Below are 57,671 nucleotides of genomic sequence, written 5' to 3' on the forward strand. Positions count from 1 at the left end.
GCACGACATCGACGGTTTCGGCGACATCGTGTACCCGCAGAATACTCGCGCCCTTGGTCATGGCCAGGGCGGCCAGGGCCAGACTGCCGTAGAGCCGCTCGCCGACCGGACGGTCCAGCGCGAGGCCGATCATGCTCTTGCGCGAGACACCCACCAAGAGTGGCCGCCCCAGGCGATAGAGCGCTTCCATGTGTTTGAAAAGGCTGAGGTTATGCTCAAGGGTCTTGGCAAAGCCGAACCCTGGGTCGAGGATGATGCGCTCAGCCCCGATGCCGGCCGCCGCGCAGGCGGCCATACGCTGTTCAAGATAGCGCGTTACATCGGCTGTCACATCCTCGTACTGCGGATTGTCCTGCATGGTGCCCGGCTCGCCACGCATGTGCATCAGGCACACCGGCAGGCCGGTATCGGCCGCCGCATCGAGGGCGCCATCGCGCTCCAGGGCGCGCACATCGTTGATCAGCCCCGCACCAAGGCGGGCCGTCTCGCGCATGACCGAAGGCGTGGAGGTGTCGACCGAGATGATCACATCGAGCCGACTGCTGATCGCTTCGACGATCGGCGCTACACGCTCCAGCTCCTCGATGGGCGATACCGCACGCGCCCCCGGACGGGTGGACTCGCCACCTACGTCGATCAGGGTCGCACCGGCCGCTACCATCTCCTCGGCATGGCGCAAGGCCACATCGCGCTGGCTGAAGCGCCCACCATCGGAGAACGAGTCTGGGGTGACGTTGAGGATACCCATGACATGGGTACGGGACAAATCAAGAACCCGGTTGCCGCAAGGCAACCGGGTCGGGTACTGCGTCAAGCTCATAGATACCCTTAGTGTTGAGCCGCTGGACCGCCGATCGGCGACTCCGGACGATCATCCTGGGAAGCCTGGTTGCCGGAGGTACCGGAATCATTGTCCCAGTCACGCGGCTCGCGCGGGGTACGGCCAGCCATGATGTCGTCGATCTGGTCGGCATCGATGGTTTCGTACTTCATCAAGGCCTCGGCCATGGCGTCGAGCTTGTCACGGTTGTCGGTGAGGATCTGCTTGGCCGTGGCGTAGCACTGATCGATGATGCTGCGCACCTCGGAGTCGATCATCTTGGCAGTCTCGCCCGAGACGCTGGCATGCTGGCTCCCCGCGCTGCGACCGAGGAACACCTCGCCCTCTTCTTCGGCGTACATCAGCGGGCCGAGTTTCTCGGACAGGCCCCACTTGGTGACCATGTTCCGGGCGATCTGGCTGGCGCGCATGATGTCGTTGGAGGCCCCGGTGGTGACACCGTCGAAGCCCAGGGTCATCTCTTCGGCGATACGGCCACCGTACAGCGAGCAGATCTGGCTGATCAGCGCGCGCTTGGACAGGCTGTAGCGATCCTCTTCCGGCAGGAACATGGTCACGCCCAGGGCACGGCCACGGGGAATGATCGACACCTTGTAGACCGGGTCGTGCTCGGGAACGACGCGACCGACGATGGCGTGGCCCGCCTCGTGGTACGCGGTGTTCTGCTTCTCTTTCTCGGACATGACCATGGTCTTGCGCTCGGCGCCCATCATGATCTTGTCTTTGGCCAGTTCGAATTCCTTCATTTCGACCACGCGCTTGCTCGACCGCGCGGCGAACAACGACGCCTCGTTGACCAGGTTGGCCAGGTCGGCACCGGAGAAGCCTGGCGTACCACGGGCGATGACCGCCGCGTTGACGTTCTCGCCGATCGGCACCTTGCGCATGTGCACCTTGAGGATCTGTTCGCGACCGCGGATGTCCGGCAGGCCGACCACCACCTGGCGGTCGAAGCGACCGGGACGCAGCAGCGCCGGGTCGAGCACGTCGGGACGGTTGGTCGCGGCGATGACGATGATGCCATCGTTCATTTCGAAGCCGTCCATCTCGACCAGCAACTGGTTCAGGGTCTGTTCGCGCTCGTCGTGACCGCCGCCCATGCCGGCGCCACGGTGGCGACCGACGGCGTCGATCTCGTCAATGAAGATGATGCACGGCGCGTGCTTCTTGGCCTGCTCGAACATGTCGCGAACACGGCTGGCACCCACGCCGACGAACATCTCGACGAAGTCGGAACCGGAAATGGTGAAGAACGGTACCTTGGCCTCACCGGCAATGGCCTTGGCCAGCAGGGTCTTACCAGTACCGGGCGGACCGACCATCAGCACGCCGCGAGGGATGCGGCCGCCCAGGCGCTGGAACTTGCCCGGGTCGCGCAGGAACTCGACCAGCTCGCCAACCTCTTCCTTGGCCTCGTCGCAACCCGCGACGTCAGCCAGGGTGGTTTTCACCTGGTCTTCGGACAACAGACGCGCCTTGCTCTTGCCGAAGCTCATCGGCCCGCCCTTGCCACCAGCGCCGCCCTGCATCTGGCGCATGAAGAACATGAACACGGCGATGATCACCAGGATCGGGAAGCTCGCCACCAGCAACTGGGTCCAGATGCTCTGCTGCTCAGGCTGCTTGCCTTCGACGGTGACGTGGTTGTCCACCAGGTCGCCGATCAGGCCGTTATCCGTGATGGCTGGGCGGACGGTCTTGAAGTTGTCGCCGTCAGTGCGCTTGCCGGTAATGATGTAGCCGTCGACGGTCACGCGCTCGACCTTGCCATCCTTGACCTGCTGGATGAAGTCGGAATAGTTGAGGGTCTGCGGCTCGTTAGGGCTCGAGAAGTTGTTCATCACCGTCACCAGGACGGCGGCGATGATCAACCAGAGGATCAGATTCTTTGCCATGTCGTTCAATTCGCTACCCTCTGAGGCCGGCGCACGACGCAGCCGTGCCTCGCATGATATTCATCGCCCTAACTTACTACATTACCCACGCATCCGCAGGCACCGTCTGTAACCCTTTGTGAAAGCTAGACTACACGAAGTTCGGACGATCCAGACGGAGCCGCCGATTGGAAATAACTATCGGCAACCCCGCAATACGCCTTTCATGCGCCCTTGAAACCCTTGCCCAGCAGGTACTGTTCGCGGGAGCGATCCCGCGAGGACGACGGCTTGCGCATCTGCACCTTGTCGAACTTGCTGCGCACGTCCTTGAGGTACATGTCGAAGCCTTCGCCCTGGAAAATCTTGATCAGGAAATCCCCGCCGGGCTTGAGCACGCGGGTCGCCAGATCCAGGGCCAGTTCGCAGAGGAACATGGCGCGCGGCATGTCCACCGCGGGCGTACCACTCATATTGGGGGCCATATCGGAAATCACAAGGTCTACATGCGAATCACCGACCGCCTGCAGGATCTGCTGCAGCACTTCGTCCTGGGTAAAGTCGCCCTGGATGAAGGTAACGTCCGGGATCGAGTCCATTTCCAGGATGTCCGAGGCGATCAACCGCCCTTGGCCACCAATCAGACGACTGGTCACCTGCGACCAGCCACCGGGTGCTGCGCCGAGGTCGATCACGCTCATGCCGGGGCGGATCAGGCGGTCTTTTTCCTGGATCTCCAGCAGTTTGTAGCTCGCACGCGAGCGGTAGCCATCCTTCTGCGCCTGTTTCACAAAAGGATCGTTGAAATGCTCTCGCAGCCAGTTTGCGCTGCTTTTGGAACGTTGTACCACGGGGCACCTCGATGATATGCGTCGTGTTTGACTGGGCGGAGCCAGGGGCCCTCGGGTAAAATGCCCGTCAATTTTACAGAATCAGACGAAAAGGGTCAGATTATGCCGCTCAATAACGAGCAGAAGAAGCAATACAAGTCCATTGGTCATGACCTGAAGCCGGTCCTGATCGTTGCTGGCAACGGTTTGAATGAAGGCGTGATCGCCGAACTGGAACGCGCCCTGGTCGATCACGAGCTGATCAAGGTCGAGATTCGCTCGGAAGATCGCGAGGAACGCGCCGAGACCATCGCCGCACTGTGCAAGGCCGGCCGCGCCGAACTGGTGCAGACCATCGGCAAGAAAGCGCTGATCTACCGCAAGAACCCACAGCCGAACAAGCAGCTGTCCAACATTCACCGTTACAAGTAACGCCCAGGACAGCGCAATACCCATGTAGGAGCGGCCTTGTGCCGCGAAAGGGCTGCGAAGCGGCCCCAGGTATCAGCTTCGTTGCAGATAATACTGGGGCCGCTTTGCGGCCCTTTCGCGGCACAAGGCCGCTCCTACAAAGGCCGCGTCACACTTCGGCTACCGCCGTGCCCTGACCGGGACCGGCTGGGCCACCAGCACGATGCCGGAGAAGCCCAGCACCAGGAAGCAGAACATCTGCCAACGCTCGCCCACGGAAATCCCGTAGCGCAGCGTGTAGTAGCTGACGCAGGCGCCGAAGCCGAGCAGCAGCATCTGACCGCGGAATTGCCGCCACCAGGCCGCCAGGCCATCCACCCTCGCCAGCACCGCCAACTGGGTCAACAACCCGAGCATGGCCACACCAATCAACCAGCGGTCGATCTGCGCAGCCACGTCGTGCACCAGCAACGGCGCCAGGCCGCTGACCTTGAGCGCAGGCACCAGCCCCACGTGGAACACCCACAGGCCGCCGACCCAGAACACCTGGGCCAGCTGCCAGAGGATCCCCTCGAGGGATGGCGCCCGCAAGCGCCGGTCAGATGTGCTTGACTTCGACAATCTCGTACTCGACCGTGCCGCTTGGCGTCTTGACGACGACAGTATCACCTTCTTCCTTGCCGATGATGGCACGGGCGATCGGCGCACCACTGGAGAGCTTGCCCTGCTTCACGTCGGCTTCGTCCTCGCCGACGATCTGGTAGGTCACCTCTTCATCGGTCTCGGTGTTCGCCAGCACCACGGTGGTACCGAAGATCACCTTGCCGGTGTGGGCGATGGTGGTGACGTCGATCACCACCGAGTTCTGCAGACGGCCTTCGATATCGCGGATACGCGCCTCGACCATGCCCTGCTCCTCGCGGGCGGCGTGATACTCGGCGTTTTCCTTGAGGTCGCCCAGCTCGCGGGCCTCGCCGATCGCCTGGCTCAGGCGCGGACGCTCGGTCTTGCTCAGGAACAGATGCTCTTCCTCCAGGGCGCGAGCGCCCTGGACGGTCATCGGGTACTTGGTAATGCTCATGCTTTAAGTCCTGCATGCAGATCCTGCAGGCGACGAACGGTCTTTTCCGGACCGAATTTCAGCGCCTCGCAGATGGCTTCACCGGCCGCAATGGTGGTGGTGCAGTAGATCTTGTGCTGCAACGCATTGCGACGAATCGAGTAGGAGTCGGCGATCGACTGGCGGCCTTCGGTGGTGTTGATGATCAGCGACACTTCGTCGTTCTTGATCATGTCGACCACGTGCGGACGACCTTCGGTCACCTTGTTCACGCGACGCACTTTCAGGCCGGCCGCCTCGATCACCTTGGCGGTGCCGACAGTGGCGACCACTTCGAAGCCCAGGGCGATCAGGTCGCGGGCGACGCCAGCCACCTGCGGCTTGTCGTCGTCACGCACGCTGATGAACGCGGTACCGCCGGTCGGCAGCACTTCGCTGGCACCCATCTGGGCCTTGGCGAAGGCTTCGCCGAAGCTGTCGCCGACACCCATGACTTCACCAGTCGATTTCATCTCAGGGCCGAGGATCGGGTCAACCCCCGGGAACTTGGCGAACGGGAAGACGGCTTCCTTGACGCTGTAGAAGTTCGGGATGATTTCCTCGGTGAAGCCCAGCTCTTTCAGGGTTTTACCGGCCATGACACGGGCCGCGATCATCGCCAGGGAGGTGCCGATGCACTTGGAGACGAACGGCACGGTACGCGAGGCGCGCGGGTTGACCTCGATCACGTAGATCTTGTCGCCCTGCAGGGCCAGCTGCACGTTCATCAGGCCGACCACGCCCAGCTCCAGGGCCATTTTCTTGACCTGGACGCGGACTTCGTCCTGCACTTCCTTGCTCAGCGAGTAAGGTGGCAGCGAGCACGCCGAGTCACCGGAGTGAACACCGGCCTGCTCGATGTGCTGCATGATCGCGCCAATCACCACGTCGGTGCCGTCGCAGACCGCATCCACGTCCATTTCGATGGCGCAGTTGAGGAAGTGGTCGAGCAGCACCGGGCTGTCGTTGGACACCTGGACCGCTTCGCGCAGGTAGCGCTTGAGCTCGTCCAGCTCGTAGACGATCTCCATGGCGCGGCCGCCCAGCACGTAGGACGGACGAACCACCAGCGGGTAGCCGATCTTGCCAGCGGCAGCGATGGCTTCGTCTTCGCTGCGAACGGTAGCGTTTGGCGGCTGCAGCAGGTTCAGGCGCTGGACCATCTGCTGGAAGCGCTCACGGTCTTCGGCGCGGTCGATGGCGTCCGGGCTGGTACCGATGATCGGTACGCCGGCTTCTTCCAGGGCACGGGCCAGTTTCAGCGGGGTCTGGCCGCCGTAGTGGACGATCACGCCCTTCGGCTTCTCGACGCGGCAGACTTCCAGCACGTCTTCCAGGGTCAGCGGCTCGAAGTACAGACGGTCGGAGGTGTCGTAGTCGGTGGAGACGGTTTCCGGGTTGCAGTTGACCATGATGGTCTCGTAACCGTCTTCACGCAGCGCCAGTGCGGCGTGCACGCAGCAATAGTCGAACTCGATGCCTTGGCCGATACGGTTCGGGCCGCCACCCAGGATCATGATCTTGTCGCGGGTCGACGGGTTGGCCTCGCATTCTTCCTCGTAGGTCGAGTACAGGTAGGCGGTATCGGTGGCGAACTCGGCGGCGCAGGTGTCGACGCGCTTGTATACCGGGAACACTTCCAGCTTGTGGCGGTGACGGCGCAGGTTCTTGTCGGTGATGCCGAGCAGCTTGGCCAGGCGCTGGTCCGAGAAGCCCTTACGCTTGAGGCGCAGCATGTAGTCCTTGTCGATCGACGACAGGGCCAGGGTCTTGACCTTCTCTTCTTCCTTGATCAGGTCTTCCATCTGCACCAGGAACCACAGGTCGATGCCGGTCAGGGCAAAGATTTCCTCGATGGTCATGCCCGAACGCATGGCGTCGGCGACGTACCAGATGCGCTCGGCGCCTGGCACGGTCAGCTCGCGCTTGAGGATGCCGGCAGCCTCAGGGCTGGCCAGGTCAACTTTCGGGTCGAGGCCGCAGGCGCCGACCTCCAGGCCGCGCAGGGCTTTCTGCAGGGACTCCTGGAAGGTGCGGCCGATGGCCATGACTTCACCCACGGATTTCATCTGGGTGGTCAGGCGGGCGTCGGCTTTCGGGAATTTCTCGAAGGCGAAGCGCGGCAGCTTGGTGACGACGTAGTCGATCGACGGCTCGAAGGACGCCGGGGTACGGCCGCCGGTGATGTCGTTCTGCAGCTCGTCGAGGGTGTAACCGATGGCCAGCTTGGCAGCGATCTTGGCGATCGGGAAACCGGTAGCCTTCGATGCCAGGGCCGAGGAACGCGAAACGCGCGGGTTCATCTCGATCACGACCATGCGGCCGGTATTCGGGCAGATACCGAACTGCACGTTGGAACCACCGGTCTCGACACCGATTTCACGCAGCACCGCCAGCGAGGCGTTGCGCATGATCTGGTATTCCTTGTCGGTCAGGGTCTGTGCCGGGGCAACGGTGATCGAGTCGCCGGTGTGCACGCCCATCGGGTCGAAGTTCTCGATCGAGCAGACGATGATGCAGTTGTCCTTCTTGTCGCGGACCACCTCCATCTCGTATTCCTTCCAGCCGATCAGCGATTCGTCGATCAGCAGTTCCTTGGTCGGCGACAGGTCCAGACCACGGGTGCAGATTTCTTCGAACTCTTCACGGTTGTAGGCGATACCACCGCCAGTGCCGCCCATGGTGAACGACGGACGGATGATGCATGGGAAGCCGAGCTTCTCGAGAACCGCATTGGCCTCTTCCATGCTGTGGGCGATACCGGAGCGCGGGCACTCCAGGCCGATGTCCTTCATCGCCTTGTCGAAGCGCGAACGGTCTTCGGCCTTGTCGATGGTGTCGGCGTTGGCACCGATCATCTCGACGCCGAACTTTTCCAGGACGCCGTGACGCTCCAGGTCCAGGGCGCAGTTCAGTGCGGTCTGGCCACCCATGGTCGGCAGCACTGCGTCCGGGCGCTCTTTCTCGATGATCTTGGCCACCGACTGCCATTTGATCGGCTCGATGTAGGTGGCGTCGGCCATGGCCGGGTCGGTCATGATGGTGGCCGGGTTGGAGTTCACCAGGATGACGCGAAAACCTTCCTCGCGCAGGGCTTTGCAGGCCTGGGCGCCGGAGTAGTCGAATTCGCAGGCCTGGCCGATCACGATCGGGCCAGCGCCGAGAATCAGGATGCTTTTGATGTCTGTACGTTTTGGCATGGTTGTCACTCAAATCCGGGGTCAGTCGGCAAGCCGCTTTGAACAATCTGGGTCAGGCGCTTCCGGGCGCGGCGCAAGCCGGCCCGGGGCCTTGAAGCAGGATGCTCAGCGGCGCTTGGCCATGGCATCGGTGAAACGATCGAACAGTGGCGCGACGTCGGTCGGGCCTGGGCTCGCTTCAGGGTGACCCTGGAAGCTGAACGCGCTCTTGTCGGTACGCTCGATACCCTGCAGGGTACCGTCGAACAGCGACTTGTGGATGGCGCGCACGTTGCCCGGCAGGGTGGCTTCATCGACGGCGAAACCGTGGTTCTGGCTGGTGATCATGACCACGCCGGTGTCCAGGTCCTGGACCGGGTGGTTGGCACCGTGGTGGCCGTGGCCCATCTTCACGGTCTTGGCGCCGGAAGCCAGGGCCAGCAGCTGGTGGCCCAGGCAGATACCGAACACCGGGATCTCGGTCTCGAGGATCTCTTTGATCGCCTGGATCGCGTAGTCGCATGGCTCGGGATCGCCAGGGCCGTTGGACAGGAACACGCCATCAGGGTTGAGCGCCAGGACTTCGCTGGCCGGGGTCTGGGCGGGCACCACGGTGACGCGGCAGCCACGGGCGACCAGCATGCGCAGGATGTTCAGCTTGACGCCGTAGTCGAAGGCGACGACGTGGTACGGCAGGTCGACGGCGTCAATGGTCGGGTGGCTGTCGGTCTTCAGCTCCCAGACGCTGGAGCGCCACTCGTAGCGCTCCTTGGTCGAGACCACCTTGGCCAGGTCCATGCCCTTCAGGCCCGGGAAGGCGCGGGCAGCGGCGATGGCGGCTTCTTCGCTGATGTTGTCGCCAGCCAGGATGCAGCCGTTCTGGGCGCCTTTCTCACGCAGGATGCGGGTCAGGCGACGGGTGTCGATACCGGCAATGGCGACGACGTTGTTGGCTTTCAGGTATTCAGGCAGGGACTGGGTGTTGCGCCAGTTGCTGGCCAGCAGCGGCAGATCGCGAATCACCAGGCCCGCGGACCAGACGCGATTCGATTCGGCGTCTTCGGCGGTGGTGCCGGTGTTGCCGATGTGCGGGTAAGTCAGGGTAACGATTTGCTGGGCGTAGGAAGGGTCTGTGAGGATTTCCTGGTAGCCGGTCATTGCAGTATTGAACACGACCTCACCAACGGTCTGACCGTCGGCTCCAATGGCTTCACCGCGAAAAATGCTGCCATCGGCAAGGGCGAGTATGGCTGGCTTAGTCAAGAAGACCTCCCGTAAATCAAGCCTGAAAGGGCGATCGCAGGTTGCAAAAAAGCGGAATGACGTATGGACACGTCACCCCGCTTTTATGCTGAATTAGTCTGCGCGCTTTTAGTGGACACACTAAAGCTGTAGCTTACAGAAAAATGCGTTTTGGGTCTACCGGGAATGTGTCTCTAAAACGCAGGATTGCGACAGAGGGGACATTGCAGCAGCCCCGAGCGTGTAGGAGCGGCCTTGTGCCGCGAAAGGGCTGCGCAGCGGCCCCGGCAATTCTAAGTGGTTCAGAGATCCTGGGGCCGCTGCGCGCCCCTTTCGCGGCACAAGGCCGCTCCTACAGGGGACGGTGTCAATGCAGCTCGAGCACATCCTGCATGTCATACAGCGCAGGCTCACGCCCATCCAGCCACAGCGCCGCGCGCACCGCACCCTTGGCGAAGGTCATGCGGCTCGAGGCCTTGTGGGTGATTTCCAGGCGCTCGCCTTCAGCGGCGAACAGCACGGTGTGATCACCGACCACATCACCGGCACGCACAGTGGCGAAGCCGATGGTCTTGCGGTCACGGGCGCCTGTCTGGCCTTCACGGCCATATACCGCCACTTCCCGCAGGTCACGCCCCAGCGCATTGGCAACCACTTCACCCATGCGTAGCGCGGTCCCCGACGGCGCATCGACCTTGTGCCGATGGTGGGCCTCGATGATCTCGATATCCACGTCATCACCCAGCACCCGTGCCGCCATGTCCAGCAACTTGAGACTGAGATTGACACCCACGCTGAAGTTGGCGGCGAAGACGATCGGGATCTCCTTGCCTGCCTCGACCAGCAACGCCTTCTCCTCGGCGCTGAAGCCGGTGGTACCGATGACCATGGCCTTGCCCGCCTTGCGGCAGAACGCCAGGTTCTTCAGGGTCACCGACGGATGGGTGAAGTCGATCAGCACATCGAACTCATCGACGACCTTGGCCAGGTCGTCAGAGATGGTCACGCCGATGCGCCCCAGGCCCGCCAGCTCGCCCGCGTCGGCACCGACCAGGGAGCTGTCCGGACGATGGATGGCCGCGGTCAGGCCGGCCTTCGGCGCCTGCTGCTGCACGGCCTCGACCAGCACCTTGCCCATGCGCCCGGCGGCGCCCATCACTGCAATACGTCGCATAGCCTGTTCCTTCTCAGAGATCGCCGAAGAAGCGCTTCATGCCCTCGAACCAGCCACTGGCCTTGGGCGAATGGGAGCTGTCACCTTCAAGGGAATCACGCAACTCCTCGAGCAGCTCGCGCTGACGACGACTGAGGTTGACCGGTGTCTCCACCGCCACGCGGCACAGCAGGTCGCCCGCCGCGCCACCGCGCACCGGCGCCACACCCTTGCCGCGCAGACGGAACTGCTTGCCGGTCTGGGTGCCTTCGGGAATCTTCAGCTTCACGCGACCGTCGAGGGTCGGCACTTCCAGCTCGCCACCCAGGGCGGCGTCGGTGTAGCTGATCGGCACTTCGCAGTAGAGGTGCTTGCCGTCGCGCTGGAAGATCGGGTGCTCGCGCACATTGACGACCACATAGAGGTCACCGGCAGGGCCGCCATGGGCGCCCGCCTCGCCTTCGCCAGACAGACGAATGCGATCACCGGTGTCGACACCGGCCGGCACCTTGACCGACAGCGTCTTGTATTCCTCGACACGGCCTTCGCCATGGCACGAGCCGCAAGGGTCGGTGATGATCTTGCCCTGGCCGTGGCAACGCGGACAGGTCTGCTGCACGGCGAAGAAGCCCTGCTGCATGCGCACCTGGCCGATGCCGCCACAGGTCGGACAGGTCGACGGCGTCGAGCCCTTCTTGGCGCCAGAGCCGTCGCACGGCTTGCAGTTGACCAGCGTGGGTACACGGATGTTGACCGTGGTACCGCGCACCGCCTCTTCGAGGTTGAGCTCGAGGGTGTAGCGCAGGTCGCTGCCGCGCTGGACACCGCCACGACCGCCACCGCGGCCGCCGCCGAAGAAATCACTGAAGACATCACCGAAGATGTCGGAGAAGTTGGCGCCACCGAAACCGGCACCACCGCCACCCATGCTCGGGTCGACGCCGGCGTGGCCATACTGGTCGTATGCCGCGCGCTTGCTGGCATCGGACAGCACTTCGTAGGCCTCGTTGGCCTCCTTGAACAGGTCTTCCGACTCCTTGTCGCCCGGGTTACGGTCCGGGTGGTACTTCATCGCCAGACGGCGGTAGGCCTTCTTGAGATCACCTTCGCTGGCGCCACGCTCGACACCCAGGACCTCATAAAAATCACGCTTTGCCATAGGTCATATGCACTCTTGGGGGCGTTCGGCATACCTCGGCGCATCGTGCGCCATGCCACCAGCACCTGTCGTCATAGGCGAATACGCCGTGACAGATGCCGTAAATAATTCTCGTGTTCCAGACACGCCAACGCGGGAGCAAGCTCCCGCGCGGCGACATCCTACCAGTTCACCATCAAACGACGGTGAACCGGCCGACAACATGCAGGAATTACTGCTTGTTGTTGTCTTTCACTTCTTCGAACTCGGCGTCAACCACGTCATCGTGCTTGGCTTCCGGCTCGGCCTGCTGGGCGCCGCCCTGCGGTTGCTCGGCCTGCTGCTCGGCGTACATCTTCTGAGCGACTGGCGCCGAGACCTTGGACAGCTCCTCGACCTTGGCGTCGATGGCGGCCTTGTCGTCGCCTTTGACGGCGGCTTCCAGGGCGACCACGGCGGCCTCGATGGCGGTCTTCTCTTCAGCGGTGACCTTGTCACCGGCTTCAGTGACCATCTTGCGGGTCGAGTGGACCAGCGCGTCACCCTGGTTACGGGCGGCGGCCAGCTCTTCGAACTTGCGGTCTTCCTCGGCGTTGGCCTCGGCATCACGCACCATTTTCTCGATTTCTTCGTCGGACAGGCCGGAGTTGGCCTTGATCACGATCGACTGCGCCTTGCCAGTAGCCTTGTCCTTGGCACCTACGTGCAGGATGCCGTTGGCGTCGATGTCGAAGGTCACTTCGATCTGCGGTACGCCGCGCGGTGCTGGCGGAATGTCAGCCAGGTCGAACTTGCCCAGCGACTTGTTCTGCGAAGCTTGCTTGCGCTCGCCCTGCAGCACGTGGATGGTCACGGCGCCCTGGTTGTCGTCGGCGGTCGAGAACACCTGCGACTTCTTGGTCGGGATGGTGGTGTTCTTCTCGATCAGCGCGGTCATCACGCCACCCATGGTTTCGATACCCAGGGTCAGCGGGCTGACGTCCAGCAGCAGTACGTCCTTGACGTCACCGGCCAGAACGGCGCCCTGGATGGCGGCGCCCATGGCGACGGCTTCGTCCGGGTTGACGTCTTTACGAGCTTCTTTACCGAAGAAGTCGGCAACGGCTTTCTGCACCATCGGCATACGGGTCTGGCCGCCGACCAGGATCACGTCGTCGATCTTGCTGGCGTCGATGCCGGCGTCCTTCAGGGCGATGCGGCATGGCTCGATGGTACGGTTGACCAGGTCTTCGACCAGCGACTCCAGCTTGGCGCGGGAGATCTTCACGTTCAGGTGCTTCGGACCTGTCGCATCTGCAGTGATGTACGGCAGGTTGACGTCGGTCGACTGAGCGGAGGACAGCTCGATCTTGGCTTTTTCAGCAGCTTCTTTCAGACGCTGCAGGGCCAGGGGATCGTTCTTCAGGTCCATGCCGGACTCTTTCTTGAACTCGTCGACGAGGTAGTCGATCAGGCGCATGTCGAAGTCTTCGCCACCCAGGAAGGTGTCGCCGTTGGTGGCCAGTACTTCGAACTGGTGCTCACCGTCGACTTCGGCGATTTCGATGACCGATACGTCGAAGGTACCACCACCCAGGTCATAGACGATGACAGTGTGGTCGCCCTTGCCCTTGTCCATGCCGTAGGCCAGCGCGGCGGCGGTCGGTTCGTTGATGATACGTTTTACGTCCAGGCCAGCGATACGGCCGGCGTCTTTGGTCGCCTGACGCTGACTGTCGTTGAAGTAGGCCGGAACGGTGATGACCGCTTCGGTAACCGGCTCGCCGAGGTAGTCTTCGGCGGTCTTCTTCATCTTTTTCAGGACTTCGGCGCTGATCTGCGGCGGAGCCATCTGCTTGTCGGCGGCCTCGACCCAGGCGTCACCGTTGTTGGCCTTGACGATCTTGTAAGGCACCAGCTTGATGTCTTTCTGCACGACATCTTCTTCGAAACGGCGGCCGATCAGGCGCTTCACCGCGAACAGGGTGTTGTGCGGGTTGGTGACCGCCTGGCGCTTGGCCGACTGGCCGACCAGGATCTCGCCGTCGTTGGCGTAGGCGATGATCGAAGGCGTGGTGCGCGCGCCTTCGGCGTTCTCGATGACCTTGGCGGTGCCGTTTTCCAGCACGGAGACGCAGGAGTTGGTGGTCCCCAGGTCGATACCGATGATTTTACCCATGTTGATTCTCCCGAAACTTGAATTTGGTAGCAGCGACTGCTTTGGCCAACTGCACTAATACTTGAAGGCTTGACACCTAGATGGGGGTGTCCGGAAAGATTTCAAGCCTTTTCGTTGATCGAAGGCTGCGGGGCGCTCGGCGCCTTGCTGACCACCACCATGGCAGGGCGCAGCAGACGGCCGTTAAGCTGATAGCCCTTCTGGAACACTTTGAGCACGCTATTGGGCTCCACGTCGGCACTCTCCTGCATGGCCATCGCCTGATGGTGCTCGGCGTTGAATGGCTGGCCGTGCGGATCGATGGCCTCGAGGCTGTAGCGCTTGAGGGTGTCCTGGAACATCTTCAGGGTCAGCTCGATACCTTCGCGCATCGGCTTGATGGTCTCGTCATCAGCGCTGGACAGCTCCAGGCCACGCTCCAGGCTGTCGATGATCGGCAGCAGGTCGCCGGCGAACTTCTCCAAGGCGAACTTGTGGGCCTTCTCGACATCCTGCTCGGCACGGCGGCGGATGTTCTGCAGGTCGGCGGCAGCGCGCAGGGACTGGTCCTTGGCGGCGGCCAGCTGCTCCTCGAGCTCCAGTACGCGGGCATCGGCATTCGCGGCGCCTGCTTCTTCGGAATTCAGGTTCTTCTCATCCAGCTGTTCGTCAGCCATTGGGTTTCTCCTCCACGATTTCTGTCGTGCGAGCCAGGCTCGCCATGTCTTGCCGGCTATATGGGGTCGGAAAAACCAGGTTCAAGGGGGAAGGTGCTTTTCCACATTCGTCGACCGGCTATTGGCAGACTCACGAAAAGCACTGTATAAATATCCAGACACGACCCTTCGGGAGCCGCCCCATGCTGGTGCACCTGTCCATTCACAACTACGCCATCGTCGAACACCTCGACCTCGAGGTCGCCCGTGGCATGTCCGTCATCACCGGCGAGACCGGGGCCGGCAAGTCGATCATGCTCGACGCCCTCGGCCTGGCCCTGGGCGATCGCGCCGATAGCGGCGTGGTGCGCCCGGGCACCGACAAGGCCGACATCCTTGCTACCTTCGACCTGGTCGACATCCCCGAGGCGCACGCCTGGCTAGCCGAGCGCGACCTGGATAGCGACGGCCCGTGCATCCTGCGCCGGGTGATCACCGCCGAGGGCCGCAGCCGTGGCTACATCAACGGCACCCCCTGCCCACTGGGCGACCTCAAGGCCCTGGGCGAGCTGCTGATCGACATCCACAGCCAGCACGAACACCAGTCGCTGTTGAAGACCGACACCCACCGCCGCCTGGTGGACGAGTACGCCGGCGCCAGCGACCTGGCCCGCCAGGTCCAGCTGGCCGCCAAGCGCTGGAACCAGACGCGCCAGGAACTGGAGCGCCTGAGCAATTCCGGCGATGAGCAACGGGCGCGTCATCAGTTGCTCAGCTATCAGCTGGAAGAACTCGACAACCTCGGCCTTGGCGAGAACGAACTGGAACAGCTGGAGCAGGAGCACAAGAACCTGACCAACGCCGAGGCGCTGTTCGGCATCTGCCGCCAGGTCATCGACCAGTGCAGCGAAAGCGACTCGGGCAACGTGCTGAGCGCCCTGACCGTCAGCCTCAACCGGCTCACCGCGGTCGTCAACGGCCCCAAGGCACTGGGCGAGGCGGTCAACCTGATCGCCAGCGCACAGATCCAGGTGGAGGAAGCCGTCGGCGAGCTCAACCGGTTCCTCGACAACTTCGACGCCGACCCGATGCGCCTGCAGGCTCTGGAAGAGCGCCTGGATACTATCTATACCCTCGCCCGCAAGCACCGCGTACACCCCACCGAGCTGCCGAACCTGCAGCAGCGCCTGATGGTGGAGCTGGAAGGGCTAAACGCCAGCGACGAGTCGATCGAGCGCCTGGGCGAGGAGCTGGCCGCCTACGCCCAGCACTATAAAGAGAAGGCCGGCGAGCTGAGCGCGCTGCGCCAGCAGGCCGCCAAGCAGCTGGCCACCGCCGTCGAGCAGGAAATCCAGCGCCTGGGCATGCCCGGCGGACGTTTCTGCATCGAGCTCACGCCCTTCGACAACGGCGACCTCTCGCCCCATGGCCTGGAGCAGATCGAACTACTGGTCAGCGCCAACCCCGGCCAGCCACTCAAGGGCCTGGCCAAGGTCGCCTCGGGCGGCGAGCTGTCGCGTATCAGCCTGGCGATCCAGGTGATCACCGCGCAGACCTCGCGCATTCCCACCCTGGTATTCGACGAAGTGGACGTGGGGATCGGCGGCCCGACCGCGGAAATCGTCGGCCAACTGCTGCGTCGTCTCGGCGAGCGCGGCCAGGTACTGACCGTGACCCACCTGCCCCAGGTGGCCGCGCAGGGCCATCACCACCTGTTCGTGCACAAGGTGCGCAACAGCGACACCACGCACACCGCCGTGGCCAGCCTGGGCAAGCGCGAGCGGGTCGAGGAAGTGGCGCGGATGCTGGGCGGGATCGACCTGACCAAGGAATCGCTGGCCCATGCGCGCAAGATGGTGGTGAGCAGCAAGGCCTGAGCCTGCGCGCCCCCCTGTAGGAGCGGCCTTGTGCCGCGAAAGGGCTGCGTAGCGGCCCCTGCGATTCTAAGTCATGCAGAGATCCCGGGGCCGCTGCGCGCCCCTTTCCGGCCGGTCCGACGCCTCGGCAAGGCCGCTCCTACAAGGGGATTCGCATTACAGCTCTGAAAGCACAAAGGCGACCCGGAGGTCGCCTTTGTCATCAATAACGATCTGAATCGTTACTTCTTTTTACGCACATACAGAACCAGATTGTGGTCCACCAGCTCGAAGCCATGTTCGGCAACGATCTCCTTCTGGCGTTTCTCGATTTCGGCATCGAAGAATTCAATGACTTCACCGCTGTCCACGTTGACCATGTGATCGTGGTGCTTGCCATCCGCCAGCTCGAACACCGCGTGGCCGCCATCAAAGTTGTGGCGCTCCACCAGGCCCGCCGCTTCGAATTGGGTCAGTACGCGGTACACGGTCGCCAGGCCGACATCCTCGCCAGCTTCCATCAGCGCCTTGTAGACATCCTCGGCACTCATGTGACGTTGCTCGGCCGAGTCGAGCATCTGAAGAATCTTGACTCGAGGCAGGGTTACCTTGAGGCCCGCTTTGCGCAATTCGCTATTTTCAACCATGGTCAGCTTTCTCGCCGATGCTGCTTCGCAGCTTCTCTTAATACGGGTATGATCGGGGTTTACGTTGTCCAGCCAAGATAGTGGAAGTCGCCCACCGATGCAAAACACCAAGCTCTTGCTAACCAGCCTCACCCTAGTGGGACTGCTCGCACTCGCCGGTTGCTCGTTTCCCGGGGTTTACAAAATCGACATCCAGCAGGGCAATGTCGTCACGCAGGATATGATAGACCAATTGCGCCCGGGAATGACCCGCCGACAAGTAAGGTTTATCATGGGCAACCCGCTGCTGCAGGACACTTTCCATACCAACCGCTGGGACTACCTGTACAGCCTGCAGCCCGGCGGCGGCCAGCGCCAGCAAGAGCGCATGAGCATCTTCTTCAACGAGAACGACCAACTGGTCAACCTCTCCGGCGACTTCATGCCGGGCGTCAGCCGCGACCAGGAAATCCTCGGCGGCAGCGGCGACACCACGGTCAGCCCGGACAAACAGCCGAGCCAGCCCGAGAAGCCGGCCAAGCCAGGCTCGCTGGAAGACACGCTGCAGAAAGAAATCGACAACATCGAGACCACCCCGGTCCCGACGCCAGCACCGCTGGAAACCTCGCCGCAGTAATTGCGCCGACACTAAAAAGCCCGGATCCAGTCCGGGCTTTTTATTGCGCTGTCGAAAAGCCCTTGGATCAGGCCATCAGCACTACTCAGCCATTAAGCTGCTTGGCACGCTGGCAAAACGCATCAACCATGGTATTGGCCGCCTGATTGAACAGCGGCCCCAGGGTCGCCCGCACCAGGGCGCCGGCGTAGTCGAACGACAGGTCGAGGCTGATCTTGCAGGCCTTCTCGCCCAGCGGCTTGAACACCCACAGGCCATGCAGCTGGGTAAACGGCCCATCTTCCAGGTTCATTTCGATCGACTGCCCCGGCACCAGCACATTGCGCGTGGTGAACTGCTGGCTCATGCCGCCCTTGGCCACTTCCAGCTTGGCGCGCATGTGCGTGTCGCTGGCCTCGAGCACGGTGGAAGCCGAGCACCAGGGCAAGAACTCCGGGTAGCTGGCCACATCGTTGACCAGGTCGTAGAGCGCCTGGGCAGGGAACGGCAGCAGGGCGGAGCGTTGAATATGGGTAGTCATCCAGGCATCACTTCCAATCTGGGCGGCGGCGCGTCGCAGCGCCTCGAATACGGTTCTGCACAGCAGAACGAGGCCTGTATTGTCCGGGATTCACACAACTGGCTCAAGCGCACCTAAACCCCGTAGCCGAGGACGCGGACTCTCCCTATAATGCGGCCCCTATGGCTAAGCAAAAGAAACATCCGACCGGGACCATCGCGCAGAACAAGAAGGCGCGACACGATTACTTCATCGAACACAAGTTCGAGGCCGGGCTGGTCCTGTCCGGCTGGGAAGTAAAGAGCCTGCGGGCCGGCAAGGCGCACCTGACCGACAGCTACGTGCTGCTCAAGGATGGCGAAGCCTGGCTGTTCGGCAGCCACATCACACCGCTGAACACCGCCAGCACCCACGTCATCGCCGACCCGATCCGTACCCGCAAGCTGCTGCTGAACAAGCGCGAGCTGGAGCGCCTGGAAGCGGCCGTGGCGCAGAAGGGCTACACCTGCGTGGCGATGTCGCTGTACTGGAGCAAGCACCTGATCAAGTGCGAGATCGCGCTCGGCAAGGGCAAGAAGGAGTTCGACAAGCGCGACACCGTGCGCGAGCGCGACTCCAACCGCGAGCTGCAGCGCACGATGCGCAACAAGGGCAAGGAAGAGTAACTCCTACCCTGCTTGGTCACTGTAGGAGCGGCCTCGTGCCGCGAAAGGGCTGCGAAGCAGCCCCCTACAACCTGTATGACGCATAGATTCTGAGGCCGCTGCGCGCCCTTTTCGCGGCACAAGGCCGCTCCTACAACGACCGTGCATGCCGCCTCTCAGCGCCCGCTGCGCCGCTCCGCCCGCGCCACCCGCTGGGCCTCCTGCTGCGCCTCTTGCAGCACCTCCTGCACATACAGGATGTGCCGGCTAGACACCTCCCGCGCATCGTCCGCCCGCCCCTCGACAATCGCCAGGTACAACTCGCGATGCTGACTGATCAGCATGTCGCGGGTCTCCGTGCGCTGCTGGTACATGCCGCCGATGTTGGTCACCACGTTGCGCTTGAGCAGGTCGAACAAGCCGCGGATGGTATGCAGCAGCACGGCGTTGTGACTGGCTTCGGCAATGGCCAGGTGAAAACGCGCATCGGCCGCGCCTTCCTGCGCCCGATCCACCTCACCGACACGGTTGTAGCAGTCCTGCAGTGCGTCGAACGCCATCTTCAAGCGCTCGCGATCAGGCTCGGTGGCGCGCTGGGCCGCGTAGTAGGCGCATGACGCCTCCAACGTATGACGGAACTCCAGCAGGTCGCGCTGGGCCTCCGGATTGCGCTCCAGCAGTTGCAACAGCGGATCGCTGAAGGTGGAGCCCAGGCCTTCGGCCACGTAGTTGCCGCCGCCCTGGCGACTGACCAGCAGCCCCTTGGCCACCAGCTTCTGGATCGCCTCGCGCAGCGACGGACGGGACACGCCGAACTGCTCGGCCAGAACGCGTTCGGCCGGCAGGCGCTGACCCGAAGTAAGGGTACCTTCGAGAATCATCCCTTCCAACCGATCGACGATGTCGTCGGACAGGCGCCGCTGGCGGACCTGATCAAAAACCATTGCTTGCTCTCCACGTGCCCCGGCACCGATTTCGGGGGCGCTTATTCTGCGCTTATCCGCAGCGTGGCGACAGATGTTCCACCACGCGAGGGCCACCTTGCGGCCCGTTCGCGGCACGAGGCCGCTCCTACACAGGCCAAAACAGCCGCAGAAAACCCGAATGCATAGTCGCTCCGACAACACTCATCCAAACAGCCGCTCATCGGAGCTCGACCAAAGTTTTGTGTAGGACAAATTGACACACCCCTAATCAGGCTCTTAACCTAGCGCCCAGCCATTGTAAATTGGTCTTACCAATTATCCAATGCCAGTGCCTTGACCAACAACAATTAGGGGCCACCCCATATGCAAACCTGGCAACAACTCTATACCCCGCTTGGTAGCCTCGGCCTGTCCGCGCTGGCGGCGGTCATCCCCATCGTGTTCTTCTTCCTCGCCCTCGCCGTGTTCCGCCTCAAGGGCCACGTCGCCGGCAGCATCACCCTCGCACTGTCGATACTGGTGGCAATCTTCGCCTTCCAGATGCCTGTCGACATGGCCCTGGCTGCCGCGGGCTATGGCTTCCTCTACGGCCTGTGGCCGATTGCCTGGATCATCGTCGCCGCGGTGTTCCTCTACAAACTCACGGTCAAGAGCGGCCAGTTCGAGGTGATTCGCAGCTCGGTGCTGTCGATCACCGACGACCAGCGCCTGCAAGTGCTGCTGATCGGCTTCTGCTTCGGTGCCTTCCTCGAAGGTGCGGCCGGTTTCGGCGCACCGGTGGCCATCACCGCCGCACTGCTGGTGGGCCTGGGCTTCAACCCGCTGTACGCCGCCGGCCTGTGCCTGATCGCCAACACCGCGCCGGTGGCCTTCGGCGCCCTGGGCATCCCGATCATCGTCGCCGGGCAAGTGACCGGCATCGACGCCTTCCACATCGGCGCCATGACCGGCCGCCAGCTGCCGCTGCTGTCGCTGTTCGTGCCGTTCTGGCTGGTGTTCATGATGGACGGCGTGCGCGGCGTGAAGGAGACCTGGCCTGCCGCCCTGGTTGCCGGCCTGAGCTTCGCCGTCACCCAGTACTTCACCTCCAACTTCATCGGCCCGGAGCTGCCGGACATCACCTCGGCCCTGGCCAGCCTGATCGCCCTGACCCTGTTCCTCAAGGTCTGGCAGCCCAAGCGCTCGTTCGCCGAAGCCAAGGGCAGCGTCGGCGCCGCCGTCGTGCAATCGGGCGGCAGCCAGCCTTCGCCGTACAGCTTCGGCGAGATCTTCAAGGCCTGGTCGCCGTTCCTGATCCTGACCGTGCTGGTCACCATCTGGACCCTGAAACCGTTCAAGGCGGCCTTCGCCCCAGGCGGGGCGATGTACAACTTCGTGTTCAACTTCGCCATCCCGCACCTCGACCAGCTGGTGATCAAGACCGCGCCGATCGTTACCGCGCCGACTGCCATGCCGGCGGTGTTCAAGCTCGACCCGATTTCCGCCACCGGCACGGCGATCTTCCTCTCGGCGCTGATCTCGATGTGGGTGTTGAAGATCAACTTCAAAACTGGTCTGACCACTTTTAAAGAGACCTTCTGGGAACTGCGCTGGCCTATCCTGTCGATCGGCATGGTGCTGGCCTTCGCCTTCGTCACCAACTACTCGGGCATGTCCTCGACCATGGCCCTGGTGCTGGCCGGCACGGGCGCCGCGTTCCCGTTCTTCTCGCCGTTCCTGGGCTGGCTGGGCGTATTCCTGACCGGTTCCGACACCTCGTCCAACGCCCTGTTCAGCTCGCTGCAGGCCACCACCGCGCACCAGATCGGGGTCAGCGACACCCTGCTGGTGGCGGCAAACACCAGCGGCGGCGTGACCGGCAAGATGATCTCGCCACAGTCGATCGCCGTGGCCTGCGCCGCCACCGGGCTGGTGGGCAAGGAATCCGACCTGTTCCGCTTCACCGTCAAGCACAGCCTGTTCTTCGCCACCATCGTCGGCCTGATCACCCTGGTCCAGGCCTACTGGCTCACTGGCATGCTGGTTCATCACTAAAGTGAAAAGGGGCCGGGCGCCAGTCAGCGCCCGGCATCTCCTTCAACCCACGCTGCGAGAATCCATGATCATTTCCGCCTCCACCGACTATCGCGCCGCGGCCCAACGCAAGCTGCCCCCCTTCCTCTTCCACTACGCCGACGGCGGTGCCTACGCCGAGCACACCCTGCGCCACAACGTCTCGGACCTGGCCAGCATCGCCCTGCGTCAACGCGTGCTGAAGAACATGTCGGACCTGAGCCTGGAGACCCGGCTGTTCGACGAGACCCTGAGCATGCCCGTGGCCCTGGCCCCGGTCGGCCTCACCGGTATGTACGCCCGTCGCGGCGAAGTGCAGGCGGCCCGTGCGGCGGCGGCCCATGGCATCCCGTTCACCATGTCCACCGTATCGGTGTGCCCGATCGAGGAAGTGGCCCCGGCCATCGACCGACCAATGTGGTTCCAGCTGTATGTCCTCAAAGACCGCGGCTTCATGCGCAACGCCCTGGAGCGCGCAAAAGCGGCTGGCGTGAAGACCCTGGTGTTCACCGTCGACATGCCGGTACCCGGCGCCCGCTACCGCGATGCCCACTCCGGCATGAGCGGCCCGAACGCGCCGCTGCGCCGCGTGTGGCAGGCCATGACCCACCCGCAGTGGGCGCTGGATGTCGGCCTGCTCGGGCGCCCGCACGATCTTGGCAACATCTCCAAGTACCGTGGCAACCCCACGGGCCTGGCCGACTACATCGGCTGGCTGGGCAACAACTTCGACCCGTCCATCTCCTGGAAAGACCTGGAGTGGATCCGCGAATTCTGGGACGGCCCGATGATCATCAAGGGCATCCTCGACGCAGACGATGCCCGCGACGCGGTCAAGTTCGGCGCCGATGGCATCGTCGTCTCCAACCACGGCGGCCGCCAGCTCGACGGCGTGCTGTCCAGTGCCCGCGCCCTGCCGGCGATCGCCGACGCGGTGAAGGGCGACATCAAGATCCTCGCCGACTCCGGTATCCGCAGCGGCCTCGACGTAGTGCGCATGGTCGCCCTGGGCGCCGACACCGTGCTGATCGGCCGCGCCTTCCTTTATGCCCTGGCCACCCATGGCGAAGCGGGCGTGAAGAACCTGCTGGAGTTGTTCGAGAAAGAAATGCGCGTGGCCATGGTGCTGACCGGCGCCAAGTCCATCAGCGAGATCACCCGCGACTCGCTGGTCCGCGAACTGGGCGCCTGAGCCCGCCCGCCAACGCCTGATTGCCCGGGGCACGCCGCGCACAAGACGCCGCGGCCCCGCGAGGAGACTGCATGAGCCTGCCCGCCGCGTTCCTGCGTGATGCCGAGCGCCTGATCCCCGCCGAACGCCGCTTCGACGACCCGACCTCGACCCTGGCCTTCGGTACCGATGCCAGTTTCTACCGGCTGATTCCCAAGCTGGTGGTGCGGGTGGAGTCCGAGGACGAAGTGGTCGCGTTGCTGAAACTGGCCCAGCGCGAACGCGTGCCGGTGACCTTCCGCGCCGCCGGCACCAGCCTGTCGGGCCAGGCCATCAGCGACTCGGTACTGATCGTGCTCGGCGACAACTGGAATGGCCGGGAGATTCGCCGCCAGGGCGAGCAGATCCGCCTGCAACCCGGCGTGATCGGCGCCCAGGCCAATGCCTGGCTGGCCCCTTACGGGCGCAAGATCGGCCCCGACCCGGCCTCGATCAACGCCTGCAAGATCGGCGGCATCGTCGCCAACAACGCCAGCGGCATGTGCTGCGGCACCGCGCAGAACACCTACCACACCCTCGCCGGCCTGCGCCTGGTGCTGGCCGACGGCACCCGCCTGGATAGCGAGGACCCGGCCAGCGTCGCCGCGTTCGAGCAAAGCCACACCGGCCTGCTGGACGAACTGGCCCGCCTTGGCCGCGAGACCCGCGCCAACCTTGAGCTGGCCGACCGCATCCGGCACAAGTACCGACTGAAGAACACGACCGGGCTGTCGCTCAACGCACTGGTGGATTACGACCAGCCGCTCGACATCCTGCAGCATCTATTGGTCGGCTCCGAAGGCACCCTCGGTTTTATCAGCGCCGTCACCTACGACACCGTGCCCGACCATCCGCACAAGGCCAGCGCGCTGCTGGTGTTCCCGAGCGTCGAAAGCTGCTGCCGGGCGGTGACCCTGCTCAAGCCGCAACCGGTGTCCGCCGTGGAGCTGCTCGACCGCCGCAGCCTGCGCTCGGTGCAAGATATGCCCGGCATGCCGGCCTGGGTGAAGGGCCTGTCGGCCAATGCCTGCGCCCTGTTGATCGAGTCCCGTGCCGCCAGCCGGAGCCTGCTGCACGAACAGCTCGACCAGGTGATGGCGGCCATCGCCGAGTTCCCGCTGGAGCAGCAGGTCGCCTTCAGCGAAGACCCGGCGGTGTACAACCAGCTGTGGAAGATCCGCAAGGACACCTTCCCCGCCGTCGGCGCCGTGCGCCAGACCGGCACCACGGTGATCATCGAAGACGTCACCTTCCCCATCGAGCAACTGGCCGAGGGCGTCAACCGCCTGATCCAGCTGTTCGACAAGCACCACTACGACGAAGCGATCATTTTCGGCCACGCCCTGGAAGGCAACCTGCACTTCGTCTTCACCCAAGGCTTCAACAGTGCCGAGGAAGTGGCGCGCTACCAGGCGTTCATGGATGACGTGGCACAACTGGTGGCGGTGGAGTTCGGCGGCTCGCTCAAGGCCGAGCACGGCACCGGGCGCAACATGGCGCCGTTCGTCGAGCTGGAATGGGGCAAGGACGCCTACCAGTTGATGTGGCAGCTCAAGCGCCTGCTCGACCCCAACGGCATCCTCAATCCCGATGTGGTGCTGAGTGAGGATCCGGACATCCACCTGAAGAACCTCAAGCCGCTGCCGGCCGCCGACGAGATCGTCGACAAGTGCATCGAGTGCGGCTTTTGCGAGCCGGTGTGCCCGTCGAAAGGGCTGACCTTGAGCCCACGCCAGCGCATCGTCATGTGGCGCGATATCCAGGCGAAGCAACGCGCCGGCGTCGACACCCGCGAACTGCTGCGCACCTACCAGTACCAGGGTATCGACACCTGCGCCGCCACCGGCCTGTGCGCCCAGCGTTGCCCGGTGGGCATCAACACCGGCGAGCTGGTGAAGAAATTGCGCGGCCAGGCGGCCGAGCACGGCAAGGCCGCCGACTGGCTGGCCGAGCATTTCCACGCCACCCTGCGCGGCGCCCGCTTCACCCTGGCCGCCGCCAATGGCGCGCGCAGGCTGCTCGGCGCGCCACGCATGAGCCGCCTCAGCGCCAGCCTCAGCAGGGCCAGTAAAGGCCGCCTGCCGCAATGGACACCCGCCATGCCGCAGCCGCTGCGCGCCATCGACTTCCCCGCGCCAAGCCACGATGCCCGACCACGGGTCGTCTACCTGGCCGCCTGCGTGTCGCGGGTGATGGGCCCGGCCTACGCCGACCGCGAACAGAGCTCGTTGCTGGACAAGACCCGCGCCCTGCTGGAGAAGGCCGGCTACCAGGTGGTGTTCCCGGACAACGCCGACAGCCTGTGCTGCGGCCAGCCGTTCGCTTCCAAGGGCTACCCCGAGCAGGCCGAGCACAAGCGCCAGGAGCTTATCAACGCTCTGCTGCACGCCAGCCGTGGCGGCCTCGACCCGATCTACTGCGACACCAGCCCCTGCACCCTGCGCCTGGTGCAGGACCTGGGCGAGTCGCGGCTGGACCTGTACGACCCGGTGCGCTTCATCCGCACCCACCTGGCCGACAGGTTGGAGTTCACCCCCCAGGACGAGCCGGTGGCGGTGCACGTGACCTGCAGCACCCAGCACCTGGGCGAAAGCCAGGCGCTGATCGACCTGGCGCGGCGCTGCAGCAAGCAGGTGGTGATCCCCGAGGGCATCCATTGCTGCGGCTTCGCCGGCGACAAGGGCTTCACCACGCCGGAGCTCAACGCCCACTCCCTGCGTACCCTGAAGGACGCCGTGCAGTATTGCAGCGAAGGAATCTCCACCAGCCGCACCTGCGAAATCGGCCTGTCGAGCCACAGCGGCATCGACTATCACGGCCTGGTGTACCTGGTCGACCGGGTCACCCGCGCGCGCAGCCTCTGAACCGCAGGGCAGCCCCGCCCCCTCTTTAGTGGGAGCGGGACTGCCCTGCGATGGCGTCGACAAGCGCTGCGCCACAACTGCGTCCTGCACAAACCCTGCGCACTCAAGTAAACTGGCGGCCTTTTCGCGCAGCCTCGGGCTGCCCCTGTCGATTTACCAAAGGTGCCCGCCATGCCCTGGCTGCAAGTACGCCTGGCCATCAGCCCGGAACAAGCCGAAACCTACGAAGATGCCCTGCTCGAAGTGGGTGCCGTTTCGGTGACCTTCATGGACGCCGAAGACCAGCCGATCTTCGAACCGGACCTCAACACCACCCCGCTGTGGTCGCACACGCACCTGCTGGCGCTGTTCGAGGCCGATGCCGAGCCAGAAGCGGTGTTCGGCCACCTGCGCCTGCTGACCGGCGCCGAGCTGCCCGAACACCAGGCCGAGGTGATCGAGGACCAGGACTGGGAACGCAGCTGGATGGACAACTTCCAGCCCATGCGCTTCGGCCAGCGCCTGTGGATCGTGCCGAGCTGGCACGAAGCCCCGGAAAAGGACGCGGTCAACCTGCTGCTCGACCCGGGCCTGGCGTTCGGCACCGGCACCCACCCGACCACCGCGCTGTGCCTGGAGTGGCTCGACGGCCAACAGCTGCAAGGCACCCAGGTGCTGGACTTCGGCTGCGGCTCGGGCATCCTCGCCATCGCCGCGCTGCTGCTGGGCGCCCGCCACGCGGTCGGCACCGACATCGACGTGCAGGCTATCGAGGCCTCCCGTGACAACGCCCAGCGCAACGGCATCGCCGACGACAAGTTCGACCTGTACCTGCCCGAGCAGATGCCGGCCATGCAGGCCGACGTGCTGGTCGCCAATATCCTGGCCGGCCCGCTGGTCTCGCTGGCGCCGCAGCTGTCCGGCCTGGTGCGCCCCGGTGGCCTGCTGGCGCTGTCGGGCATCCTCGCCGAACAAGGCGAGGAAGTGGCCGCTGCCTATACGGCCGACTTCGACCTGGACCCGATCGTCGTGCGCGACGGCTGGGTACGTATCAGTGGTCGCCGCCGCTAAGCGCGCCTAGACTCATTTCCTGCACAGTTCCCCGGACAGCCGCATGACCGACAGTTTCGTCACCCAGTGCCCGCATTGCCAGACCAGCTTTCGCGTCACCCATCACCAGTTGAGCGTGGCCCGCGGCGTGGTGCGCTGCGGCCAATGCCTGCAGGTGTTCAACGCGGCGAAACAGTTGCTGGAGCAGAACCGCGTTGCCACTGGTGAAAGCAGCGCCGAGGCACCGCCCGCGGTGGCGCAGCCGGTCGCACCGGTGCCCCCGGCAGCCGAGCCGGTGGCCGAAACTCCGGAATCGGACGAAGACAACTGGAGCGTCACGGCCGAGGAGCTGGACGCCCTCGACCTTGACCAGGAACTGGCGCGCCTCGAACGGCGCAGCCCGGGCGACCGGCGCGGCGCGGCGCAGAGCGTGTTGCAGGCCCGTCGCGACGAGCAGGCCGGTGATGGACACGGCGACGAGCTGTTCGGCACGGCCACTGATGACGACCTGACGCCCGTACAGGTGCGCGAGGAAGCGCCGGTACTGATCGAGCAGGAGCCGCTGGACCTGGAGCCCGCGGCCGACGACCGCACCGAGCCGACCCTCGGCAGCGCCGACCTCGACCTGGACGACGAACCGCCGGTGCGCCACCAGACAGCGGCCGACGACCTCGACGAGCCGCTGGAGCGATTGTCCGTCCACGACGAGCCGGTTCCGGAAAAAGGCCTGTCGGCGCTGGACGACGAGGTCCGCAGCGAACCGCTTTCAGCCCGCGACGAGGAACCCGACGAACAGCCCGGGCAACGCCTGGAGCCCAGCCTGGCGATCAAGCCCGAGCGCACGCGCAAGGAGCCGCTGGTGGACGTGGTCGACGACCCGTTGCAGCTGGACTGGGAAAAGCCCGCGCCGAACTGGGGCAAGCGCCTGCTGTGGGGCTTCCTGACCCTGCTGGCCGCCACCCTGCTGGCATTTCAGTACGTCTGGTTCCACTTCGATGAAATGGCCCGCCAGGACCAGTACCGCCCCTGGTTCCAGCAACTGTGCCCGGTGTTCGGCTGCCAGGTGCCGACCCGCGTGGACATCTCGCGGATCAAGAGCAGCAACCTGGTGGTGCGCAGCCACCCGGACTTCAAGGGCGCGCTGATCGTCGACGCGATCATCTACAACCGCGCCCCCTTCGCCCAACCTTTCCCCTTGCTGGAGCTGCGCTTCGCCGACCTCAACGGCCAGCTGATCGCCAGCCGCCGCTTCAAGCCCAGCGAGTACCTGTCGGGCGAGCTGGCCGGCCGCGGCGAGATGCCCAGCCAGACACCGATCCACATCGCCCTGGACATCCTCGACCCGGGGCCGAAGGCGGTGAACTACAGCCTGAGCTTCCGCTCGCCGGAATAAACGACCAGCGGCAAGCCCGCCCTACGGGCTTGCCGGTGTCGCGAACGGGCCGCAAAGCGGCCCCAGGTTCAACTGAACGGTTGAATTTCCGAGACTCGCGGCATCGGTCATAACGCCGCAACTGTTCAGATTTTATCCAGATTCATCTTTATCCGGTCATCGAGAGCGGGTATCATGCCATCCCTTTTTCGAACTCCAATGATTCGGCCCCACAACAGGGAACACCTATGTCGGCGGTACGCATCGGCCCTTACACACTGCAGAACAACCTGATCCTGGCCCCCATGGCCGGCGTCACGGACCAACCTTTCCGCACCCTGTGCAAACGCCTGGGGGCGGGCATGGTGGTCTCGGAAATGGTCTCCAGCGACATGCGCCTGTGGAACAGCCGCAAGTCGAGCCTGCGCCGCATCCACGAAGGCGATCCCGAGCCACGCTCGGTGCAGATCGCCGGCGGCGACGCGCAGATGATGGCCGAGGCGGCCCGGGCCAACGTCGAAGCCGGCGCCCAGATCATCGACATCAACATGGGCTGTCCGGCGAAAAAAGTCTGCAACAAGGCCGCAGGCTCTGCTTTATTGAGAGATGAAGCCTTGGTCACCGAGATCCTCCACGCCGTCGTCGGCGCCGTGGACGTCCCGGTGACGCTGAAGATTCGCACCGGCTGGGACCGGGCGAACAAGAACGGCCTGAATGTGGCGAAGATCGCCGAACAGGCCGGCATCCAGGCGCTGGCGGTGCATGGCCGCACACGCGCCGACCTGTACACCGGTGACGCCGAGTACGACACCATCGCCGCGATCAAGCAGGCGGTGTCGATCCCGGTATTTGCCAACGGCGACATCACCTCGCCGGAAAAGGCCCGGGCGGTGCTGCACGCCACCGGTGCCGACGGCCTGCTGATCGGCCGTGCCGCTCAGGGGCGGCCGTGGATTTTCCGCGAGATCGAGCATTTCCTGCGCACGGGCGAGCATTTGCCCGCACCGGCGCTGGATGAAGTGGAACGCATTCTGCTGGAGCACCTGGCTGCGCTGCACGCCTTCTACGGCGATGTGATGGGCGTGCGTATCGCCCGCAAGCACGTGGGCTGGTACCTGGCGACCCGACCCGGCGGCAAGGAGTTCCGCAGCCGGTTCAACGCTTTGGAAGACACACAAGCGCAGTGCGCCAACGTTCAGGCCTTTTTCGCCGAACGTCGACAGAGCCTTGGGACAGAGGACGAACAAGGGGTGGCCGCATGACGATGATGACCGAGACATTAGTGAGTGGAACAACGCCCGTGAGCGACAACGCCAACCTCAAGCAGCACCTGAACACGCCGAGCGAGGAGGGCCAGACCCTGCGCGACAGCGTCGAGAAGGCGCTGCACAACTACTTCGCCCACCTGGAAGGCGCTACCGTCACGGACGTGTACAACCTGGTGCTCTCGGAAGTCGAGGCGCCCTTGCTCGAATGCGTGATGAACTACGTCAAGGGCAACCAGACCAAGGCCAGCGAGATGCTCGGACTCAACCGAGGCACGCTGGCGCAAGAAGCTCAAGCAGTACGATCTGTTGTAAGGCCAGAACCCCAACCAGAAAAGGCGCTCATGCAAAAAGGCGCCTTTTTTGCTGACTCCACCGCGTTATGGAATCTGAAATGACCGACCAGACTACCCGCCTGCCGATCCGCCGCGCCCTGATCAGCGTCTCCGACAAGACCGGTATCCTCGAATTCGCCCGTGAGCTGCAGCAGCTCGGTGTCGAGATCCTGTCCACCGGCGGCACCTACAAGCTGCTCAAGGACAATGGCGTGAACGCGGTGGAAGTGGCCGACTACACCGGCTTCGCCGAAATGATGGACGGCCGGGTCAAGACCCTGCATCCGAAGATCCACGGCGGCATCCTCGGCCGTCGCGGCACCGACGACGCCATCATGAACGAGCACGGCATCAAGCCGATCGACTTGGTCGCGGTCAACCTGTACCCGTTCGAAGCCACCATCAGCAAGCCGGGCTGCGACCTGCCGACCGCCATCGAGAACATCGACATCGGCGGCCCGACCATGGTCCGTTCGGCGGCGAAGAACCACAAGGACGTCGCCATCGTGGTCAACGCCAGCGACTACGCCGGTATCGTCGAGGGGCTCAAGGCCGGCGGCCTGACCTACGCCCAGCGCTTCGACCTGATGCTCAAGGCCTTCGAGCACACCGCCGCCTACGACGGCATGATCGCCAACTACATGGGCACCATCGACCAGGCCAAACAGACCCTGTCGACCGAAGACCGCAGCGAGTTCCCGCGCACTTTCAACAGCCAGTTCGTCAAGGCCCAGGAAATGCGCTACGGCGAGAACCCGCACCAGAGCGCGGCGTTCTACGTCGAGGCCAAGAAAGGCGAGGCCAGCATCTCCACCGCCATCCAGCTGCAGGGCAAGGAGCTGTCGTTCAACAACGTGGCCGACACCGACGCCGCGCTGGAGTGCGTGAAGAGCTTCGTCAAGCCGGCCTGCGTCATCGTCAAGCATGCCAACCCGTGCGGCGTGGCCGTGGTGCCTGAGGACGAAGGCGGTATTCGCAAGGCCTACGACCTGGCCTACGCCACCGACACCGAATCGGCCTTCGGCGGCATCATCGCCTTCAACCGCGAGCTGGACGGCGAAACCGCCAAAGCCATCGTCGAGCGTCAGTTCGTCGAAGTGATCATCGCCCCGAAAATCTCCCAGGCCGCCCGCGAAGTCGTGGCCGCCAAGCAGAACGTGCGTCTGCTGGAGTGCGGCGAATGGCCAGCCGAGCGCGCCGCCGGTTGGGACTTCAAGCGCGTCAACGGTGGCCTGCTGGTGCAGAGCCGCGATATCGGCATGATCAGCGCTGATGACCTGAAGATCGTCACCCAGCGCGCGCCGACCGAGCAGGAAGTGCACGACCTGGTGTTTGCCTGGAAAGTGGCCAAGTTCGTCAAGTCCAACGCCATCGTCTACGCCAAGAACCGCCAGACCATCGGCGTCGGCGCCGGCCAGATGAGCCGCGTCAACTCCGCACGCATCGCCGCGATCAAGGCCGAACACGCCGGCCTGCAGGTGCAGGGCGCGGTGATGGCCTCGGATGCGTTCTTCCCGTTCCGCGACGGCATCGACAATGCGGCTAAAGTGGGTATCAGCGCCGTGATCCAGCCGGGTGGCTCGATGCGTGATGCCGAGGTGATAGCTGCCGCTGATGAAGCCGGTATCGCCATGGTGTTTACCGGTATGCGCCACTTCCGCCACTAATTCAGCTGGTCGGTAGAACCTAGGCCCCCTGTAGGAGCGGCCTTGTGTCGCGAAAGGGCTGCGCAGCAGCCCCCGGTTTTTGCAACACAGCAGAAATCCCGGGGCCGCTCTGCGGCCCTTTCGCGACACAAGGCCGCTCCTACACGAGGGCAAGGTTCGCCGCCAAACAGAGGTTTTGACATGAAAGTTTTGATCATCGGCAGCGGCGGTCGTGAACACGCCCTGGCCTGGAAAGTCGCCCAGGACCCACGCGTCGAAAAAGTCTTCGTTGCCCCGGGCAACGCCGGCACCGCCACCGAAGCCAAGTGCGAAAACGTCGCCATTGACGTCACCGCCCTGGAGCAACTGGCCGACTTCGCCGAGAAGAACGTCGACCTGACCATCGTCGGCCCGGAAGCGCCGCTGGTCATCGGCGTGGTCGACCTGTTCCGCAGCCGCGGCCTGGACTGCTTCGGTCCGACCAAGGGCGCGGCCCAGCTGGAAGGCTCCAAGGCCTTCACCAAGGACTTCCTGGCCCGTCACAAGATCCCGACCGCCGACTACCAGAACTTCACCGAGATCGAGCCGGCCCTGGCCTACCTGCGTGAGAAAGGCGCGCCGATCGTGATCAAGGCCGACGGCCTGGCCGCCGGCAAGGGCGTGATCGTCGCCATGACCCTGCAGGAAGCCGAAGACGCCGTGCGCGACATGCTCGCCGGCAACGCCTTCGGTGAAGCCGGTTCGCGGGTGGTGATCGAAGAGTTCCTCGACGGCGAGGAAGCCAGCTTCATCGTCATGGTCGACGGCCACAACGTGCTGCCCATGGCCACCAGCCAGGACCACAAGCGCGTCGGCGACCAGGACACCGGCCCGAACACCGGCGGCATGGGCGCCTACTCGCCTGCCCCGGTGGTCACCGCCGACGTGCACCAGCGCGTGATGGACCAGGTGATCTGGCCGACCGTGCGCGGCATGGCCGAGGAAGGCAACGTCTACACCGGCTTCCTCTACGCCGGCCTGATGATCGACAAGGCGGGCAACCCCAAGGTCATCGAGTTCAACTGCCGCTTCGGCGACCCGGAGACCCAGCCGGTCATGCTGCGCCTGGAGTCGAGCCTGGTGCTGCTGATCGAGGCTGCCTTCGCCAAGGCCCTGGACAAGGTCGAGGCCCAGTGGGACCCGCGTCCGAGCCTGGGCGTGGTGCTGGCCGCCGGTGGCTACCCGGGCGACTACGCCAAGGGCGCCGTGATCAGCGGCCTGGATGCCGCCGCCAAGCTTGAAGGCAAGGTGTTCCACGCCGGTACCGCGCTGAAGGACGGCCAGGTGGTCAGCGCCGGTGGCCGCGTGCTCTGCGCCACCGCCATGGGCGACACCGTCGAGGCCGCCCAGCAGCAGGCCTACCGCCTGGCCGAGCAGGTCAAGTGGGACGCCAGCTTCTACCGCACCGACATCGGCTACCGGGCCATCGCCCGCGAGCGCGGTGAGCACCAGCAGTAAAAATGCACCGAACGGTCGTGGCGCTCCGCGCGCGCGGCCTTCGGCTCGTCGTCAAGGCCCCGCCGGGGCCTTGCCTTCGCCTTGGCGCGCCGCGCATAGTTGTTATCCGGCACATTAGCTAAGAAGGGATTTCGTCGTGCGTCGGCTTCGGATTGCCATAGCCCTGATCGTCAGCCTGCTGACCCTGCTCTGCCTGCTCCCGGCACATGCCGAACAGGCCGCAGGCTGGTCGGCGCTGCTCGACGAACAGGCCAACCTGCAATTGTCCGATGTACGCTCCGAACGTTACCGCAACCAGTTCAGCCCCCTGGCCCTCGACGAACTGGATGCCGCCCTCCCCGACCAGGCGCTCTGGCTGCACTACCGCCTGGAACCGCACGACCAGGAGCAACTGGTCCGTATCTTCGCCCCCGACCTGTCGCGCCTGGACCTCTACGCCCTCGAAGGCGGCAAACTGCTGCGCCAGCTGCACCATGGCCGCCAGGGCGATGGCCTGAGCCCGACCCAGCGCGGCCGGGACCATGTGCTGCCGCTGCCACACAGCAGCCAGCCACTGGACATCTACCTGCGGCTGGTCTCCGAACACCAGTTGCGCCCGGCCATCAGCGTCGAGTCCACCGCCCACGCCGCCGCCGACCAGCGCCAGTCGCTGCTGTTCGGCCTGCTGTTCGGCGGGCTGGTGATGCTGATCCTGCACAACCTGATCCGCTTCGCCTATTCTCGCTCCAGCACCACGCTAGTCCTGGCGCTGTACCACGGCCTGATGCTGCTCAGCGCGCTGATCCTGCTCAATCTCACTGGCCCGTGGGGGCAGCTGTGGCACAGCGCACAGACCCCGGCGGCCTACCTGACCTTGGTGCTGGCGGGCCTGGCCGGGCTGTACTTCACCCTGCATTTCTTCTCTCCCTGCAGTTCGGCGCGGCTCAACCGCCTGATGCAGATGGAAATGGTCGTGGCCGCGGTCAGCGGCCTGGTGCTGCTGTTCGTCGACACGCTGCCGCTGAACCTGATGACCTACGCCCTGCTCGCCCTGGGCAGCGTGAGCATGCTGCTGGTCAGCAGCTATCACTGGTACAAGGGCTACGGCCCGGCGCGGCTGTTCAGCGTGGCGATGCTGGTGTTCAACCTCGGCGGCCTGGTACTGCTGCCGGCCCTGCTGGGCCTGACCCGCACCCCCATGCCCTGGCTGCTGTGCATCCTCATGGCGTTGACCGTGGTCAGCGGCCTGTTGCTCAACCTCGCGGTCAGCGAGCGCCTGCGCCGGATCAGCGAAGAGCGCTTCCGCGCCAGCCGCGCCCTGGCCGCCAGCGACGCCGAGATCAACGCCAAGGCCGAGTTCCTGGCCAAGATCAGCCACGAGATCCGCACCCCCATGAACGGCGTGCTGGGCATGACCGAGCTGCTGCTGGGCACGCCGCTGTCGGTCAAGCAGCGCGACTACGTGCAGACCATCCACAGCGCCGGCAACGAACTGCTCACCCTGATCAACGAGATCCTCGACATCTCCAAGCTCGAATCGCGACAGATTGAACTGGACGACGTGCAGTTCGACCTCAACGCCCTGATCGAGGACTGCCTGAACATCTTCCGGGCCAAGGCCGAGCAGCAGAACATCGAGCTGATCAGCTTCACCCAGCCCCAGGTGCCCAGGGTCGTCAGCGGCGACCCGACGCGCCTGCGCCAGGCCCTGTCGAGCCTGCTGGACAACGCCCTGAAGAACACTACCCAGGGCGAGATCCTGTTGGTGGTGGCCCTCGACCAGCGCGGCGACAGCCCGCGCCTGCGCATCGCCGTGCAGGACAGCGGCGAGCCGATGCCGCCCGCCGAGCGCGACGCCCTGCTGCAGGCCGAACTGCACAGCCGCCACTTCCTCTCCAGCAACAAGCTCGGCGGCCACCTGGGCCTGGTGATCGCCAAGCAGCTGATCGGCCTGATGCAAGGCGAGTTCGGCATCAAGACCAGCACCAGCATGGGCAACACCCTGTGGCTGACCCTGCCGCTGGATCCGCAGCGCCTGGAGCAGCCGGCCACCGACCTCGACGGCCCGTTGCGCGATGCGCGGGTGCTGGTGGTCGACGACAACGACACCTGCCGCAAGGTGCTGGTACAGCAATGCAGCGCCTGGGGCATGAACGTCAGCGCGGTGCCGTCGGGCAAGGAAGCGCTGGCGCTGCTGCGCACCAAGGCGCACCTGCGCGACTACTTTGACGCGGTGCTGCTGGACCAGAACATGCCCGGCATGACCGGCATGCAGCTGGCGGCCAAGATCAAGGAAGATCCGAGCCTGAACCACGACATCCTGGTGGTGATGCTCACCGGCATCAGCAACGCGCCGAGCAAGATCATCGCCCGCAACGCCGGGGTCAAGCGCATCCTCGCCAAGCCGGTGGCCGGCTACACGCTCAAGACTACCCTCGCCGAGGAGCTCGCCCTGCGCGGCCGCGACCAGGCCGCGCCGCCGCTGCCGGTCGGCACTCCGGTGCCGCTGGACCTGCCCGGCGACTTCCGCATCCTGGTGGCCGAGGACAACAGTATTTCGACCAAGGTCATCCGCGGCATGCTCGGCAAGCTCAATCTCGAGCCGGATACTGCCAGCAACGGCGAAGAAGCCCTGCAAGCGATGAAGACCAAGCACTACGACCTGGTGCTGATGGACTGCGAGATGCCGGTGCTCGACGGGTTCTCCGCCACCCAGCAGCTGCGCGCCTGGGAGTCCGCCAACCAGCGTCCGCGCACCCCGGTGGTGGCGCTGACCGCGCACATTCTCAACGAGCACAAGGAGCGCGCACGGCTGGCCGGCATGGACGGTCACATGGCCAAGCCGGTGGAGCTGTCGCAATTGCGTGAGCTGATCCAGTTCTGGGCGGGGCAGCGGCAGGTAGTTACTGCCCCCCTCGACTGAAATGCTATTGGTGTAGGAGCGGCCTTGCCGAGGCGTCGGACCGGCCGGAATGGGCTGCACAGCAGCCCCCGGCCATTTCTGCTTTAGCTGAGATCCCGGGGCCGCGCTGCAGCCCTTTCGCGGCGCAAGGCCGCTCCTACAGGATCCGTGCTATACAGTGACATCTCACCGCCGCGGACCCGCCCCCATGCTCCATGAGTTGTTCAGCGTCTACCTGAAAATGCTCGTGCTCTACAGCCCGTTCTTCGTGCTGTCGTGTTTCATCGGCCTGACCCGCGGCCACTCCAGCAAGGAACGCAAGCAACTGGCCTGGCGCGTGGCGATCGCCACGCTGGTGGCCAGCGTGCTGCTCTATCTGTTCGGGCGGGTGATCTTCGGCGTGTTCGGCATCACCGCCGACGCCTTCCGCATCGGCGCGGGCTCGGTGCTGTTCATCTCGGCGCTGGGCATGGCCCAGGGCAAGTCGGCGGTGCAGACCGACAACGTGCAGCAGGACGTGACCATCGTGCCGCTGACCATTCCGCTGACAGTCGGCCCGGGCACCATCGGTGCGCTGCTGGTGATGGGGGTGGGCCAGCCGCACTGGGACGACAAGCTGCTGGCCATCGTCAGCATCGCCCTGGCCAGCTTCACCGTCGGCCTGGTGCTGTACCTCTCGCACCGTATCGAGCGACTGCTCGGCGACCAGGGCCTGCAGATCGTCAGCCGCCTGATGGGGCTGTTCGTCTGTGCCCTGGCGGCGCAGATCATCTTCACCGGGATCAAGGGCTACCTGCTGCCCTGACCCCGGCTGCACTCAGGGCTTGGCGGGATACCAGCGCGGCGTGTACACCCACTGGCCGCCATCGGCACGGGGGAAGGTGCAGGTGGTCGAGGAGCCGACCAGCACCATGGTACGCATGTCGACCATCTCCGGCAGCAGCTCGCCCAGGGTCACTACCCGCAGGGTCTGGCCCGGCCGGCCGATATCACGGCCCAGCACCACCGGTGTGCCTGCGTCACGATGACGGCGTACCACCTCCAGCGCCGCACCCAGCTGATGAGGCCGGGCCTTGGAGATCGGGTTGTAGAACGCCAGCACCAGATCCGCCTGGGCCGCCAGGTCGAGGCGCTTCTCGATAATCGACCAGGGCTTGAGGTTGTCCGACAGCGACATCACGCAGAAGTCGTGCCCCAGCGGCGCCCCCGCTTGCGCGGCGGTGGCCAGCGAGGCAGAGACGCCGGGCAGGATCTGCAACTCGACGCGCTGCCAGGCCGGGTCGCTGGACTCGTGCAGCGCTTCGAGCACTGCGGCGGCCATGGCGAACACGCCCGGATCACCCGACGACACCACCACCACCGAACGCCCCTGGGCCGCCAGCTCGAAAGCATGACGAGCGCGCTGCATCTCTTCGCGGTTGTCGGTGCAGTGCAGTACCTGATCGTCGCGGAAAGGACCGGCCATGCGCACGTAGGTTTCGTAGCCAAGCACATCCTGCGCCCGCGCCAGCTCCGCCTTGACCGCCGGCACCATCAGTTCGGCGGCACCAGGGCCCAGGCCGATCACCGCCAGGCGACCACGGCGACGGCCAACGCGGGCGATGTCGACCGGTGCCGCGGCAACGGCGTGGGCGAGCCCCACGGACGAACCTACGCGCGCGTGCGGCAATGCATCAGCCAGCATCCGCTCCAGGCTCTCGGCGGCCGGGGTGAAGCGCAGGGCGACATTCAAGGCCTGTGCAGCTTCGTGCAGGGCCGGCTCCGCCATCTCGGTTTCGCTCGCCAGCAGGCAGGCCAGCGCAGGCTCGGCAATGTTCGCTCGCAGCAGCTCCTCGCGCACCTGTTGCACCAGGTCAGCGCTACCGGCTGTGACCGCCACCACCACGCAACGCGCGTGGATCAGCAGTTCGTCACGACTGGCCGGACGCAGTGCGCTGCCCACGTGGATAGTGCGTTGGGCATCTTCGCTGGCGAGCAACTGCGCGTGCTCAAGCCACGGCGCGTCGCCTTCGACACGCACCGCCTCGCCCGCCAGCAGGTCGCAGACGAAGCGCTTGCCCTGTTCCAGGTCCGCCAGTGCGTAACCCTCGGGCGGATTCAGCAGGCAGGTGCCGAAGCGCAGCTCGCCACTGGTGGTGATCGCCGCGCTGACACCCAACGCTTCACCGATCTCTCGGGCCATGACGTTGACTCCGCCCAGGCCACCGAGCAGCGGCACCACGGCGCTGCCGTCCTCGGCCACCGCCAGTACCGGTGGTTCGACGCCTTTTTCGCTCAACAGCGGCGCCAGGGTGCGAATGACGATACCCGCCGCGCACAAGGCGATGATCGGCGTGTCTTGCTGATACAGCTCACGCAGGGTGTCGCCGAAGACTGCGTAGTAACGGTCGACACCCTCCACGCGCCCTTGCAGGCCATGGATCACGGCCTGTGGATAGCATTGCTGGATACGCTGCGCGGTAGCCAGGCTGCCGGGGCCGAGAATGACGATTGCCGGTGCCTTGATCATCCCTGCCATTTCTCACCCGGCACGATGATCAGCGAGAAGTACGGCGAGGACTGCGGGTCGACCTCGTCCAGCGCGACGATCTTCTGGTTGGCCATGGTGGCCCGCTCCACGTACAGCGCACGGCTATCCAGGCCCAGCTCGCCGAGCACCTGGCGCACCTTGGGGAAGTTGCGCCCCAGCTTCATGATCACTGCCGCGTCGGCAGCAGCCAGTCGCTGTTTGAGCTCTTCATGGGGCAGCACACCGGAGAGCACGGTAAGGGTCTGATTGCGGTACACCAACGGTGCACCGAGCACCGAGGCGCCACCGAGCATCGAGCAGACGCCCGGAATCACCTGCGCCTCGTAGCGCGAGGCCAGGCGATCGTGCAGGTACATGTAGGAGCCGTAGAAGAACGGGTCCCCTTCGCAGATCACCGCCACGTCGCGGCCGGCGTCCAGGTGCGCGGCAACCTGCAGGCTGGCTTCGTCGTAGAAGTCGCTGATCACCTGCTCGTAGGAGAGCGGCGCGGGCAGCGCCTCGGTGGTCACCGGGTACACCAGCGGCAGCAGGCTCTGTTCGGCTTGCAGGTGCGCTTCGATGATACCGAAGGCATTGCCGCGCTTGCCCTTGGCCACGAAGTACGCCACCACCGGTGCCTCGCGCAGCAGGCGCAGGGCCTTGACCGTGATCAGCTCGGGATCGCCCGGGCCCACGCCCAGGCCCAGCAGTCGTCCGCGTGCGTGCATCATTCCACCTCCGTGGCCAGGGCGTTGACCGCGGCGGCGGCCATCGCGCTGCCGCCCAGGCGGCCCTGCATGATCACGAACGGCACGCCACGGCTGTCGGCGGCGAGCATCGCCTTGGACTCGGCGGCGCCGACGAAGCCGACCGGGAAGCCGAGGATCAGCGCCGGTTTCGGTGCGCCGGCATCGAGCATTTCCAGCAGATAGAACAACGCGGTCGGCGCGTTGCCGATCACCACCACGCTGCCCTCCAGGTGCGGGCGCCACAGCTCCAGGGCCACCGCCGAGCGGGTATTGCCCTCGGCCTTGGCCAGGTCCGGCACGCTCGGGTCGCGCAGGGTGCAGATCACCGGGTTGTTGGCGGGCAGGCGGGCGCGGGTGATGCCTTCGGCAACCATGTGCGCGTCGCAGAGGATCGGCGCGCCCTTGGCCAGGGCTTCGCGACCGGCGCTACCGGCGCCATCGGAGAACTGCAGGCCATCGATGGCCTCGACCATGCCGCAGGCATGGATCACGCGCACGGCGAGCTTTTCAAGATCGGCGGGGATCCGCTCGAGCCGGGCTTCCTCGCGGATGATCCGGAAGGAATTGCGATAGATCTCCTGACCATCGCGGATGTAGTCAATCATCAAGGTGCTCCGTCGGCAGGTCGAGCATGGCGCCTGCTTCTTCTGGGGTGAGGTCGGCTGCGCGCAGCCTGCCGAAACCCGGCAGGCGCGCGTCGCGCAAATAAAGGTCATAACGGCCCGGGGCGCGGGCCAACAGGGTGGCCGGGGCGGCATGGGCCATGGCACAGGAACGTGGGCAGGCTGTCAGGTGCACGCTGCCCGGGGCACCGTGGTGCAGCAGAGCGGCCAGGGCAATGGCGTCGGCCTTGGTGTCGGCCTGGGCCTTGGCGCAACCGCTGGAGCCGGTACAGGCGACGACCCGCGCCAGTGGATGTTCGTTGTGGCAGAGCATGCCGGATGCCGCCAGCTGCGCGCGTGCGTTTTCCAGCTCGGTCGGCTCGAGGGAAGTCAGCACCAGGCTCTGCCAAGGCGTCAGGCGCAAGCTGCCATCGCCCCATTGCCGGGCGATACGCGCGGCACTGCGAAGCATTGCGCCCGTCAGGCGCCCGAGGGGCGGCGCGACGCCCAGGGCCACGCCCTGGCGCTGGGGCAACACGCCCAACCAGGGGCTTGTCGTCGCCGGGCGCTGCCTGGCCATCGACGTGGTATCGATCTGAATTGCCAGCCCTTCCAGGAAGTGCTCAACCGGGCACACCTGCAGCAATTGACGCATGCGCGACTGCTCGGGTGTCGCCAGATCAAGGAAGCGCTCCAGCACCGCGCGCACCAACGCCGGCCCCTGCTCCATCGGTACCGCACCCAACGCCTGGCCATTCGACAGGCTGCTCGCGAGGCCGAACCGCAACCAGATGTGCCCTTCGCGTTGCATCGCGGACAGCCACAGATCATGGGCGTGGTCGAGCATCGCCAGCGCTTCGCCGCCATCGAGCTGCACGGCGAATTTGGCCGACAGCTTATGGAACCGGGGTGTGCTTTCCAGCAGGTCGAGGATCTGCCCGGCCAATGGTCGGGTGTCGAACAGCATGGTCGGATCGAGCCCGGCCAGTGGGCTGAGCATGAGGTTGCGGACATCATCGCCCGCCGCGTCACGCGGGCCGAGCCCGGCGGCCAGCAGATGCTCGACCAGCCCGCCGTGATCCTGGCCAATGCCGCGAATCTGCAGGTTGGCCCGGTTGGTCGCCTCGATCACCCCGCCGGCGAAGCGCTCGGCGGCGTCGGCCACGGCATCGGCCTGATCGGCCAGCAGCAGCCCACCTGGCAGCTTGATCCGGCAAATGCCACCGTCGCGCGCGGCGACGATGCGCCACAACCCCGGACAGGCCGAGGGACGGGGCGAAACTTCGGAGGGTGGGGGCTGCGTCAAGGGAGCATCCGGCAATCGTGAAAGTGCGCTTCAGTGTAGAAGGCGCGGTATTATGCCTGCTTTGTCCGGCGGCATGAAAAACCGGTGGTCGAACGCTTAGACAAATCGCGGGGCAAGCCCGCTCCCACGCCACCTCGTGGGAGCGGGCTTGCCCCGCGATCAATGATTGGTACGAGGAACAGATGGCCCCCTGGCTGACAGTAATAGGCATCGGCGAAGACGGTTTCAGCGGCCTGGGCAAGCAGGCCCGGCGTGCCCTGCTATCGGCCACGCGAATCATCGGGGCCCCACGCCAGCTGGCACTACTGCCCCGCTGCGTGACCGCCGAGCAATTGCACTGGCCCTGCCCCTTCTCCCTGGCCCCGGTCATGGCCTTGCGCGGCGAGCCCGTATGCGTACTGGCCAGCGGCGACCCGATGTTCTACGGCGTCGGCGCCAGCCTGGCGCGCCAGCTGCCCGCCGAGGAATTGCAGGTGCTGTCGATGCCCTCCTCCTGCGCCCTGGCCGCCGCCCGCCTGGGCTGGCCGTTGCAGGATGTACAGGTGGTCTCGGTGGTCGCCCGCCCACTGGCCGCGCTCAATGCCCATCTGCACAGCGGCGTGCGCCTGCTGGTGCTGAGCAACGACGAGTGCAGCCCGGCGGCCATTGCCTCGCAGCTGTGCGAACGAGGCTTCGGTCCTAGCCGTCTCCAGGTGTTCGAACACCTCGGCGGCCCCCAGGAGCGAATGCTGAGCGGCACCGCCGACGACTGGCCGCACACCGACATCGCCACGCTCAACCTGGTCGCCATCGAATGCCAGGCCTCGCCCGACACCCCACGCCTGCCGCGTGTGGCCGGCCTGCCCGACAGCGCCTTCCGTCACGACGGCCAGCTGACCAAGCGCGACGTGCGAGCGATCACCCTGGCTCGCCTGGCACCACAACCCGGTGAGCTGCTGTGGGACGTAGGTGCTGGCTGCGGCTCGATCGGCATCGAATGGATGCGCGCCCACCCCAGCTGCCGTACCCTTGCGATCGAGGCCGACGAGGGCCGACAGGGCTTTATCGAATACAACCGCGACACCCTCGGCGTGCCCGGCCTGCAACTGATTCGCGGCAAGGCCCCCGAAGCGTTGGCCGGGCTGGAGCGTCCGGACGCGATCTTCATCGGCGGCGGCGTCACCCGCAAAGGCATGCTCGACCTGTGCTGGGAGCGCCTGCTGCCGGGCGGGCGCCTGGTTGCCAACGCCGTCACCCTGCAAAGCGAGGTCGCCCTGGCGCAGTTCCGCGACCAGCATGGCGGCGAGCTGACTCGCATCCACATCGCCCACACCCAGCCTCTGGGCAGTTTCGACACCTGGCGCCAGGCCCTGCCGATCACCCTGCTCGACGTGGTGAAGCCCCTCGATGCGTGAAGAAACCCGCGAACAGCCCGCGCCGCTGCGCAGCGGCCTGACCACCGGCAGCTGCGCCACCGCCACCAGCCTGGCGGCGGCGCGCCTGCTGCTGACCGGGCAACGGCACGACGCGGTGGAGATCACCCTGCCCAAGGGCAAGGTGGTGCAGATGCGCCTGGAGTTCTGCCACCTCAAGGGTGACATGGCCGAGGCCGGTACCTTGAAGGATGCCGGCGACGATCCCGATGTCACCCACGGCGCCCTGCTCTACAGCCAGGTGCGCCTGCTTGCCGAGCCCGGCGTTCGCTTCGTCGCAGGCGCGGGCGTTGGCACCGTGACCCGCCCGGGGCTGGTGCTGGCAGTCGGTGAACCGGCCATCAACCCGGTGCCGCGCAAGATGATCAGCGACCATCTGCTGCAACTGGCCGGCGATTGCGGCTACCACGGCGGTTTCGAAGTGACGGTCAATGTCCAGGGCGGCGAGCAGTTGGCCCTGAAGACCATGAACCCGCGCCTGGGCATCCTCGGCGGGCTGTCGATCCTGGGCACCAGCGGCATCGTCCGGCCGTTCTCCTGCTCGGCCTACATCGCCTCGATCCACCAGGGCATCGACGTCGCCCACACCAACGGCTACACACACATCGCCGCCTGCACCGGCAACGCCAGCGAAGACACCATGCGCCGTGTCTACAACCTGCCGGAGATCGCCCTGATCGAGATGGGCGACTTCGTCGGCGCCGTGCTCAAGCACCTGCGCAATGTGCCCGTGCCACGCCTCACGCTGTGCGGTGGCTTCGGCAAGATCAGCAAGCTGGCGGCCGGGCACATGGACCTGCACAGCCGCCACTCCAGCATCGACCTGCCACAGCTCGCGGGCTGGGCGGCGGCCATTGGCGCGGACGCGGCACTGCAACAGGCGATCATCGCCGCCAACACCAGCCAGCAGGCCCTCGCCCTGGCGCATGCCGCCGGCATCGCCCTGGGTGATGAGGTGTGCCGCCACGCCCTGGTCTTCGCCCGTAGCGTGGTGCCGGCCCAGGTGCAGGTGGAAGTGTTCGCCATCGACCGCCAGGGCGGCATCGTCGGCAAGGCAGGTGTGGCATGAAGGGGCGCATCCTGCTGCTCGGCGGCGTCACCGAAGCCCTGGCCATTGCTCGCCAGCTGGGTCCTCAGCACGTCTATAGCCTCGCCGGTATCGGCCGTGTACCACAGGACCTGACGTGCCAGGTGCGGGTCGGTGGTTATGGCGGTGCCGAAGGCCTGGCCGACTACCTGCGCGAAACAGGCATCGACCTGCTGATCGACGCTACCCACCCCTACGCCGCGCAGATCAGCCGCAATGCTGCTCTCGCCGCAAACAGCGCAGGCATTCCCTGCTGGGCCCTGCGCCGCCCGGCATGGCAGGCGCAGGCTGGGGACGACTGGCGCGAAGTCGAGGACTGGGCCGGGCTGATCGAGGCGCTGACCCCGTTCGAGCGCCCCTTGTTCACGCTGGGTCGTGAACCCTTGCATCATCTGGACGAAATTCCACCACACCAGTTCTGGACCCTGCGCGCGCTCGAGGCGTGTACCGGCAATGAACGCTGCGAGGTGATCGGTGCTCGCGGGCCGTTCCTCATCGACGACGAACGTGCCCTGTTCGAACGTCGGCGGATCGATGTGCTGGTCAGCAAGAACAGCGGCAGCACGGCCACCGAGCCGAAGCTGGAAGTGGCGCGGGAGCGCGGGATTCCAGTACTGGTGCTCAAGCGGCCGGTGCTGCCGGAGGCGGATCGGGCGTTTCAAGATGCAGGGTTACTGCTGGAGGCGCTCGGCCTGTCCAAGGCCTGACTTCGCTACGTATATCCCATTGACATATCCATTCCCGGAATTAAACTCCGGACATACATTTGCGCTTTCAAGGAGGCCCATCATGGAGCAAGGTGCAGTCTTCAAAAGCAACCGCAGCCAGGCTATCCGTATGCCCAAAGCCCTCGCCCTTCCAGAAGACGTCACCCGCGTGGACATCGTCGCGGTGGGCCGTTCCCGTATCATTTCGCCTGCCGGCGAAAGCTGGGACAGCTGGTTCGAGGGTGACGATGTGAGTGCGGACTTCATGGCAAGCAGGGAACAGCCAGCCGACCAGGAGCGCGAAGGATTCTGATGCTCAGGTACATGCTCGATACCAACATCTGCATTTTCACCATCAAGAACAAGCCACAGGTAGTGCGCGAGGCATTCAATCGCTACCACGGCCAACTGGCCATCAGCACGGTAACCCTGATGGAGTTGATCTACGGTGCGGAAAAATCCGCCGCGCCGGAACGTAACCTGGCCATTGTCGAGGGGTTCGCCGCACGGCTCGATGTGCTTGACTACGACATTCAGGGCGCAGCTCACACCGCGCAGCTACGTGCGGAACTGGCCAAGGCCGGCACGCCCATCGGCCCCTATGACAGAATGATTGCCGGCCACGCCCGCGCTCGTGGCCTCACGCTGGTGACCAACAACCTGCGCGAGTTCCAGCGTGTTCCGGGGTTGCGTGTGGAAGACTGGGTGTCACACCCACGCTGACGGTCACGAGATGGCCCTGTGCCTTGATCCTGCCGTAGAATCACCTCTCCCCTTCTGGAAGGCTCCACCCATATGGAAATGCAATGGTGGATCTGGCTCGTCTTCGGCGTGGCCCTGATCCTGCTGGAACTGGTGCTCCCCACCTTCTTCATCCTCTGGTTCGGCGTCGGTGCCGTGCTGGTGTCGCTCGTCTCGCTGCTCGCCCCCAGCCTGCAACTCGATATGCAGGGCCTGCTGTGGGTGGTGTTCTCATCGATCACCACCGTGCTCTGGTTCAAGGTGTTCCGCCGCAAGAAGCCGGACGTGCGCTGGACCGCCGACAGCGTGATCGGCGAGGTCGGCCTGCTGACCGCCAACGTGTCGCAGTTCCAGAAAGGCCGGGTACGCTTTCAGAAACCGATCCTCGGCAACGAGGAATGGACTTGCGTCTCGGACAATGAAATTCCCGCCGGCGAGCGCGTGCGCCTGGCCGCCATCGAAGGCAACACCGCCCGGGTCACCCGGGCCTGAATCCGCACTAAAAGGAAGTTCGCAAGCATGACCAGCCTCATCGTCGTCGGCACCCTCGCCGCATTCGTCCTGATCACCGTGTTCAAGGGGGTGCGCATCGTGCCCCAGGGCGAGGAATGGATCGTCGAGCGCCTGGGCCGCTACCACAGCACCCTCAAGCCGGGCCTGAACATCGTCATTCCGTACATGGACGTGGTCGCCTACCGCCTGCCGACCAAGGACATCATCCTCGACGTGCAGCAGCAGGAGATCATCACCAAGGACAACGCGGTGATCGTCGCCAACGCCCTGTGTTTCGCCAAGGTGGTCGACCCGCAGAAGGCCTCGTACGGCGTGCAGAACTTCTCGTTCGCCGTCACCAGCCTGACCATGACCTCGCTGCGCGCCATCGTCGGCGCCATGGACCTGGACGAGGCGCTGTCCAGCCGCGAGCAGATCAAGGCGCGCCTGCGCGAAGCGATGTCCGAGCAGACCGAAGACTGGGGCGTGACCGTGCGCTCGGTGGAGATCCAGGACATCAAGCCCTCGCCGAGCATGCAGACCGCCATGGAACGCCAGGCGGCCGCCGAGCGTGAGCGTAAAGCTGATGTGACCCGCGCCGAAGGCAACAAGCAGGCGGCGATTCTCGAAGCCGAGGCGCGCCTGCAGGCGGCCAAGCTGGATGCCGAGGCGCAGGTCAACCTGGCCGAGGCGTCGGCGCGGGCGATCACCCTGGTCAAGGAAGCGGTGGGCAGCGAGACCGTGCCGGCCATGTACCTGCTGGGTGAGCGGTATATCGGGGCGATGGAGAATCTGGCGGGTAGCGACAATGCCAAGGTGGTGGTGCTGCCGGCGGATCTGCAGGAGACCGTGCGTGGGCTGATGGGGCGTGGCAAGGCCTGATACCCCCAGCCCTGCGCGAGCGGGCATCGTGGGAGCGGGCTTGCCCCGCGATAGGGCCCGCCCAGGCAACATCATTCCCAGGCCTGGCCCTATCGCGGGGCAAGCCCGCTCCCACGAACCCGCGCCTCTGGCACGACATGCTCTCCTCCAGGTGCGGCACTTCACCGCACCCCGGCTTTTTTACCTATACTCCGCCGTACAATAGCCATCACGATTCCTGACCGGATCTCTCCATGCCCCCACGTCGGCACATCGCCTGGATAGCCTGCTTCGCAGTGCTGTTCAACCTGCTGGCCATGCCGCTGTCCTCTGCCGCGCCCAAGGGCCCGGCCGAACAGCTGCTGTGGGGGGCTTTCTGTTCCAGCATGGCCAACAAGGCCAAGGTCGATGTCCAGGCCCTGGCCAAGATCGACCTGGGGACGCAAAGCGACGACAGCGCCAGCATGATGAACTGCTGGTGCTGCCTGGGCGCGGCGCCTTTGCTGGCCCTACCCGGCTACCCGCCGCAGTTGCACAACCCTCCCGTGCAGCCGGCAAGCCACCCACAACACCTCGCCGACTACCAACCCACGCCGCGCCAACTCTGGCCCGCGCTCAATCCCCGTGCCTCTCCGCTGGTCTGAGTTCACTACGCTGTCCTTCAGAACCTGAACAGACCGGAGACTCACCCATGCTCAAGCAAGCCCTCGTCCTGGCCGCCCTGCTGCTGCCCGGCGCCTACGCCACCGCCCACGAGTACAGCGTCGGCGACCTGCATATCGCCCACCCCTGGTCGCTGGAGCTGCCGCCGAACGCGCCCAACGTGGCGGCCTACTTTGTCGTGCACAACAACGGCAAGGCCGATGACCGCCTGCTTTCGGTGAAAAGCCCCATCACCGACGACGCCCAGTTGCATGAGCATGTGATGAGCGCCGCCGGCGCCATGAAGATGCAACATGTGCCAAGCGTGTTGGTCCCGGCCGGCAAGGATGTGGTGTTCGCCCCCAGCGCCTACCACGTGATGATCATGCAACCCAAGGACCGCAGCCTGCTGACCGACGGCAAGCGCTTCCCGCTGACCCTGCACTTCGAAAAAGCCGGTGACGTCACTGTCGACGTCGCGGTGCAGAAGCAGCCACCGGCCGAGCAGGCCGCGGCGCACGAGCACGCGCACTGACCTGATCGACTGACAGGCGCTCGCCATGAGCCTGCCGCGCTACAGCTCCGCCCGCACTACCCGCCCTGATCGCAGACGCGTCGGTGGCGGCTGGTTGAGCCTGTTCGCCATGTGGATGATCTTCATCGGCCCGCTGGTTTCCCAGTCGATGCCGATGGAGCACCACGCCGGCATGTCCATGCCCATGGACATGTCGATGAGCATGCCCATGGCGCACGGTCACGACGAGCACCACGGCCACGGCAACGATGGCCAGCTGCATGTCATGTGGGAGAAGTGCGGCTACTGCAGCCTGCTGTTCAACTGCCCCGCCCTGCCCCAGACCCTCAGCCCGCTCAGCGCAGGCTGCGCCCCCCCACCCACCCACCTCACCATCGCCACGCGCCAGGGCCATGCCCGGCAGGCTGTATTCCCCGGCGCCCGCAGCCGCGCGCCGCCCCATTCGATCGTCGCCTGAACACAACACGCTAAACGCCCGAAGCCAGGAGGCTTCGCGCTGACTCACGACTGATCGACTGGAATCATTATGTCCGGCTGCACCCCTGTTTTTGCCCTTTCCCTGCGTGGCACCATCACCGTGCTCTGCGGCTCGCTGCTCGCGCCACTGGCCTTTGCCGCCGAAACCGGCCACGAAGGCCATGTGCACGACCCGGCCGAGCTGAGCCCAACGGTGATCACCGCCATCGCTCCGAGCTCACCGCTGACCGTGGTCACCAACCCTAAAGATCCGCGCCAGCCCGTGCCGGCCAGCGACGGCGGTGACTACCTCAAGACCATCCCTGGCTTCTCGGTGATCCGCGCCGGCGGCACCAACGGTGACCCCGTGCTGCGCGGCATGTTCGGCTCACGCCTGAACATCCTCACCAACGGCGGCATGATGCTCGGCGCCTGCCCCGGTCGCATGGACGCTCCGACCTCGTACATCTCGCCGGAAACCTACGACCGCCTCACCGTGATCAAAGGCCCACAAAGTGTGATCTGGGGCCCCGGCGGCTCCGCCGGCACCATTCTCTTCGAACGTGACCCAGAGAAATTCGGCGAGCTCGGCAGCCGGGTCAACGGCAGCGTGCTGGCCGGCTCCAACGGCCGCTTCGACAAGGTGCTCGACGCCGCGGCCGGCAACCAGCTCGGCTACGTGCGCTTCATCGGCAACCAGTCGCACTCGGACGACTTCGAGGACGGCAACGGCGACACCGTGCCTTCGCGCTGGGACAAGTGGAACGGCGACGTCAGCCTCGGCTGGACCCCGGACGCTGACACCCTGCTCGAGCTGACCGCCGGCAAGGGCGACGGCGAGGCCCGCTCCGCCGGGCGGGGCATGGACGGCTCGCAGTTCAAGCGCGAAAGCCTGGGGCTGCGCTTCGAGAAGTCCAACCTCGGCGAGGTGCTCGACAAGGTCGAGGCGCAGGTCTACTACAACTACGCCGACCACGTGATGGACAACTACACCCTACGCACCCCGTCGGGCGCCGGCATGATGGGGATGCCCATGGTCAGCAACGTCGACCGCCGCACGATGGGCGCGCGGATCAAGGCCACCTGGCGCTGGGCCGACGTGCAGTTGATCAGCGGCATCGACGCGCAGACCAACGAACACCGCCAACGCGGCGGCATGGGCGTCAACGCGCACAAGGGCAAGCCTTGGACCAAGGATGCCGACTTCCACAACTACGGCGCCTTCGGCGAGCTCACCTGGTATGCGACCGGTGAAGATCGCCTGGTCACCGGCGCCCGCCTGGACCGCGCTTCGGCCCGAGACTTCCGCAAGGGCAGCGCCACTGAAGACGATACCCGCGCCGACACCCTGCCCAGCGGCTTCGTGCGCTACGAGCACGACCTGGCGGCGATTCCGGCCACCACCTACATCGGCCTCGGTCATACCCAGCGCTTCCCCGATTACTGGGAGCTGTTCTCGCCCAAGCGCGCCCCGGCCGGCTCGGTCAACGCCTTCGACGGTATCAAGCCGGAGAAGACCACCCAGCTCGACTTTGGCATCCAGTACCGCGACGAGCGCCTGGAAGCCTGGGCTTCGGGTTATGTCGGGCAGGTCCGCGACTACATCCTGTTCGACTACCAGCGCAACATGATGGGTTCGCTCACCTCCCAGGCACAGAACATCGACGCCCGCATCATGGGCGGCGAACTGGGCGCAGCCTACAAACTGACCGAAAACTGGAAGGCCGACGCCACCCTGGCCTACGCCTGGGGCAAGAACAGCAGCGACGGCAAGGCCCTGCCACAGATGCCACCGCTGGAAAGCCGCCTGGGGCTGACCTACAGCCGCGACACCTGGAGCGTCGGCGCCCTGTGGCGCCTGGTGGCCGAGCAGAACCGCATCGCCCAGAACCAGGGCAATGTGGTCGGCAAGGACTACGACACCAGCTCAGGCTTCGGCGTGTTCTCGCTCAACGGCGCCTACAAGATCAACAACAACCTCAAGCTCAGCGCGGGCGTCGACAACCTGTTCGACAAGGCCTACGCCGAGCACCTGAACCTGGCCGGGAACGCCGGGTTCGGCTACCCGGCCAACGCCACGGACCCGGTGAACGAGCCAGGCAGGACCTTCTGGACCAAGGTCGACTTCAGCTTCTGACAACAACAAACGGGCGCGGGACCTGACCGCGCCCACTTAAGGTCTACGGGAGGCTCCCATGAGCAAACCAAACGTTTCCTTCTACAACCTTGCGTGGCGCTGGCATTTCTATGCCGGGCTGTTCGTGGCGCCGTTCATGATCCTGCTGGCGATCACCGGGATCATCTACCTGTTCAAGCCGCAGCTCGACCCGCTGATGTACCGCGAGCTGATGGTGGTCGAGGCCGGCCATCACCGACAGGGCGCCGATACGTTGCTGGCCAACGTACGCCAGGCTTATCCACAGGGTCAGGTGGGGCAGTACCTGCCATCGGTGAGCGCCGAGCGCAGCGCACAGTTCGTCGTACATGACGGCGGGCGCGAGCTGAACGTGTTCGTCGATCCGTACAGCGGCAAGGTGCTGGGCGAACAGGACGGCAAGCAAAACCTGCAGGCCATTGCCCGTGCCCTGCATGGCGAGCTGATGGTCGGCACGGTCGGTGACCGGCTGGTGGAGCTGGCGGCCGGCTGGGGCATCGTCCTGGTCGTGTCCGGCCTCTATTTGTGGTGGCCACGCGGGCGCAACAGCGCGGGCGTGCTGTGGCCACGCCTGAGCGCACGCGGCCGGGTGCTGTGGCGCGACCTGCATGCTGTTACAGGATTCTGGGGCTCAGCCCTGCTGCTGTTGATGCTGATCAGCGGCATGACCTGGACCGGGCTATGGGGCAAGCAGTATGCCGACCTATGGAACCGGTTCCCGGCGGCCATGTGGAATGATGTGCCCAAGTCCGACAAGCAGGCACGCGAACTGAATGAAGCCCACCGCCAGACCGTGCCGTGGGCCATGGAGAACACCCCGATGCCGGTGTCCGGCGCCCATGCCGAGCATGCCGGGCACCACATGATGGATCACGCCCCCGCCGCGCCCCAGGTGAGCCTGCAGCAGGTCGAGAACATCGCCAATCTGCGCGAGGTCGAGCCGGGCTACAGCATCACCCTGCCGACCAGTGCCGAAGGAGTGTTCACCATTGCGGTGTTCGCCGACGATCCGCGTAACGATGCCACCCTGCATGTGGACCAGTACACCGGACAGGTGCTGGCCGATGTGCGCTGGCAGGACTACAGCCCGGTGGCGCGTGCCACGGAGCTGGGGGTGATGCTGCACGAAGGGAAGATGTTCGGGCCGTTGAACCAGATCGTCATCCTGCTGGTGTGCCTGATGATCCTGCTGGGGTCGGTGAGTGGGCTGGTGATGTGGTGGAAGCGCAAGCCGGCTGGTGGGCTGGGGGTGCCGCCGCTGCGCCATGACCTGCCGCGCTGGAAGATGGCCGTGGGGGTGATGGTGGTGCTAGGCGTTGCCTTCCCGCTGGTGGGGATTTCGATGGTGGTGATGTGGGTGGTGGATAGTCTGGTTGTGAGACGCCGGGTCATGGTTCGAGCCTGATATCGCAATCGCGGGGCAAGCCCGCTCCCACGCCAATCTCACAGGGCTGGCGTGGGAGCGGGCTTGCCCCGCGATGAGGCCGGCACCAACAACCATTGATTCCCGTCATGTCGAGCACCGCGCTGCACCGCCAAGATCGTGCCGATCTGCCGCACCCGCGATCGGAACGCGACGTGATAGCCTACTCGGCTTTCGCTCACAAAAAGACTGACCCTCAATGGAATGCAGCCTATGACCCGGACCTCCCAGACACCCTCCGAAGAGCAGCACCTGCAACGCAACCTGACCAACCGCCACATCCAGCTCATCGCCATCGGCGGCGCCATCGGCACCGGCCTGTTCATGGGCTCGGGCAAGACCATCAGCCTGGCCGGCCCGTCGATCATCTTCGTCTACATGATCATCGGCTTCATGCTGTTCTTCGTCATGCGCGCCATGGGCGAGCTGCTGCTGTCGAACCTCAACTACAAGTCGTTCATCGATTTCTCCGCCGACCTGCTCGGCCCCTGGGCCGGCTACTTCACCGGCTGGACCTACTGGTTCTGCTGGGTGGTCACCGGCATCGCCGACGTGGTGGCGATCGCCGCCTACACGCAATTCTGGTTCCCGGACCTTCCGCAGTGGATACCGGCGCTGAGCTGCGTGGCCCTGCTGCTGTCGCTGAACCTGGTGACGGTGAAGATGTTCGGTGAAATGGAGTTCTGGTTCGCCCTGATCAAGATCATCGCCATCATGGGCCTGGTCGCCACCGGCCTGTACATGGTCATCACCGGCTTCCAATCGCCAGCAGGCCATACCGCCACCCTGGCCAACCTGTGGAATGACGGCGGTATGTTCCCCAACGGCCTGCTCGGTTTCTTCGCCGGCTTCCAGATCGCCGTGTTCGCCTTCGTCGGCATCGAGCTGGTAGGCACCACCGCCGCCGAGGCGAAGAACCCCGAGCGCACCCTGCCGCGGGCGATCAACTCGATCCCGATCCGCATCATCGTGTTCTACGTGCTGGCGCTGATCGCCATCATGGCGGTGACCCCATGGCGCGACGTGGTGCCGGGCAAGAGCCCGTTCGTCGAGCTGTTCGTGCTGGCCGGCCTGCCGGCGGCGGCGAGCATCATCAACTTCGTGGTGCTGACCTCGGCGGCCTCGTCGGCCAACAGCGGCGTGTTCTCCACCAGCCGCATGCTGTTCGGCCTGGCCCAGGAGGGCGATGCGCCCAAGGCGTTCGAGAAACTCTCGCGCCGCGCGGTGCCGGCCAACGGCCTGTACTTCTCCTGCACCTGCCTGCTGCTGGGCGCGGTGCTGATCTACCTGGTACCCAATGTGATCGAAGCCTTCACCCTGGTGACGACGGTGTCGGCGGTGCTGTTCATGTTCGTGTGGACGCTGATCCTGCTGTCGTACCTGAGCTACCGCAAACAGCGCGCGGCGCTGCATGAGCAGTCCACCTACAAGATGCCGGGCGGGCGTTTCATGTGCTATGTGTGCCTGGTGTTCTTCGCCGGCATTCTGGTGCTGTTGAGCCTGGAAGCGGATACGCGCTCGGCGCTGGTGGTGACGCCGATCTGGTTCGTGATTCTGGCGGTGACCTATCAGTTCGTGCGCAGCAGGCGTCAGCCGCGCGCCACCGTGCGTGGGGCGTCGAACAGCTGATCCTGAACCCATCGCGGGGCAAGCCCGCTCCCACGCCTGCCGTGTGAGGTCGGCGTGGGAGCGGGCTTGCCCCGCGATGAGGCCCTCTAGCCTTGCTCCAACCCTTCAAGCACGGCTTCGGCCAGCGCCAACCCCTTCTCCAGCGAGTTCTCGGTCGCCGTCAGCAAACTGCGCAACGGCTCCCCCGCCTTCTCTAACGCGGCAGCATTGGTCTCATACGCCGCCTTCAACGCCGCCACCGCGCACACCAGCGCATCCTCGCTATCAACGCCAGCACGTACCGAGAGAATCGGATCATGGGCGTGATTGCAGGTGCCAAAGTGGGAACAAGCGGTGACGGGACGGGATTTGCGGGGACTGTGGTTGACCAGCGATTCCTGGTTCATGGCTGCACCTCTCGATGAAAGGTGGCGATCTCGACAAATGCGAGCGGTGGATCTGGAACGATCTTCTTGAGCATGGTGCTACTCCTTGCAGCCTTCTGAAGTGTCTCTCCGTGCCCATACGCCAATATGGGTGGACGGAGCCGTGCGGGTTGGCGTTGCCGGTCAGAAGGTCCGGTGAGCCCGAAGGCTCCCACACACGGCTCCGCCCATAACGGGTGCAACCATGCAGGACACGCTATCGCAGGTGCGATGTGCCCGGTTCTGACAGCGGGACGCCAATCCCGAACCGCAGAAACTACTGCGGTGCGGCACGGTACTCAAGTAGTGCTTATGTGTCAAAAGTGTTCATCGCCCCCGGCCCCAATCCTGTGCAGGCCCAACCCGCAAGCACCATCCTGGCCCCACCCCGCGCCCCGATTCGTCGCACAACCGCTCTATCACGCACCTTCCAACGCCCGGCACAGCCTTTGCAATCTCCGATCTGGCCAACACCCACCATCACATCGGAGTGAGCACATGAAGCGACGCAGTCTGATCAAGGCCTTTACCCTCAGCGCATCGATCGCCGCGATGGGCCTGAGCTGGAGCATCCAGGCCGCCGAGACCATCAAGGTCGGCATCCTGCATTCGCTGTCGGGGACCATGGCGATTTCCGAGACCTCGCTCAAGGACATGGCGCTGATGACCATCGACGAGATCAACGCCAAGGGCGGGGTCAACGGCAAGCAGCTCGAGGCGGTGGTGGTGGACCCGGCGTCCAACTGGCCGCTGTTCGCCGAGAAGAGCCGCCAGCTGCTGACCCAGGACAAGGTGGCGGTGGTGTTCGGCTGCTGGACCTCGGTGTCGCGCAAGTCGGTGCTGCCGGTGTTCGAAGAGCTCAACGGCTTGCTGTTCTACCCGGTGCAGTACGAGGGTGAAGAGATGTCGCCGAACGTGTTCTACACCGGCGCGGCGCCCAACCAGCAGGCGATCCCGGCCGTGGAATACCTGATGAGCGAGGACGGCGGTGGCGCCAAGCGCTTCTTCCTGCTGGGTACCGACTACGTCTACCCGCGCACCACCAACAAGATCCTGCGCGCCTTCCTGCACAGCAAGGGCGTGGCCGACAAGGACATCGAAGAGGTCTACACGCCGTTCGGCCACGCCGATTACCAGACCATCGTCGCCAACATCAAGAAGTTCTCGGCTGGCGGCAAGACGTCGGTCATTTCCACGGTCAACGGCGACTCCAATGTGCCGTTCTACAAGGAGCTGGCCAACCAGGGGCTGAAGGCCACCGATGTGCCGGTGGTGGCGTTCTCGGTGGGTGAGGAGGAGCTGCGCGGCATCGACACCAAGCCGCTGGTGGGCCACCTGGCGGCGTGGAACTACTTCGAGTCTGTGGATAACCCGGTGAACCAGAAGTTCGTCGCCGACTGGAAGGCCTACGCCAAGGCCAAGGGCCTGCCGGGGGCCGACAAGGCGGTGACCAACGACCCGATGGAGGCCACCTACGTCGGTATCCACATGTGGGCGCAGGCGGCGCAGAAGGCCGGCAGCACCGATGTGGACAAGGTGCGCGAGGCGCTGGCCGGGCAGAGCTTCAAGGCGCCGTCGGGCTTCACCCTGACCATGGACAAGAGCAACCACCACCTGCACAAGCCGGTGATGATCGGCGAGATCCAGGATGACGGGCAGTTCAGTGTGGTGTGGCAGACCGAGGAGCCGCTGCGGGCGCAGCCTTGGAGTCCGTTCATTCCGGGGAATGACAAGCGGCCGGACTATGCAGTGAAGGGCAACTGACGCTATCGCGGGGCAAGCCCGCTCCCACGCCGATCTCGTCAGCTAGCAGATCTCGTCAGCTAATGGTGGGTGGCGTGGGAGCGGGCTTGCCCCGCGATGAATCCACCGCCGATTTCCAGGATGGCCCGCATGCTCAGACTCCTGCTCACACTACTGCTGCTTCTACCCCTGGCCACTCAAGCCAGCGAAGGCGAATTCTTCCTCAGCGCCAAACCCGCCGAGCAAGCCCGCCTGCTCGAAACCTGGGCCGCCCAACCCGATACCGCCCGCCTGCCGCTGCTGGACAACCTGCGCCAGGGCCGCATCGCCGAAAATGACACCCGCAAACTGCGCCTGAACAACCGCCTGCGAGGCCTGATCGACAACGCCCTGGCCAGCCATCAACTGCTCAGCGAACAAGCCGACGTGCGCCTGGCCGCCGCCCAGCAACTACAAAAAACAGCGCAACCCGCGCAAATGGCGTTCCTCGACCGCCGCTTCGCCAGCGAACCGGACGCCGCCGTGCACGCCGCCCTCGGCCTGGCCCTGGCCAACCTGCAACTGGGCGCCAGCGAGCCCGCGGTACGCCTGGCCGCCGTGCGCCTGCTCGGCGAAACCGGCGACCCGCTGGCCCGCACCCGCCTCGAAGCCCTTCTGCAACCCGACGCGGAAACCGACGCCGCCGTACGCACCGCCGCCGAAACCAGCCTGGCCCAGGTACAGCGCAAGCTGCTGGTCGGCGAACTGCTCGGCCAGGCCTTCAGCGGCCTGTCGCTGGGCTCGATCCTGCTGCTGGCGGCGCTGGGCCTGGCGATCACCTTCGGCCTGCTGGGGGTGATCAACATGGCCCACGGCGAGATGCTGATGCTCGGTGCCTACAGCACCTACATGGTCCAGGTGCTGTTGCAGCGTTATGCTCCCGGCGCCATCGAGTTCTACCCGCTGATCGCCCTGCCGGTGGCCTTCGCCGTCAGCGCAGGCGTCGGCATGGCCCTGGAGCGCACGGTGATCCGCCACCTCTACGGCCGCCCGCTGGAAACCCTGCTGGCTACCTGGGGCATCAGCCTGATCCTGATCCAGGCCGTGCGGCTGATCTTCGGCGCGCAGAACGTCGAGGTGAGCAACCCAGCCTGGCTGTCGGGCGGCATCCAGGTGCTGCCCAACCTGGTGCTGCCCTACAACCGCCTGGTGATCATCGGCTTCGCCTTGGCGGTGGTGCTGCTCACCTGGCTGCTGCTCAACCGCACGCGGCTTGGCCTGAACGTGCGTGCGGTCACCCAGAACCGCAACATGGCGGCCTGCTGCGGGGTGTCCACCGGGCGCGTCGACATGCTCGCCTTCGGCCTCGGCTCCGGCATCGCAGGGCTCGGCGGCGTAGCCCTGAGCCAGGTCGGCAACGTGGGGCCGGACCTGGGCCAGAGCTACATCATCGACTCGTTCCTGGTGGTGGTGCTCGGCGGCGTCGGCCAACTGGCCGGCAGCCTGTGGGCGGCCTTCGGGCTGGGTATCGCCAACAAACTGCTGGAGCCGCAGATCGGTGCGGTGCTGGGCAAGATCCTCATCCTTGCGCTGATCATTCTGTTCATCCAGAAGCGCCCGCAAGGCCTGTTCGCCCTCAAGGGACGGGTAATCGACTGATGAACCAGCCATTGATTGTCACTGCCACGCGCAAGGCCGGCACCCGGGTGTCGCTGGCCGTCGGCGCCGTTGTCGTCCTGGTGCTGCTGGCCCTGCCGCTGCTGTCGCTGCTGCCCGACGGGCACTCCTTGCAGGTCTCGGCCTATACCCTGACCTTGGTCGGCAAGATCCTCTGCTACGCCATCGTCGCCCTGGCCCTGGACCTTGTGTGGGGCTATGCCGGGCTGCTGTCGCTGGGCCACGGCCTGTTCTTCGCCCTGGGCGGCTATGCCATGGGCATGTACCTGATGCGCCAGGCGGCCGGCGATGGGCTGCCGGGGTTCATGACCTTCCTGTCGTGGAGCGAGCTGCCCTGGTACTGGGCCGGCACCCAGTATTTCGCCTGGGCGCTGTGCCTGGTGGTGCTGGCGCCGGGGTTGCTGGCGCTGGTGTTCGGCTTCTTCGCCTTCCGCTCGCGGATCAAGGGCGTGTACTTCTCGATCATGACCCAAGCCCTGACCTTCGCCGGCATGCTGCTCTTCTTCCGCAACGAGACCGGTTTTGGCGGCAACAACGGCTTCACCAATTTCCGCACCATCCTAGGTTTCGACATCACCGCCCAGGGCACCCGGGCCGCGCTGTTCCTGCTCACGGTCGGCCTGCTGCTGGGCAGCCTGCTCCTGTGCTGGCGCCTGACCCAGA

The 57,671-nt window shown here is 65.0% G+C and carries 49 protein-coding genes and 1 pseudogene (2 of these 50 only partly in view); 31 read left to right on the forward strand and 19 right to left on the reverse strand.

Going from position 1 to position 57,671, the window contains the following annotated elements; genetic code table 11:
* The 3 genes from folP to rlmE all read right to left on the reverse strand — a co-directional run.
* Positions 1-820, reverse strand: partial view of a dihydropteroate synthase gene (folP, locus tag ACZ899_RS15920; RefSeq protein WP_203648092.1) — the 5' portion only. The gene continues 32 nt to the left of window position 1, outside the view; 820 of the gene's 852 nt are visible here — the first part of the coding sequence; its start codon is at positions 818-820; its stop codon lies beyond the left edge, outside the window.
* Positions 821-828: 8 nt separating this feature from the next.
* Positions 829-2,736 (reverse strand): ATP-dependent zinc metalloprotease FtsH, encoded by a 1,908-nt coding sequence (gene ftsH / locus ACZ899_RS15925; protein WP_203648093.1) that lies wholly within the window; start codon positions 2,734-2,736, stop codon positions 829-831.
* Positions 2,737-2,939: 203 nt separating this feature from the next.
* Positions 2,940-3,566 carry a 23S rRNA (uridine(2552)-2'-O)-methyltransferase RlmE gene (gene rlmE, locus ACZ899_RS15930; RefSeq protein WP_011532133.1) on the reverse strand — a complete coding sequence of 209 codons (627 nt, stop codon included), beginning with the start codon at positions 3,564-3,566 and terminating at the stop codon, positions 2,940-2,942.
* 102 nt (positions 3,567-3,668) lie between these two features.
* On the opposite strand from rlmE, the gene yhbY reads away from it, so the two are divergent.
* Positions 3,669-3,977, forward strand: a complete 309-nt coding sequence (gene yhbY, locus ACZ899_RS15935; protein WP_050706991.1) for a ribosome assembly RNA-binding protein YhbY — start codon at positions 3,669-3,671, stop codon at positions 3,975-3,977.
* A gap of 159 nt (positions 3,978-4,136) precedes the next feature.
* On the opposite strand, the gene ACZ899_RS15940 is transcribed toward yhbY, so the two are convergent.
* The 8 genes from ACZ899_RS15940 to grpE form a co-directional block, all read right to left on the reverse strand.
* Entirely contained in the window at positions 4,137-4,577 is a 441-nt protein-coding gene (locus ACZ899_RS15940) for a hypothetical protein (protein ID WP_011532132.1), read from the reverse strand.
* Positions 4,555-5,037, reverse strand: coding sequence for a transcription elongation factor GreA (greA, locus tag ACZ899_RS15945; RefSeq protein ID WP_011532131.1), 483 nt, complete (start codon positions 5,035-5,037; stop codon positions 4,555-4,557). The genes ACZ899_RS15940 and greA overlap by 23 nt, the downstream gene beginning before the upstream one ends.
* Positions 5,034-8,255, reverse strand: a complete 3,222-nt coding sequence (carB, locus tag ACZ899_RS15950; RefSeq protein WP_232856603.1) for a carbamoyl-phosphate synthase large subunit — start codon at positions 8,253-8,255, stop codon at positions 5,034-5,036. Before carB ends, greA begins: the two co-directional genes overlap by 4 nt.
* A gap of 105 nt (positions 8,256-8,360) precedes the next feature.
* Positions 8,361-9,497 (reverse strand): glutamine-hydrolyzing carbamoyl-phosphate synthase small subunit, encoded by a 1,137-nt coding sequence (gene carA, locus ACZ899_RS15955; protein ID WP_234560868.1) that lies wholly within the window; start codon positions 9,495-9,497, stop codon positions 8,361-8,363.
* 346 nt (positions 9,498-9,843) lie between these two features.
* Positions 9,844-10,650, reverse strand: coding sequence for a 4-hydroxy-tetrahydrodipicolinate reductase (gene dapB, locus ACZ899_RS15960; RefSeq protein ID WP_203648096.1), 807 nt, complete (start codon positions 10,648-10,650; stop codon positions 9,844-9,846).
* A gap of 13 nt (positions 10,651-10,663) precedes the next feature.
* A complete protein-coding gene (dnaJ, locus tag ACZ899_RS15965; protein WP_203648097.1) occupies positions 10,664-11,788 on the reverse strand; it encodes a molecular chaperone DnaJ in 1,125 nt (374 codons plus the stop codon).
* Between the two features lie 211 nt (positions 11,789-11,999).
* Positions 12,000-13,925 carry a molecular chaperone DnaK gene (gene dnaK, locus ACZ899_RS15970; protein ID WP_102683185.1) on the reverse strand — a complete coding sequence of 642 codons (1,926 nt, stop codon included), beginning with the start codon at positions 13,923-13,925 and terminating at the stop codon, positions 12,000-12,002.
* Between the two features lie 101 nt (positions 13,926-14,026).
* On the reverse strand, positions 14,027-14,581 hold the full coding sequence (grpE, locus tag ACZ899_RS15975; protein ID WP_203648098.1) for a nucleotide exchange factor GrpE: 555 nt from the start codon (positions 14,579-14,581) through the stop codon (positions 14,027-14,029).
* 182 nt (positions 14,582-14,763) lie between these two features.
* Here grpE and recN point away from each other — a divergent pair, with 182 nt between their 5' ends.
* Positions 14,764-16,437, forward strand: coding sequence for a DNA repair protein RecN (gene recN, locus ACZ899_RS15980; RefSeq protein WP_203648099.1), 1,674 nt, complete (start codon positions 14,764-14,766; stop codon positions 16,435-16,437).
* Between the two features lie 221 nt (positions 16,438-16,658).
* Here the strand turns inward: recN and fur are convergent, their stop codons facing one another.
* Positions 16,659-17,063 carry a ferric iron uptake transcriptional regulator gene (gene fur / locus ACZ899_RS15985; RefSeq protein WP_028691268.1) on the reverse strand — a complete coding sequence of 135 codons (405 nt, stop codon included), beginning with the start codon at positions 17,061-17,063 and terminating at the stop codon, positions 16,659-16,661.
* 97 nt (positions 17,064-17,160) lie between these two features.
* Here fur and ACZ899_RS15990 point away from each other — a divergent pair, with 97 nt between their 5' ends.
* On the forward strand, positions 17,161-17,679 hold the full coding sequence (locus ACZ899_RS15990) for an outer membrane protein assembly factor BamE (protein WP_203648100.1): 519 nt from the start codon (positions 17,161-17,163) through the stop codon (positions 17,677-17,679).
* Positions 17,680-17,764: 85 nt separating this feature from the next.
* On the opposite strand, the gene ACZ899_RS15995 is transcribed toward ACZ899_RS15990, so the two are convergent.
* Positions 17,765-18,199 (reverse strand): type II toxin-antitoxin system RatA family toxin, encoded by a 435-nt coding sequence (locus tag ACZ899_RS15995; RefSeq protein WP_203648101.1) that lies wholly within the window; start codon positions 18,197-18,199, stop codon positions 17,765-17,767.
* 161 nt (positions 18,200-18,360) lie between these two features.
* On the opposite strand from ACZ899_RS15995, the gene smpB reads away from it, so the two are divergent.
* Positions 18,361-18,843, forward strand: coding sequence for an SsrA-binding protein SmpB (smpB, locus tag ACZ899_RS16000; RefSeq protein WP_023629355.1), 483 nt, complete (start codon positions 18,361-18,363; stop codon positions 18,841-18,843).
* Between the two features lie 155 nt (positions 18,844-18,998).
* On the opposite strand, the gene ACZ899_RS16005 is transcribed toward smpB, so the two are convergent.
* A complete protein-coding gene (locus tag ACZ899_RS16005; protein WP_234560869.1) occupies positions 18,999-19,766 on the reverse strand; it encodes an FCD domain-containing protein in 768 nt (255 codons plus the stop codon).
* Positions 19,767-20,111: 345 nt separating this feature from the next.
* Between ACZ899_RS16005 and ACZ899_RS16010 the strand changes: the two genes are divergently transcribed.
* The 11 genes and pseudogenes from ACZ899_RS16010 to ACZ899_RS16060 all read left to right on the forward strand — a co-directional run bounded on the left by ACZ899_RS16010 (position 20,112) and on the right by ACZ899_RS16060 (position 36,704).
* Positions 20,112-21,782: a lactate permease LctP family transporter gene (locus ACZ899_RS16010; protein ID WP_203648102.1), complete on the forward strand. Its 1,671-nt coding sequence runs from the start codon at positions 20,112-20,114 to the stop codon at positions 21,780-21,782.
* Between the two features lie 64 nt (positions 21,783-21,846).
* The gene (lldD, locus tag ACZ899_RS16015) at positions 21,847-22,992 is read left to right on the forward strand and encodes an FMN-dependent L-lactate dehydrogenase LldD (RefSeq protein WP_050707002.1); all 1,146 of its coding nucleotides are present in this window, start codon (positions 21,847-21,849) and stop codon (positions 22,990-22,992) included.
* A gap of 71 nt (positions 22,993-23,063) precedes the next feature.
* On the forward strand, positions 23,064-25,874 hold the full coding sequence (locus ACZ899_RS16020) for an FAD-binding and (Fe-S)-binding domain-containing protein (protein WP_234560870.1): 2,811 nt from the start codon (positions 23,064-23,066) through the stop codon (positions 25,872-25,874).
* 171 nt (positions 25,875-26,045) lie between these two features.
* The gene (prmA, locus tag ACZ899_RS16025) at positions 26,046-26,924 is read left to right on the forward strand and encodes a 50S ribosomal protein L11 methyltransferase (protein WP_234560871.1); all 879 of its coding nucleotides are present in this window, start codon (positions 26,046-26,048) and stop codon (positions 26,922-26,924) included.
* 43 nt (positions 26,925-26,967) lie between these two features.
* Complete coding sequence (locus ACZ899_RS16030) at positions 26,968-28,296, forward strand: DUF3426 domain-containing protein (protein ID WP_186713762.1); 1,329 nt, start codon at positions 26,968-26,970, stop codon at positions 28,294-28,296.
* A 227-nt stretch (positions 28,297-28,523) separates the two neighbouring features.
* Positions 28,524-29,537, forward strand: coding sequence for a tRNA dihydrouridine synthase DusB (gene dusB / locus ACZ899_RS16035; RefSeq protein WP_050707006.1), 1,014 nt, complete (start codon positions 28,524-28,526; stop codon positions 29,535-29,537).
* Positions 29,534-29,855 (forward strand): annotated as a pseudogene (fis, locus tag ACZ899_RS16040) (DNA-binding transcriptional regulator Fis). Before dusB ends, fis begins: the two are co-directional and overlap by 4 nt.
* A 79-nt stretch (positions 29,856-29,934) precedes the next feature.
* Complete coding sequence (gene purH / locus ACZ899_RS16045; protein WP_234560872.1) at positions 29,935-31,542, forward strand: bifunctional phosphoribosylaminoimidazolecarboxamide formyltransferase/IMP cyclohydrolase; 1,608 nt, start codon at positions 29,935-29,937, stop codon at positions 31,540-31,542.
* A gap of 180 nt (positions 31,543-31,722) precedes the next feature.
* The gene (gene purD, locus ACZ899_RS16050; protein WP_203648108.1) at positions 31,723-33,018 is read left to right on the forward strand and encodes a phosphoribosylamine--glycine ligase; all 1,296 of its coding nucleotides are present in this window, start codon (positions 31,723-31,725) and stop codon (positions 33,016-33,018) included.
* A gap of 136 nt (positions 33,019-33,154) precedes the next feature.
* Positions 33,155-35,920: a hybrid sensor histidine kinase/response regulator gene (locus ACZ899_RS16055; protein WP_232856597.1), complete on the forward strand. Its 2,766-nt coding sequence runs from the start codon at positions 33,155-33,157 to the stop codon at positions 35,918-35,920.
* Between the two features lie 187 nt (positions 35,921-36,107).
* The gene (locus ACZ899_RS16060; RefSeq protein ID WP_028691281.1) at positions 36,108-36,704 is read left to right on the forward strand and encodes a MarC family protein; all 597 of its coding nucleotides are present in this window, start codon (positions 36,108-36,110) and stop codon (positions 36,702-36,704) included.
* Positions 36,705-36,716: 12 nt separating this feature from the next.
* Here ACZ899_RS16060 and cobJ read toward each other — a convergent pair whose 3' ends face one another.
* The 4 genes from cobJ to cobG are packed head-to-tail and all read right to left on the reverse strand — an operon-like array spanning position 36,717 to position 41,080.
* Positions 36,717-38,417, reverse strand: a complete 1,701-nt coding sequence (gene cobJ / locus ACZ899_RS16065; protein WP_234560873.1) for a precorrin-3B C(17)-methyltransferase — start codon at positions 38,415-38,417, stop codon at positions 36,717-36,719.
* On the reverse strand, positions 38,405-39,139 hold the full coding sequence (locus ACZ899_RS16070; RefSeq protein WP_234560874.1) for a precorrin-2 C(20)-methyltransferase: 735 nt from the start codon (positions 39,137-39,139) through the stop codon (positions 38,405-38,407). Before ACZ899_RS16070 ends, cobJ begins: the two co-directional genes overlap by 13 nt.
* Positions 39,136-39,762: a precorrin-8X methylmutase gene (locus ACZ899_RS16075; protein ID WP_203648111.1), complete on the reverse strand. Its 627-nt coding sequence runs from the start codon at positions 39,760-39,762 to the stop codon at positions 39,136-39,138. The genes ACZ899_RS16070 and ACZ899_RS16075 overlap by 4 nt, the downstream gene beginning before the upstream one ends.
* Positions 39,755-41,080, reverse strand: a complete 1,326-nt coding sequence (gene cobG / locus ACZ899_RS16080; protein WP_234560875.1) for a precorrin-3B synthase — start codon at positions 41,078-41,080, stop codon at positions 39,755-39,757. The genes ACZ899_RS16075 and cobG overlap by 8 nt, the downstream gene beginning before the upstream one ends.
* A gap of 167 nt (positions 41,081-41,247) precedes the next feature.
* Here cobG and cbiE point away from each other — a divergent pair, with 167 nt between their 5' ends.
* The 13 genes from cbiE (at position 41,248) to cycA (ending at position 53,205) form a co-directional block, all read left to right on the forward strand.
* Positions 41,248-42,459: a precorrin-6y C5,15-methyltransferase (decarboxylating) subunit CbiE gene (gene cbiE, locus ACZ899_RS16085; protein WP_234560876.1), complete on the forward strand. Its 1,212-nt coding sequence runs from the start codon at positions 41,248-41,250 to the stop codon at positions 42,457-42,459.
* Positions 42,452-43,546, forward strand: a complete 1,095-nt coding sequence (locus ACZ899_RS16090) for a cobalt-precorrin-5B (C(1))-methyltransferase (protein ID WP_234560877.1) — start codon at positions 42,452-42,454, stop codon at positions 43,544-43,546. Before cbiE ends, ACZ899_RS16090 begins: the two co-directional genes overlap by 8 nt.
* The gene (locus ACZ899_RS16095) at positions 43,543-44,271 is read left to right on the forward strand and encodes a cobalt-precorrin-6A reductase (RefSeq protein ID WP_234560878.1); all 729 of its coding nucleotides are present in this window, start codon (positions 43,543-43,545) and stop codon (positions 44,269-44,271) included. The genes ACZ899_RS16090 and ACZ899_RS16095 overlap by 4 nt, the downstream gene beginning before the upstream one ends.
* Positions 44,272-44,353: 82 nt before the next feature.
* On the forward strand, positions 44,354-44,584 hold the full coding sequence (gene vapB, locus ACZ899_RS16100; RefSeq protein WP_011535889.1) for a type II toxin-antitoxin system VapB family antitoxin: 231 nt from the start codon (positions 44,354-44,356) through the stop codon (positions 44,582-44,584).
* Positions 44,584-44,994: a type II toxin-antitoxin system tRNA(fMet)-specific endonuclease VapC gene (gene vapC / locus ACZ899_RS16105; protein WP_203648116.1), complete on the forward strand. Its 411-nt coding sequence runs from the start codon at positions 44,584-44,586 to the stop codon at positions 44,992-44,994. The genes vapB and vapC overlap by 1 nt, the downstream gene beginning before the upstream one ends.
* A gap of 72 nt (positions 44,995-45,066) precedes the next feature.
* Positions 45,067-45,504, forward strand: coding sequence for an NfeD family protein (locus ACZ899_RS16110; RefSeq protein WP_232856591.1), 438 nt, complete (start codon positions 45,067-45,069; stop codon positions 45,502-45,504).
* Positions 45,505-45,531: 27 nt separating this feature from the next.
* Positions 45,532-46,386, forward strand: a complete 855-nt coding sequence (locus ACZ899_RS16115) for an SPFH domain-containing protein (RefSeq protein WP_110735010.1) — start codon at positions 45,532-45,534, stop codon at positions 46,384-46,386.
* Between the two features lie 233 nt (positions 46,387-46,619).
* On the forward strand, positions 46,620-47,009 hold the full coding sequence (locus ACZ899_RS16120; protein ID WP_234560879.1) for a DUF2946 domain-containing protein: 390 nt from the start codon (positions 46,620-46,622) through the stop codon (positions 47,007-47,009).
* Between the two features lie 47 nt (positions 47,010-47,056).
* Entirely contained in the window at positions 47,057-47,542 is a 486-nt protein-coding gene (locus ACZ899_RS16125) for a copper chaperone PCu(A)C (protein WP_234560880.1), read from the forward strand.
* A 25-nt stretch (positions 47,543-47,567) separates the two neighbouring features.
* Positions 47,568-47,999 carry a DUF2946 domain-containing protein gene (locus ACZ899_RS16130; protein ID WP_232856587.1) on the forward strand — a complete coding sequence of 144 codons (432 nt, stop codon included), beginning with the start codon at positions 47,568-47,570 and terminating at the stop codon, positions 47,997-47,999.
* 69 nt (positions 48,000-48,068) lie between these two features.
* Positions 48,069-50,135, forward strand: coding sequence for a TonB-dependent copper receptor (locus tag ACZ899_RS16135; protein ID WP_234560881.1), 2,067 nt, complete (start codon positions 48,069-48,071; stop codon positions 50,133-50,135).
* A 58-nt stretch (positions 50,136-50,193) separates the two neighbouring features.
* Positions 50,194-51,558, forward strand: a complete 1,365-nt coding sequence (locus tag ACZ899_RS16140) for a PepSY-associated TM helix domain-containing protein (protein ID WP_234560882.1) — start codon at positions 50,194-50,196, stop codon at positions 51,556-51,558.
* A 231-nt stretch (positions 51,559-51,789) separates the two neighbouring features.
* Positions 51,790-53,205, forward strand: coding sequence for a D-serine/D-alanine/glycine transporter (gene cycA / locus ACZ899_RS16145; protein WP_234560883.1), 1,416 nt, complete (start codon positions 51,790-51,792; stop codon positions 53,203-53,205).
* Between the two features lie 86 nt (positions 53,206-53,291).
* Here the strand turns inward: cycA and ACZ899_RS16150 are convergent, their stop codons facing one another.
* The gene (locus tag ACZ899_RS16150) at positions 53,292-53,591 is read right to left on the reverse strand and encodes a hypothetical protein (protein ID WP_186713780.1); all 300 of its coding nucleotides are present in this window, start codon (positions 53,589-53,591) and stop codon (positions 53,292-53,294) included.
* A 516-nt stretch (positions 53,592-54,107) separates the two neighbouring features.
* Between ACZ899_RS16150 and urtA the strand changes: the two genes are divergently transcribed.
* The 3 genes from urtA to urtC form a co-directional block, all read left to right on the forward strand.
* Complete coding sequence (gene urtA, locus ACZ899_RS16155) at positions 54,108-55,373, forward strand: urea ABC transporter substrate-binding protein (protein ID WP_234560884.1); 1,266 nt, start codon at positions 54,108-54,110, stop codon at positions 55,371-55,373.
* Between the two features lie 129 nt (positions 55,374-55,502).
* Complete coding sequence (gene urtB / locus ACZ899_RS16160; RefSeq protein ID WP_234560885.1) at positions 55,503-56,990, forward strand: urea ABC transporter permease subunit UrtB; 1,488 nt, start codon at positions 55,503-55,505, stop codon at positions 56,988-56,990.
* Positions 56,990-57,671, forward strand: partial view of an urea ABC transporter permease subunit UrtC gene (gene urtC, locus ACZ899_RS16165; RefSeq protein ID WP_234560886.1) — the 5' portion only. Its footprint extends 398 nt past the window's final position; only the first 682 of its 1,080 coding nucleotides appear in the window; it begins with the start codon at positions 56,990-56,992; its stop codon lies beyond the right edge, outside the window. The genes urtB and urtC overlap by 1 nt, the downstream gene beginning before the upstream one ends.

It is taken from the genome of Pseudomonas sp. TE31087 (genome assembly GCF_057284075.1).

What these genes read in the sequence shown, in the direction of transcription:
- ACZ899_RS16120 (WP_234560879.1), top strand. Translation starts at nt 46,620, where the DNA reads ATGCCCCCACGTCGGCACATCGCCTGGATAGCCTGCTTCGCAGTGCTG.
- dusB (WP_050707006.1), top strand. Translation starts at nt 28,524, where the DNA reads ATGTCGGCGGTACGCATCGGCCCTTACACACTGCAGAACAACCTGATC.
- ACZ899_RS16130 (WP_232856587.1), top strand. Translation starts at nt 47,568, where the DNA reads ATGAGCCTGCCGCGCTACAGCTCCGCCCGCACTACCCGCCCTGATCGC.
- ACZ899_RS15990 (WP_203648100.1), top strand. Translation starts at nt 17,161, where the DNA reads ATGCAAAACACCAAGCTCTTGCTAACCAGCCTCACCCTAGTGGGACTG.
- ACZ899_RS15995 (WP_203648101.1), bottom strand. Translation starts at nt 18,199, where the DNA reads ATGACTACCCATATTCAACGCTCCGCCCTGCTGCCGTTCCCTGCCCAG.
- ACZ899_RS16005 (WP_234560869.1), bottom strand. Translation starts at nt 19,766, where the DNA reads ATGGTTTTTGATCAGGTCCGCCAGCGGCGCCTGTCCGACGACATCGTC.
- ACZ899_RS16115 (WP_110735010.1), top strand. Translation starts at nt 45,532, where the DNA reads ATGACCAGCCTCATCGTCGTCGGCACCCTCGCCGCATTCGTCCTGATC.
- ACZ899_RS16110 (WP_232856591.1), top strand. Translation starts at nt 45,067, where the DNA reads ATGGAAATGCAATGGTGGATCTGGCTCGTCTTCGGCGTGGCCCTGATC.
- dapB (WP_203648096.1), bottom strand. Translation starts at nt 10,650, where the DNA reads ATGCGACGTATTGCAGTGATGGGCGCCGCCGGGCGCATGGGCAAGGTG.
- carB (WP_232856603.1), bottom strand. Translation starts at nt 8,255, where the DNA reads ATGCCAAAACGTACAGACATCAAAAGCATCCTGATTCTCGGCGCTGGC.
- dnaK (WP_102683185.1), bottom strand. Translation starts at nt 13,925, where the DNA reads ATGGGTAAAATCATCGGTATCGACCTGGGGACCACCAACTCCTGCGTC.
- ACZ899_RS16095 (WP_234560878.1), top strand. Translation starts at nt 43,543, where the DNA reads ATGAAGGGGCGCATCCTGCTGCTCGGCGGCGTCACCGAAGCCCTGGCC.
- urtA (WP_234560884.1), top strand. Translation starts at nt 54,108, where the DNA reads ATGAAGCGACGCAGTCTGATCAAGGCCTTTACCCTCAGCGCATCGATC.
- lldD (WP_050707002.1), top strand. Translation starts at nt 21,847, where the DNA reads ATGATCATTTCCGCCTCCACCGACTATCGCGCCGCGGCCCAACGCAAG.
- yhbY (WP_050706991.1), top strand. Translation starts at nt 3,669, where the DNA reads ATGCCGCTCAATAACGAGCAGAAGAAGCAATACAAGTCCATTGGTCAT.
- ACZ899_RS16090 (WP_234560877.1), top strand. Translation starts at nt 42,452, where the DNA reads ATGCGTGAAGAAACCCGCGAACAGCCCGCGCCGCTGCGCAGCGGCCTG.
- ACZ899_RS16030 (WP_186713762.1), top strand. Translation starts at nt 26,968, where the DNA reads ATGACCGACAGTTTCGTCACCCAGTGCCCGCATTGCCAGACCAGCTTT.
- smpB (WP_023629355.1), top strand. Translation starts at nt 18,361, where the DNA reads ATGGCTAAGCAAAAGAAACATCCGACCGGGACCATCGCGCAGAACAAG.
- ACZ899_RS16125 (WP_234560880.1), top strand. Translation starts at nt 47,057, where the DNA reads ATGCTCAAGCAAGCCCTCGTCCTGGCCGCCCTGCTGCTGCCCGGCGCC.
- ACZ899_RS16070 (WP_234560874.1), bottom strand. Translation starts at nt 39,139, where the DNA reads ATGATGCACGCACGCGGACGACTGCTGGGCCTGGGCGTGGGCCCGGGC.
- ftsH (WP_203648093.1), bottom strand. Translation starts at nt 2,736, where the DNA reads ATGGCAAAGAATCTGATCCTCTGGTTGATCATCGCCGCCGTCCTGGTG.
- ACZ899_RS16150 (WP_186713780.1), bottom strand. Translation starts at nt 53,591, where the DNA reads ATGAACCAGGAATCGCTGGTCAACCACAGTCCCCGCAAATCCCGTCCC.
- ACZ899_RS16060 (WP_028691281.1), top strand. Translation starts at nt 36,108, where the DNA reads ATGCTCCATGAGTTGTTCAGCGTCTACCTGAAAATGCTCGTGCTCTAC.
- grpE (WP_203648098.1), bottom strand. Translation starts at nt 14,581, where the DNA reads ATGGCTGACGAACAGCTGGATGAGAAGAACCTGAATTCCGAAGAAGCA.
- ACZ899_RS16135 (WP_234560881.1), top strand. Translation starts at nt 48,069, where the DNA reads ATGTCCGGCTGCACCCCTGTTTTTGCCCTTTCCCTGCGTGGCACCATC.
- ACZ899_RS16075 (WP_203648111.1), bottom strand. Translation starts at nt 39,762, where the DNA reads ATGATTGACTACATCCGCGATGGTCAGGAGATCTATCGCAATTCCTTC.
- recN (WP_203648099.1), top strand. Translation starts at nt 14,764, where the DNA reads ATGCTGGTGCACCTGTCCATTCACAACTACGCCATCGTCGAACACCTC.
- ACZ899_RS16140 (WP_234560882.1), top strand. Translation starts at nt 50,194, where the DNA reads ATGAGCAAACCAAACGTTTCCTTCTACAACCTTGCGTGGCGCTGGCAT.
- purH (WP_234560872.1), top strand. Translation starts at nt 29,935, where the DNA reads ATGACCGACCAGACTACCCGCCTGCCGATCCGCCGCGCCCTGATCAGC.
- fur (WP_028691268.1), bottom strand. Translation starts at nt 17,063, where the DNA reads ATGGTTGAAAATAGCGAATTGCGCAAAGCGGGCCTCAAGGTAACCCTG.
- cobJ (WP_234560873.1), bottom strand. Translation starts at nt 38,417, where the DNA reads ATGGCAGGGATGATCAAGGCACCGGCAATCGTCATTCTCGGCCCCGGC.
- cbiE (WP_234560876.1), top strand. Translation starts at nt 41,248, where the DNA reads ATGGCCCCCTGGCTGACAGTAATAGGCATCGGCGAAGACGGTTTCAGC.
- vapB (WP_011535889.1), top strand. Translation starts at nt 44,354, where the DNA reads ATGGAGCAAGGTGCAGTCTTCAAAAGCAACCGCAGCCAGGCTATCCGT.
- urtB (WP_234560885.1), top strand. Translation starts at nt 55,503, where the DNA reads ATGCTCAGACTCCTGCTCACACTACTGCTGCTTCTACCCCTGGCCACT.
- prmA (WP_234560871.1), top strand. Translation starts at nt 26,046, where the DNA reads ATGCCCTGGCTGCAAGTACGCCTGGCCATCAGCCCGGAACAAGCCGAA.
- dnaJ (WP_203648097.1), bottom strand. Translation starts at nt 11,788, where the DNA reads ATGGCAAAGCGTGATTTTTATGAGGTCCTGGGTGTCGAGCGTGGCGCC.
- ACZ899_RS16020 (WP_234560870.1), top strand. Translation starts at nt 23,064, where the DNA reads ATGAGCCTGCCCGCCGCGTTCCTGCGTGATGCCGAGCGCCTGATCCCC.
- purD (WP_203648108.1), top strand. Translation starts at nt 31,723, where the DNA reads ATGAAAGTTTTGATCATCGGCAGCGGCGGTCGTGAACACGCCCTGGCC.
- greA (WP_011532131.1), bottom strand. Translation starts at nt 5,037, where the DNA reads ATGAGCATTACCAAGTACCCGATGACCGTCCAGGGCGCTCGCGCCCTG.
- vapC (WP_203648116.1), top strand. Translation starts at nt 44,584, where the DNA reads ATGCTCAGGTACATGCTCGATACCAACATCTGCATTTTCACCATCAAG.
- ACZ899_RS16010 (WP_203648102.1), top strand. Translation starts at nt 20,112, where the DNA reads ATGCAAACCTGGCAACAACTCTATACCCCGCTTGGTAGCCTCGGCCTG.
- cycA (WP_234560883.1), top strand. Translation starts at nt 51,790, where the DNA reads ATGACCCGGACCTCCCAGACACCCTCCGAAGAGCAGCACCTGCAACGC.